The organism is Aquimarina sp. AU119 (assembly GCF_900312735.1).
Lineage (GTDB): Bacteria > Bacteroidota > Bacteroidia > Flavobacteriales > Flavobacteriaceae > Aquimarina > Aquimarina algiphila.
In genome coordinates, this window is sequence record NZ_OMPF01000004.1 from 1 (window position 1) to 57,671 (window position 57,671).

Annotated in this window: 40 protein-coding genes and 1 tRNA gene; 21 read left to right on the top strand and 20 right to left on the bottom strand. The window is 33.6% G+C overall.

Annotated elements, in window-relative coordinates; translation table 11 throughout:
• Window positions 1-3,737, bottom strand: a 3,737-nt coding sequence (locus DK442_RS04590) for a beta strand repeat-containing protein (RefSeq protein ID WP_370444656.1), incomplete at its 3' end; no start/stop codon positions are given.
• Window positions 3,738-4,030: 293 nt separating this feature from the next.
• Between DK442_RS04590 and DK442_RS04595 the strand changes: the two genes are divergently transcribed.
• Window positions 4,031-4,103: transfer RNA gene (locus tag DK442_RS04595), tRNA-Gly, on the top strand.
• A gap of 58 nt (window positions 4,104-4,161) precedes the next feature.
• Here DK442_RS04595 and DK442_RS04600 read toward each other — a convergent pair.
• The 4 genes from DK442_RS04600 to DK442_RS04615 all read right to left on the bottom strand — a co-directional run bounded on the left by DK442_RS04600 (window position 4,162) and on the right by DK442_RS04615 (window position 9,497).
• Complete coding sequence (locus DK442_RS04600) at window positions 4,162-4,866, bottom strand: hypothetical protein (protein WP_160114049.1); 705 nt, start codon at window positions 4,864-4,866, stop codon at window positions 4,162-4,164.
• 207 nt (window positions 4,867-5,073) lie between these two features.
• On the bottom strand, window positions 5,074-5,790 hold the full coding sequence (locus DK442_RS04605; protein WP_160114050.1) for a polyphosphate polymerase domain-containing protein: 717 nt from the start codon (window positions 5,788-5,790) through the stop codon (window positions 5,074-5,076).
• Window positions 5,771-8,785, bottom strand: a complete 3,015-nt coding sequence (locus DK442_RS04610; RefSeq protein ID WP_109434691.1) for a hypothetical protein — start codon at window positions 8,783-8,785, stop codon at window positions 5,771-5,773. The genes DK442_RS04605 and DK442_RS04610 overlap by 20 nt, the downstream gene beginning before the upstream one ends.
• A 34-nt stretch (window positions 8,786-8,819) precedes the next feature.
• Window positions 8,820-9,497, bottom strand: a complete 678-nt coding sequence (locus DK442_RS04615) for a DUF4956 domain-containing protein (protein ID WP_109434692.1) — start codon at window positions 9,495-9,497, stop codon at window positions 8,820-8,822.
• A gap of 120 nt (window positions 9,498-9,617) precedes the next feature.
• Between DK442_RS04615 and DK442_RS04620 the strand changes: the two genes are divergently transcribed.
• The 3 genes from DK442_RS04620 (at window position 9,618) to DK442_RS04630 (ending at window position 12,456) form a co-directional block, all read left to right on the top strand.
• Window positions 9,618-10,493 carry a glycosyltransferase family 2 protein gene (locus tag DK442_RS04620; protein ID WP_109434693.1) on the top strand — a complete coding sequence of 292 codons (876 nt, stop codon included), beginning with the start codon at window positions 9,618-9,620 and terminating at the stop codon, window positions 10,491-10,493.
• Between the two features lie 97 nt (window positions 10,494-10,590).
• On the top strand, window positions 10,591-11,433 hold the full coding sequence (locus tag DK442_RS04625) for a polysaccharide deacetylase family protein (protein ID WP_109434694.1): 843 nt from the start codon (window positions 10,591-10,593) through the stop codon (window positions 11,431-11,433).
• A gap of 177 nt (window positions 11,434-11,610) precedes the next feature.
• A complete protein-coding gene (locus DK442_RS04630; RefSeq protein WP_109434695.1) occupies window positions 11,611-12,456 on the top strand; it encodes a GNAT family N-acetyltransferase in 846 nt (281 codons plus the stop codon).
• Between the two features lie 32 nt (window positions 12,457-12,488).
• On the opposite strand, the gene DK442_RS04635 is transcribed toward DK442_RS04630, so the two are convergent.
• The 3 genes from DK442_RS04635 to pepE all read right to left on the bottom strand — a co-directional run bounded on the left by DK442_RS04635 (window position 12,489) and on the right by pepE (window position 16,524).
• Complete coding sequence (locus DK442_RS04635; protein WP_160114051.1) at window positions 12,489-14,822, bottom strand: tetratricopeptide repeat protein; 2,334 nt, start codon at window positions 14,820-14,822, stop codon at window positions 12,489-12,491.
• Window positions 14,823-14,892: 70 nt separating this feature from the next.
• On the bottom strand, window positions 14,893-15,807 hold the full coding sequence (locus DK442_RS04640; RefSeq protein ID WP_109434697.1) for a glutaminase: 915 nt from the start codon (window positions 15,805-15,807) through the stop codon (window positions 14,893-14,895).
• Between the two features lie 9 nt (window positions 15,808-15,816).
• Entirely contained in the window at window positions 15,817-16,524 is a 708-nt protein-coding gene (gene pepE / locus DK442_RS04645; RefSeq protein ID WP_109434698.1) for a dipeptidase PepE, read from the bottom strand.
• A gap of 102 nt (window positions 16,525-16,626) precedes the next feature.
• On the opposite strand from pepE, the gene DK442_RS04650 reads away from it, so the two are divergent.
• The 6 genes from DK442_RS04650 (at window position 16,627) to DK442_RS04675 (ending at window position 23,590) form a co-directional block, all read left to right on the top strand.
• The gene (locus DK442_RS04650; protein ID WP_109434699.1) at window positions 16,627-17,421 is read left to right on the top strand and encodes a hypothetical protein; all 795 of its coding nucleotides are present in this window, start codon (window positions 16,627-16,629) and stop codon (window positions 17,419-17,421) included.
• Window positions 17,422-17,526: 105 nt separating this feature from the next.
• Window positions 17,527-18,285 carry a hypothetical protein gene (locus DK442_RS04655; protein WP_109434700.1) on the top strand — a complete coding sequence of 253 codons (759 nt, stop codon included), beginning with the start codon at window positions 17,527-17,529 and terminating at the stop codon, window positions 18,283-18,285.
• A 198-nt stretch (window positions 18,286-18,483) separates the two neighbouring features.
• The gene (locus DK442_RS04660; RefSeq protein WP_109434701.1) at window positions 18,484-18,996 is read left to right on the top strand and encodes a DUF6702 family protein; all 513 of its coding nucleotides are present in this window, start codon (window positions 18,484-18,486) and stop codon (window positions 18,994-18,996) included.
• 63 nt (window positions 18,997-19,059) lie between these two features.
• A complete protein-coding gene (locus DK442_RS04665) occupies window positions 19,060-21,372 on the top strand; it encodes a M1 family metallopeptidase (RefSeq protein WP_109434702.1) in 2,313 nt (770 codons plus the stop codon).
• Between the two features lie 84 nt (window positions 21,373-21,456).
• A complete protein-coding gene (locus DK442_RS04670; protein ID WP_109434703.1) occupies window positions 21,457-21,750 on the top strand; it encodes a twin-arginine translocase TatA/TatE family subunit in 294 nt (97 codons plus the stop codon).
• A gap of 340 nt (window positions 21,751-22,090) precedes the next feature.
• Window positions 22,091-23,590 (top strand): S8/S53 family peptidase, encoded by a 1,500-nt coding sequence (locus DK442_RS04675; RefSeq protein WP_109434704.1) that lies wholly within the window; start codon window positions 22,091-22,093, stop codon window positions 23,588-23,590.
• 85 nt (window positions 23,591-23,675) lie between these two features.
• Here DK442_RS04675 and DK442_RS04680 read toward each other — a convergent pair whose 3' ends face one another.
• Window positions 23,676-24,317: an O-methyltransferase gene (locus tag DK442_RS04680; RefSeq protein ID WP_109434705.1), complete on the bottom strand. Its 642-nt coding sequence runs from the start codon at window positions 24,315-24,317 to the stop codon at window positions 23,676-23,678.
• Window positions 24,318-24,918: 601 nt separating this feature from the next.
• Here DK442_RS04680 and kynU point away from each other — a divergent pair.
• On the top strand, window positions 24,919-26,205 hold the full coding sequence (gene kynU / locus DK442_RS04690) for a kynureninase (protein WP_109434869.1): 1,287 nt from the start codon (window positions 24,919-24,921) through the stop codon (window positions 26,203-26,205).
• Window positions 26,206-26,216: 11 nt separating this feature from the next.
• On the opposite strand, the gene DK442_RS04695 is transcribed toward kynU, so the two are convergent.
• Window positions 26,217-27,065: an AraC family transcriptional regulator gene (locus tag DK442_RS04695; RefSeq protein ID WP_109434707.1), complete on the bottom strand. Its 849-nt coding sequence runs from the start codon at window positions 27,063-27,065 to the stop codon at window positions 26,217-26,219.
• Between the two features lie 134 nt (window positions 27,066-27,199).
• On the opposite strand from DK442_RS04695, the gene DK442_RS04700 reads away from it, so the two are divergent.
• The 10 genes from DK442_RS04700 to DK442_RS04745 all read left to right on the top strand — a co-directional run bounded on the left by DK442_RS04700 (window position 27,200) and on the right by DK442_RS04745 (window position 48,471).
• Window positions 27,200-28,366, top strand: coding sequence for an MFS transporter (locus tag DK442_RS04700; protein ID WP_109434708.1), 1,167 nt, complete (start codon window positions 27,200-27,202; stop codon window positions 28,364-28,366).
• 256 nt (window positions 28,367-28,622) lie between these two features.
• Window positions 28,623-30,200: a solute:sodium symporter family transporter gene (locus DK442_RS04705; RefSeq protein WP_109434709.1), complete on the top strand. Its 1,578-nt coding sequence runs from the start codon at window positions 28,623-28,625 to the stop codon at window positions 30,198-30,200.
• A gap of 1 nt (window position 30,201) precedes the next feature.
• Entirely contained in the window at window positions 30,202-33,009 is a 2,808-nt protein-coding gene (locus DK442_RS04710; protein ID WP_235010906.1) for a triple tyrosine motif-containing protein, read from the top strand.
• A gap of 253 nt (window positions 33,010-33,262) precedes the next feature.
• Window positions 33,263-36,280, top strand: a complete 3,018-nt coding sequence (locus tag DK442_RS04715; RefSeq protein ID WP_109434710.1) for a TonB-dependent receptor — start codon at window positions 33,263-33,265, stop codon at window positions 36,278-36,280.
• Window positions 36,281-36,283: 3 nt separating this feature from the next.
• A complete protein-coding gene (locus DK442_RS04720; protein ID WP_109434711.1) occupies window positions 36,284-37,741 on the top strand; it encodes a RagB/SusD family nutrient uptake outer membrane protein in 1,458 nt (485 codons plus the stop codon).
• 16 nt (window positions 37,742-37,757) lie between these two features.
• A complete protein-coding gene (locus tag DK442_RS04725; protein WP_109434712.1) occupies window positions 37,758-39,404 on the top strand; it encodes a PKD domain-containing protein in 1,647 nt (548 codons plus the stop codon).
• 16 nt (window positions 39,405-39,420) lie between these two features.
• Window positions 39,421-41,028 (top strand): family 16 glycosylhydrolase, encoded by a 1,608-nt coding sequence (locus DK442_RS04730; RefSeq protein ID WP_109434713.1) that lies wholly within the window; start codon window positions 39,421-39,423, stop codon window positions 41,026-41,028.
• Window positions 41,029-41,136: 108 nt separating this feature from the next.
• Window positions 41,137-43,458: a beta-glucosidase BglX gene (gene bglX, locus DK442_RS04735; RefSeq protein ID WP_109434714.1), complete on the top strand. Its 2,322-nt coding sequence runs from the start codon at window positions 41,137-41,139 to the stop codon at window positions 43,456-43,458.
• Window positions 43,459-43,463: 5 nt separating this feature from the next.
• Entirely contained in the window at window positions 43,464-44,216 is a 753-nt protein-coding gene (locus tag DK442_RS04740) for a family 16 glycosylhydrolase (protein ID WP_109434715.1), read from the top strand.
• Between the two features lie 319 nt (window positions 44,217-44,535).
• On the top strand, window positions 44,536-48,471 hold the full coding sequence (locus DK442_RS04745) for a family 16 glycosylhydrolase (protein ID WP_109434716.1): 3,936 nt from the start codon (window positions 44,536-44,538) through the stop codon (window positions 48,469-48,471).
• A gap of 78 nt (window positions 48,472-48,549) precedes the next feature.
• On the opposite strand, the gene DK442_RS04750 is transcribed toward DK442_RS04745, so the two are convergent.
• The 10 genes from DK442_RS04750 to DK442_RS04790 all read right to left on the bottom strand — a co-directional run bounded on the left by DK442_RS04750 (window position 48,550) and on the right by DK442_RS04790 (window position 57,368).
• Window positions 48,550-49,275, bottom strand: a complete 726-nt coding sequence (locus DK442_RS04750; protein ID WP_109434717.1) for a hypothetical protein — start codon at window positions 49,273-49,275, stop codon at window positions 48,550-48,552.
• An 89-nt stretch (window positions 49,276-49,364) separates the two neighbouring features.
• Window positions 49,365-49,733 carry a cupredoxin domain-containing protein gene (locus DK442_RS04755; protein WP_109434718.1) on the bottom strand — a complete coding sequence of 123 codons (369 nt, stop codon included), beginning with the start codon at window positions 49,731-49,733 and terminating at the stop codon, window positions 49,365-49,367.
• Between the two features lie 110 nt (window positions 49,734-49,843).
• Window positions 49,844-50,392, bottom strand: a complete 549-nt coding sequence (locus DK442_RS04760; protein ID WP_109434719.1) for a carboxymuconolactone decarboxylase family protein — start codon at window positions 50,390-50,392, stop codon at window positions 49,844-49,846.
• A gap of 159 nt (window positions 50,393-50,551) precedes the next feature.
• Window positions 50,552-50,707: a hypothetical protein gene (locus tag DK442_RS28105; RefSeq protein ID WP_160114052.1), complete on the bottom strand. Its 156-nt coding sequence runs from the start codon at window positions 50,705-50,707 to the stop codon at window positions 50,552-50,554.
• Window positions 50,708-50,927: 220 nt separating this feature from the next.
• Complete coding sequence (locus tag DK442_RS04765; RefSeq protein WP_109434720.1) at window positions 50,928-51,299, bottom strand: DoxX family membrane protein; 372 nt, start codon at window positions 51,297-51,299, stop codon at window positions 50,928-50,930.
• Between the two features lie 48 nt (window positions 51,300-51,347).
• Window positions 51,348-51,821: a hypothetical protein gene (locus DK442_RS04770; protein ID WP_109434721.1), complete on the bottom strand. Its 474-nt coding sequence runs from the start codon at window positions 51,819-51,821 to the stop codon at window positions 51,348-51,350.
• Between the two features lie 108 nt (window positions 51,822-51,929).
• A complete protein-coding gene (locus DK442_RS04775; RefSeq protein WP_109434722.1) occupies window positions 51,930-52,781 on the bottom strand; it encodes an AraC family transcriptional regulator in 852 nt (283 codons plus the stop codon).
• Window positions 52,782-53,019: 238 nt separating this feature from the next.
• The gene (locus DK442_RS04780) at window positions 53,020-54,225 is read right to left on the bottom strand and encodes a carboxypeptidase-like regulatory domain-containing protein (protein ID WP_109434723.1); all 1,206 of its coding nucleotides are present in this window, start codon (window positions 54,223-54,225) and stop codon (window positions 53,020-53,022) included.
• Window positions 54,226-54,336: 111 nt separating this feature from the next.
• Window positions 54,337-55,383, bottom strand: a complete 1,047-nt coding sequence (locus DK442_RS04785) for a dienelactone hydrolase (RefSeq protein WP_109434724.1) — start codon at window positions 55,381-55,383, stop codon at window positions 54,337-54,339.
• Between the two features lie 80 nt (window positions 55,384-55,463).
• A complete protein-coding gene (locus tag DK442_RS04790; RefSeq protein WP_109434725.1) occupies window positions 55,464-57,368 on the bottom strand; it encodes a lipoxygenase family protein in 1,905 nt (634 codons plus the stop codon).
• Window positions 57,369-57,671 lie beyond the last annotated feature (303 nt).

Here is a 57,671-nt window from a genome sequence, read left to right on the forward strand (position 1 = left end):
GCACCAGTTGGTCCTTGTGCTCCGGTTGCTCCAGTGGCACCTGTTGGTCCTTGTGCACCAGTTGCTCCAGTGGCACCTGTTGGTCCTTGTGCACCAGTTGCTCCAGTGGCACCTGTCGGTCCTTGTGCTCCAGTAGCACCTGTATTACCAGTTGGTCCTTGCGCTCCAGTTGCTCCAGTAGCACCTGTAGGTCCTTGCGCACCTGTATTTCCTGTTGGTCCTTGCGCTCCAGTTGCTCCAGTGGCACCTGTTGGTCCTTGCGCTCCGGTTGCTCCAGTAGCACCTGTCGGTCCTTGCACACCAGTTGCTCCAGTAGCACCAGTTGGTCCTTGTGCTCCTGTTGCTCCAGTGGCACCTGTCGGTCCTTGTGCTCCGGTTGCTCCAGTGGTACCTGTCGGTCCTTGTGCACCAGTTGCTCCAGTAGCACCAGTTGGTCCTTGTGCTCCAGTAGCACCTGTATTACCAGTTGGTCCTTGTGCACCAGTTGCTCCAGTGGCACCTGTTGGTCCTTGTGCTCCGGTTGCTCCAGTAGCACCTGTTGGTCCTTGCGCACCTGTATTTCCTGTTGGTCCTTGTGCTCCAGTAGCACCAGTTGGTCCCAGTGCACCGGTTGCTCCAGTAGCACCTGTCGGTCCTTGCGCACCTGTATTTCCTGTTGGTCCTTGTGCACCAGTTGCTCCAGTGGCACCTGTTGGTCCTTGTGCACCAGTTGCTCCAGTAGCACCTGTCGGTCCTTGTGCACCAGTTGCTCCAGTGGCACCTGTTGGTCCTTGCGCACCTGTATTTCCTGTTGGTCCTTGCGCTCCGGTTGCTCCAGTAGCACCTGTCGGTCCTTGCGCACCTGTATTTCCTGTTGGTCCTTGTGCACCAGTTGCTCCAGTAGCACCTGTCGGTCCTTGCGCACCTGTATTTCCTGTTGGTCCTTGCGCTCCAGTTGCTCCAGTGGCACCTGTTGGTCCTTGTGCACCTGTATTTCCTGTTGGTCCTTGCGCTCCGGTTGCTCCAGTAGCACCTGTCGGTCCTTGAGCACCTGTATTTCCTGTCGGTCCTTGTGCACCAGTTGCTCCAGTGGCACCTGTTGGTCCTTGCGCTCCTGTATTTCCTGTAGGTCCTTGCGCTCCTGTTGCTCCAGTCGCACCTGTTGGTCCTTGTGCTCCGGTTGCTCCAGTAGCACCTGTATTTCCTGTCGGTCCTTGTGCACCAGTTGCTCCAGTGGCACCTGTTGGTCCTTGTGCTCCAGTAGCACCTGTATTTCCTGTTGGTCCTTGCGCTCCAGTTGCTCCAGTAGCACCAGTTGGTCCTTGTGCACCAGTTGCTCCAGTAGCACCTGTTGGTCCTTGCGCACCTGTATTTCCTGTTGGTCCTTGCGCTCCGGTTGCTCCAGTAGCACCAGTTGGTCCTTGTGCACCGGTTGCTCCAGTAGCACCTGTCGGTCCTTGCGCACCTGTATTTCCTGTTGGTCCTTGCGCTCCGGTTGCTCCAGTAGCACCAGTTGGTCCTTGTGCACCGGTTGCTCCAGTAGCACCTGTCGGCCCTTGCGCACCTGTGTTTCCTGTTGGTCCTTGCGCTCCGGTTGCTCCAGTAGCACCAGTTGGTCCCTGTGCACCGGTTGCTCCAGTGGCACCTGTTGGTCCTTGTGCACCAGTTGCTCCAGTAGCACCTGTCGGTCCTTGCGCACCTGTATTTCCTGTTGGTCCTTGCGCACCGGTTGCTCCAGTAGCACCTGTCGGCCCTTGCGCACCTGTATTTCCTGTTGGTCCTTGTGCTCCAGTTGCTCCAGTGGCACCTGTTGGTCCTTGTGCACCAGTTGCTCCAGTAGCACCTGTCGGCCCTTGCGCACCTGTGTTTCCTGTTGGTCCTTGTGCACCTGTATTTCCTGTTGGTCCTTGCGCTCCGGTTGCTCCAGTAGCACCAGTTGGTCCCTGTGCACCGGTTGCTCCAGTAGCACCTGTCGGTCCTTGCGCACCTGTATTTCCTGTTGGTCCTTGTGCTCCAGTGGCACCTGTTGGTCCCTGTGCACCGGTTGCTCCAGTAGCACCTGTCGGCCCTTGCGCACCTGTATTTCCTGTTGGTCCTTGCGCTCCGGTTGCTCCAGTAGCACCAGTTGGTCCTTGTGCACCGGTTGCTCCAGTAGCACCTGTCGGTCCTTGCGCACCTGTATTTCCTGTTGGTCCTTGTGCTCCAGTTGCTCCAGTGGCACCTGTTGGTCCTTGTGCACCAGTTGCTCCAGTAGCACCTGTCGGTCCTTGCGCACCTGTATTACCTGTCGGTCCTTGCGCACCTGTATTTCCTGTTGGTCCTTGTGCTCCAGTAGCACCTGTCGGCCCTTGCGCACCTGTATTTCCTGTCGGTCCTTGCGCACCTGTATTACCTGTCGGTCCTTGCGCACCTGTATTTCCTGTTGGTCCTTGTGCTCCAGTAGCACCTGTCGGTCCTTGCGCACCTGTATTTCCTGTTGGTCCTTGTGCTCCAGTGGCACCTGTTGGTCCCTGTGCACCAGTTGCTCCAGTAGCACCTGTCGGTCCTTGCGCACCTGTATTTCCTGTTGGTCCTTGCGCTCCGGTTGCTCCAGTAGCACCTGTCGGTCCTTGCGCACCTGTATTTCCTGTTGGTCCTTGTGCTCCAGTTGCTCCAGTAGCACCAGTTGGTCCCTGTGCTCCGGTTGCTCCAGTAGCACCTGTCGGCCCTTGCGCACCTGTATTTCCTGTCGGTCCTTGCGCACCTGTATTTCCTGTTGGTCCTTGCGCTCCGGTTGCTCCAGTAGCACCTGTCGGTCCTTGCGCACCTGTATTTCCTGTTGGTCCTTGTGCTCCAGTTGCTCCAGTGGCACCTGTTGGTCCTTGTGCACCTGTATTTCCTGTTGGTCCTTGTGCTCCAGTAGCACCAGTTGGTCCCTGTGCACCGGTTGCTCCAGTGGCACCTGTCGGTCCTTGCGCACCTGTATTTCCTGTTGGTCCTTGCGCTCCGGTTGCTCCAGTTGGTCCTTGCGCACCTGTATTACCTGTTGGTCCTTGCGCTCCGGTTGCTCCAGTTGGTCCTTGCGCACCTGTATTACCTGTTGGTCCTTGTGCTCCGGTTGCTCCAGTTGGCCCTTGTGCACCTGTATTTCCTGTCGGCCCTTGCGCACCTGTATTACCTGTTGGTCCTTGCGCTCCGGTTGCTCCAGTAGCACCAGTTGCTCCAGTAGCACCTGTCGGTCCTTGCGCACCTGTATTACCTGTTGGTCCTTGTGCTCCGGTTGCTCCAGTTGGCCCTTGTGCACCTGTATTTCCTGTTGGTCCTTGTGCACCGGTTGCTCCAGTGGCACCTGTCGGTCCTTGCACACCTGTATTTCCTGTAGGTCCTTGCGCACCAGTTGCTCCAGTTGGTCCCTGTGGTCCAGCTGATAGCAGAGAAGATAGGTCGACGAATCCGCCGTCCTCAAGGGTTAATATGTTTGTTGTTGAATTGAAAGATAATCGTTGATTATCATTGCCTGAACAAAGACTGCTCCAACTATCATTATTATATTGAAAAATACAATTATCAGTGGTGTTGTATACTAATGCTCCGTTGAAAGGAGTAATAGCATTCATTTGCGATGTAGTAACTCTGGTAAGTACAAATGCTTTATCTGCACTTTCTAATTCTAAAATAGAAAATGCATCGATTTGGTTAGGGTTGTCTCCAACCTTAACTTGCGCTTGTGCAGTTACTAAAGATAAAAATAAGATTATCAGGGGTAATTTTATCTTCATATTTTGGTTTTATTTGAGGCTTATAACTTATTCTATATATGGGTTTACCATAGTTTTTTAATATTTACAGAATCCACGAATTAGATTCTAATATAAATATAATTTGATAAACTATTAAAATTCAATTAACTAAGCAAATATACAATTTTTTCGATAAAAAACAATTTTTACCGATAAAACACACGTTTGTTAAGTTATAACCTTTGATTTTTGTTAAAAAATGAATTATTTATTTTAAAAAAAGTATTTAGTTTTTTTTTTCAAAGAAATCTAATACATTTGCCATCGCAAAAGCGGGAGTAGCTCAGTTGGTAGAGCGTCAGCCTTCCAAGCTGAATGTCGCCGGTTCGAACCCGGTCTCCCGCTCGAAAGCCTCACTTAATAGTGAGGCTTTTTTATTTTTATCATATATCTTATCTAGTAATTAATTGGAAAAAAGGGAATTAATGTATTTTGAGCTTTGATGTTTTATTAAAGTATCTATTGCTATAAATTTGTAATTGATTTCGTTTTTATAATTAGAAAGAAGTAGGAGGTGGTTATTCTTATTCATAAACCAAAAGCCATTCCCTAAGAAAATTACTCCATTCTTATCTACATATTCAAATTTTGAAGCTTTTGCTCCCAGATCACCTCCAATCCAAATGATGTTTTTACCAGATTTTTTGATCTGTAATAGTTTTGGATATATTTCGGATTGAAAATTATTTGAATTATGACAGTAATCGCAAATTCCTTTAGGGCCATTACAGACCTGATTAATTTGACTGTCCATTATAGGGTGTTGATCCATAAAAATTAATTTATGAGAAAGGATGACAACATTTTTGGTCCGTAAAGTATTTAAGATATTAAAAAACTCTTTTTTTTGTTTACCAACTATAGAACTTAAACTGTCTTGAGAATTAATCGTTATAAAAGTAGTTTCATCTTTTACATAATAATGAAACTTATTTTTGTTTGTGAATCTCTTAAAATTTTCATTTGATGTATTGTCATGATTGCCAATACTCCACAACGTATTTTTATTTCTTAAGTCAAAGACTTTATCGAGGTGATGTATTATTGAATCTTTAAATGTTGAAACTCCCAAGTCTCCACCTAATAATGTCATATCGTATAGATTCATATTTATATCATAGATTTTCTTAAATATACTGTCATTTGTTTGTAATCTAGTATGTGACAAGTAAATGTAATTTGATCGGGAATTAAGAATTCCTTTTTTTGGGGCAGCACATGTGATGGTAAAAAAAATACATACTAAAGACAAGATGATGGTCAAAAGACATATTTTGGACTTAACTGGTTCGAAAGACCTTTTATTTTTCATAAGTTAAGAATGAATTATCTCAATACCTCTTACGTATTTTGAGTTTTTAGATAATCGAGAGTTAATTTGTTGAGTTATAGCCCTAGATTCATTATCGTATTCCTTATTGTATTTGAGTTCTAAAATAATCTCATTATCAATCAAATGGTAATCATTATAATTATTGGGATTAAAAAAAATCATATTAAAATCCAAAGTAATCCTAAACTTTTCACAAGAGGAAAGAAAATATCGTCTTTCATATGAGTTGGACAGTGTTGGGAATAGACTATGAAGCTTAAAAATCAATTCTTCGTTTTTTGTTTCTTTTAATGCTTCTATGATTTGGGAATTGATCTGATCTATACTTAATGATTCTATATTACTTTCAAAAGAAGGCATTTTAAGAGAAAACTTATCTCCAACTTCTCCAATTTTCTTTTTTATTTCGATGATTGGTGATTTTATTATTGAAGGAGTACTATTGTACCACCGGAGTCTATATTTTTCTCTTATCCCATCTCCAGAAACGTTCTGTTTATAGAATGTATAATTATTATCATCAAAATATATATTATTGACAGCTCTTTTTGAGTAGATTTCTTCAAAACAAAAATTGTTTGTATAAACAATAGTTTGTATTAGATCATTTAGGTCTATATTTTGAAATATAAATTTTCTTTCATATCTCAGATTGTGAAAGAGTGGTTTATGAAAATTTTCACTTACTGCTTTTTCCATATTTTTTACCATACATTTGATCTATTACTTTATTAGATACCGTTTTGACCGGGGCTTTATCTATTAAAAGCTGAGAACCGTTTTCAACAAGGTAGTCTAATTCATTGTTCTTTAATGTTAACATTGAAATATCAATTGATCCTGTTCCATATTCTGATTTTTTTTGAAAAGATGATAATCCTAATTTTGTATTTGATACGTTAACATTTTGCAATGAAATACTCGATAAATCTTTACTTACAATACCAATTTCTCCTTCAGAAACATTGATGTTCATTCCTGTGATTGTACTTGATTCTCCAGCACTTATTGCTTTGTCGGAAGAATTGTTAATTACTATATCTTTTAAGAAAATACTTGAGCCTGATACATCAATACCATCATTTCCGTTGTTTAAAAATGAACTATTTAGAATTTTTCCTTCTACAAAATCTCCATCAAATGCATCTGATAATGTATTTTTAAAAACTGTAGAATCAATTACAAATTTGGATCTAATAATATTTAACCCATCTTCTGATCTATTATTTTGGAAAACTGAGTTAGATATTTCGACAATAGTTTCATTAAAATTTATTGCCCCAGATAGCGCCCATAACTTTGAGGTTGGATTAGAAAGGCTTGTAAAGTGACAATGGTTTAATGTTGATTTCTCTTTAGTGTTTGTAATAAAAATTCCTCCACTAGAATTATTAGATGAAAAAAATTGGATAGGAAAATCCTTTGTTCCTCTACATATGATTGGTGAATATGAAATGATGGATGCTCCATTTGTCATATTTATAGTGACTCCTTTTTCGATAAAAACTTTATGATCTTTTGGAATGATTAAGGTTTTGCTTAATGTATAGTCGCCTTTAGGTATAGTAAGTATGTTGTTTTTTATTTTTATAAACTCAAAATTAGTGTAGTTGGTAACAAATGATTTTTTATAAGTATTAATAATCTCAAGTGTTTCATCTTGATTTGATCCAAAAGGGATGATATTATTCTTTCTGGAAAAGGAAATACCTGGGAACTTATATTTTACTTTCATTTTTTTTACATCCTTAGGGTAGCGAAATCCCCCTTTTTTGTTCTTTTTTGAAACGAAGGCATTATTAAAGGCATCTTTTATATTAAAAGTAATGAGCTTCTTCTCATTTGGATAGATGATTAGGTCAGAATAAAAAGAAGAACTTAACCTTTTTCCGTCAATATGTTCTAAACTATTAATAATAACAGGAAAATTAGATAGATTGCTAATATCTACCTGTATTTCTTTTTTGTCAATATTCAATAAATTAGAAATAATTGCATCAGAAGGGTTTATTTGTTTTTTAATGAAATTACTGTTATAATCAAGAATTGAAAGATCTACTGTTGTTTTTAATTCTGTTTTTAAATTTTTAAATATTGTATTAAGGTCGTTATCGAACTTATTAATAAAATTTTTAATAAATTTTTCATTGCTAATTATTTCAAACTTTTCTAACAGTTTTTGAGTATAAACCATATCTCCTTCAGAGAAGGGATAGTTGGTAATCTGATTTATTCTTGAACCAGGATGAGAGTCAAAGCAAACAGGTTCTAGTTTATTTGTAACAGGATTAAAATAAACCCTTAGATTATGATCTATTAACCCATGTTGTCCTCCAAATAAATTTATTAACGCCACAAAGGTTGTTAATTTATCAATATCAAATACTTCTGAGATTTTTAATTTTCCTTTTTTAAGACCTTCTAATAGGTTTTTGGCAACATTAAACTGTTTTAATAATACAGGGTCAGAAAGTACTCTGGATTCATCAAAAACTTTAATAGGTAAATTTTGTGTTTCCTGTAAGTTTTTGCTCCATGAATTGACGTTCAATTTTAGGTCGTACGATTTTTTTCGATCTTCCCAGAGCAAAGATTCCTCAAAAGATAAAATAATACCTTCTCTTCTCCTGTTATTCTCTATTAATCTTTTATCAAAAGATTCTTCAATTGCCATAATTCCTAAAGGAATTGTTTGAGTATTATCTTTATCTTTAACTTCTATGTCTATATTGACAAAATCATATCGTAATCCAATTAAGTCATTATTTTTAATCACTTTTTGGAATAACCATTCCCATTCATAATTTCTAACTTTTGGGTGCTGGATAGAGAATTTACTCATTCCTCTTATAGTAGTGTTGTCATCCTCAAGAATTACTCTGAAAGACCATTTTTTTTCATCATCCAAATGGTCTGTCCAATCCCCTTTTAATCTAACTTTAGATTTTATATTTTTAGTAGTATTGTATGAAACTTTGGATGAAACGAAATCATCTTCTTTTTTTATTAAAATTTTACTTTTTAATGCTTCATTTCGTCTTGATTTTATTTTCTCAAAATTCTTTTGAGTTAAAGAGATCGTTATTTTTTCTAATGTGTTAGAAATATTCGCAGAGGATAGATTTTCAAAATTGATTCCATTTACTTGATAGGATCTTCCTTGATTACTTGAAAACCTACCTGTGTTGAAGAATTTTACTTTATTAGGCTCTAAAAATTCGGATAATGTTTTATGAAAAAAAACACCTCTGAAAACAAAATAAGTTTCAGTGTTTGTTTTTATTTTAATTGGATTGAAATCGAAGAAATCAATGTTTATGTAATTATACTTCTGTAATTTCAATAATGCCTGTTCATCTTTTGGGAAAATATGTATGAAAAAGGCGTCATTTAATTGCCTATTTGTTAAACTGTCCTTGTATACATAATATAGTTTTGGGACACCTTGATTTTCTTTATAATAAATTGAAAACTCTGGGTTGGAGTGTATTTTGTTAATACCCTTATTGATCATTTCTACTATTTCTTCTTTGTTAAGGGTAGTAGTAGGGATTTCTGTATTGTGTAAGATTTTTTGATTATCAGGTAAAGCATTCTTTTTTTGAAATATTAAACTGGCTATAAATAATGCAAAAAATACAATTGGCATTATGATTAAATCAGATTTTTTATTTTGAACCTTTTTGATATTCATAAAAAAACAAGTTTTATCCCGTCAACACTCTATATTATATTTCATTACTTAGAAATGTAACATCAATACTATTGTCTATTTTGGATAGGCTATCATGTATTGCTTTTATCTTCTCAATTGAGGATATATTTATTGAAAAATTAAAGTTGATTTCCTCATTAGCATATTTTATTCTCTTTACATCAACTTGATTAGAATGTTCAGAAACTATAGTACTAATTTGATCTGTAATTTTGGATTTATCGTCATTTTTACATTGTAGACGTATGAGTAAGTTTTGAGAAAAAGAGTTGCCTAATTTATTCTTATTAAGTAAAACCACAATTAAAACGAGTATTCCAAAACCGATAACTGTAGGTAACAATTGATTAGCTCCTAATCCTAATCCAATGGAGATAGCAATAAAGAAATAGCCTAGTTCTTCAGGTTCTTTTATGGCCGTTCGAAACCTAATAATAGAGAGCGCGCCTACCAAGCCTAAAGAAAGAGCTAGTGACGATTTTACAATTGAAATAATAATAAAAGTAGTTATGCCAACTAAAATCAGAACTTTTGATAATTGAGATCTATTGGATATTGCTGTTCCATATCGCACATAAATAATTTTCAGGAAGAAAAGTAATACTCCACAAATAAGTATATTAATTATATAATTTAGAATAGAAAAGTTTTCGTCAAAATTAAGATTTAGCTGATTAATAAGATCATTCATTCTTTTTAAATTTTACTATGCACAAGGTAAAGAAGTTTTGGGAAAAAATGTCTTTTTTATTCTTATGACCAAGACTAAAGATAAATTTAGTATGTTTATATTGTTTTAAAAATATACTCGATGAGTAAGACATTAACCATTGTAATGCCCGTTTATAATGAAGAAGAATCATTAAAAATATTTTTACCCGAGGTTATTGATCATTGTATTAATAATGAGTATTCACTTATTTTAGTTAATGATGGTTCTAAGGATAAGACTGGTGAAATTTTGAAAACACATGCTGCAACTACTTCAATACTTACAGTAATTACTCATAAAGTAAATAAGGGGTATGGAGGTGCTATTAAAAGTGGTATTGAAAAATGCATTACAGATTATGTTATAACCATAGATGCTGATGGTCAACATTATTTAAGTGATGTGGATAATCTGTTTGCAAAAATATTAGAAACAGATGCAGATTTGGTTATTGGGAGTAGAAAAGGACAAATGTCAGCTTCTGCATTTAGGAAGGTGGGTAAAGGAATTATTCGCTTTGTAGCAAAAATGTTAATGAAATTATCAGTTTATGATATCAACTCGGGAATGAAGATTTATGATACAGAATTGGTCAATAAATATCTAAAACTTACTCCGGATACAATGTCTTTTAGTGATATTATCACCTTAACTTTTGTGAGTAATCGACATTTGGTTATTGAAGAACCAATACAAATTAAGAAACGAATGGGAGGGACTAGTACTATTGGTATAAGGACAGCCTTCGAAACCATTATGGAGATTATTAATATCATTATTTTGTTTAATCCAGCAAGGATTTTCTTACCTATTTCAGCCTTTTTTTTTGTATTTGGTGTTTTTTGGGGAGCTAACTTTTTCTTTCAGGGTAAAGGTATTAGTATCGGAGCAAGTACTTTAATTCTTACCGGGTTATTGATTTTTCTTTTAGGGCTAATAGCGGAACAACTATCTGCTCTTAGAAAAAATCAATAATTTATTTCAAAACAGAAATATTTAAAAAATTAACTTTGAATATAACCAAAAATAGTCGAACTGTTTTTTTGAAAAATATGAGTATAATTGACGAATAATGAAGTTTGATAAAAAAGAAAATATTTTTTTGTTTAGTATTGACTTAGAAGATGTTCGTTTGCGTGTTAATGATGGATTAAAATATAAGCCAAGTGTTGAAAAATTAGTAGAACAATATCTTATCTTTTTAAATTTTTATAAGGCAAAAGCTACATTTTTTACTGTTGGAGATATTCCAAAATATTACCCAGATCTTATTAAAACTATTGTTGCCGAAGGACATGAAATTGCATGTCACTCAAACAAGCATATTCCCGTAACAATTCAAAGTAAAGAAGAGTTTAGAATGGATCTACAGCAAAATATGGAAAATCTATATAAAGCTGGAGCAACAGAATTAATAGGATACAGAGCACCAACGTACTCTATTACTAAAGATGTACAATGGGTCTATGATGTCTTAACAGATTTGGGATTTAAATATTCTAGTTCGGTACTCCCTGCAAAAAACCCTTTATACGGTTGGAAAGAATTTGGTGAAAATCCAAGAAAAATGAATGATGATTTATGGGAGATACCAGTAAGTTTAAGAAAAGGATCATTCTTTAAAGTGCCATTTTCTGGAGGTATATATTTTAGGTTTTTACCTTTTTTTTTAATTAAAAAAAGTTTTGATTTTCATTATAAACAAAACAGAGCAGTGACTAGTTATTTTCATCCGTATGACATTGATACAGATCAGGAAAAGTTTATGCATCCTGAGATTAATGATAATTGGATTTATAATAGATTAATGTATTTTAACCGAAAGAAAGTATTTCCAAGACTCCATACAATTATGGATCAATATGATTCAAAAATAATCACATACAAAAGTTATATAGAACGTTTACAACAATAAAAATAAGGAGATAAATAGAGAATGATCTCTATTTTTTTAACAAAGTAAAATTAAAGATTTTAGTATTTTAATAACGAAAATAGACTTCTATATAAGCGAAGCATATAGGGATCAAAAAGTGATAGAAATACAATTAAAAAACTATCAAGAGGATTTGAAATATAATACAGAAAATAGATGAGCTACAATTTTTTGCCTATTCAAACGGACAAGACATCGATTAAGGAAGTTACAGATCTGTTAAGAATTACTTTTCCTCATGCTAAGAAATACACAGAAGCTTTTATTTCTTGGCAATATATTGATAACCCGGTTGGGAAAATGATGGGTTATAATGCATATGCAGGAACCACACTAGCTGCTCATTATGCCTTGATGCCAATAAAAGCCAAAATTTTTGGTAAAGAAGAGAAAGGATTATTATCATTAAATACAGCAACGCATCCTGAACATAGAGGGAAAAGACTATTTCCCAGGCTTGCAAGTGAGAGTTATAAAGATGCAGCTGATAAGGGGTTTAGTTTTGTAATCGGAGTTGCTAATGCTCAAAGCACGCCAGGTTTTTTAAAGAAATTGGATTTTCAACTTATAAGAATGCTTGATGCTAAACTAGGTTGGGGTAAAATTATACGTACAAAAGAGGATTGTGATCTAGATTATCAAAGAATTTGGGATGAGGAAACTGTGCAATGGCGTATATCTAATCCTGAATTACATTATAAAATTAAAAATAATAGAATTTTAGCTCCAACAGATCGTTTTGGTATACAGGCAATTCTTAAAGATTTTGATCAAAGCTATAATATTGCTGATAACTCAACGAATACTTTAAATTTAAGGCCTTTTAAACTATGGATAGGTATTGATAATTCAATTCATTGGAAAAAATCTTTCTATTTTGACATTCCTTTAAAAATGAGACCGTCCCCACTTAATTTAATTTTTAAAGACCTTACTGATAAGGGTAGGAAGTTTGATTTTTCCAAAATACAATTTAATGCTTTAGATTTTGATGCTTATTAAATTCTTATCTATTGTTAGAAAGAGACTCTATGTTATTGTTGTATATTTTTTAAAGCTACCTCGAAGTTATTTTTTAAAAGTTGATTGTCGGGATTAAGAGTTAATCCTTTTTTACCGGCTTCAATAGCCTTGTCCCATTTTTTTAAAGCATTATATCCACTACAAATGTTATTATATAATTTATCAGAATTAGGATGTTGTATGATTCCTTCTTCAGCTACTTTTATACATCTTTCAAACAATCCGTTATTGTAATATAAGACACTTAAATTTAAATAATTGGCTTCGCTGTTATCTTTTTTTAGAAGTTCTATTTGATACTCAATTTTATTTTTTCGATTAAGAATATCATCAAGATTATTTTTTGCTAGTTGGTAATTTGGAGCTAATTGTATTGCTTTCTTACAAGCTTCAATGGCTTTGTCATAATTCCCAAGGATATTATACGCGCTACAAATATTATTGTAAGCTTCGGCATAATTAGGATTTAAAGCTATAGCTTTTTCAGCGATAGATATGGATTTGAGATATTGCTTTTTTTGGTAATATTTAAAACTAAGATTAAAGTACTTTTCGGGTGTGGGATTATTTATGATCTCTTTTTCTTCTATATCAAGCGCGCCATTTTTTTCGACACTTGCTAATAAAAGGGACTGAACTCTTTTATTATTTTTATCTATTTCCAGAGTGTTAGAAGCCATTATGTTTAAATTTTGCCAATCTTCTAACTTCAGATAGTTTTCCATAAGTAACATTCTTGTTTCTATACTCGAAGGAGATAATTCTAGTGACTTAGATAATTTCTCAATGGACTCTTCATTTCTGGACTTTTCCCATAAAAACTTCCCATAATAAAACCATGAATTATAATAATTGCCTCCATATTCTATAGCTTTTTTAAAATGTTCTTCTGCAATTAAACTGTTTCCTTTGATATTATTTAATATTCCTAGATTTATATGTAAAAAGGGATAATAAGGTTCTATTTGTAGGGATTTTTTAAAGTATTCTTCGGCAATGTCATGCTCTCCTGCTTCCATTTTTATAATCCCATAGTTCATTAACCCTCTTGGGTTTTTTGGACTTTTAATAGTGACATCTTTCCATAGACTTTGATCATTATCCCATACTTCATTTCTTAGGTAAGTTGCAAAGGCATAAATAGGTAGTATTGTTAGTATAGGAATAATCAAATATGAAGATCGAAAATGATATTTATTTCTAAGATATTGAAGAAGTAAATTAAATGACCAACCTACACTAAGCGCCAGTCCTATATATGGAAAAAACATACGATGATCATTCATAACTTCTGCCAGTGGAATAAAACTAGAAGTTGGAGCAAGTGCTATGAAAAACCATAATAATCCAAAACAAATTGGATGATGTTTTTCTTTTCTGGAAGTAATCCATATAATATATACCGCTATGGATAAAAATAACAGACCGATAAAATATTGGTATGACCAAATTGTTTGTAAAGCTTTCCAATCTGTATCTGCACTGAGATTTGTAGGAAGAAAAATACTCATGAAATAATGAAAAATTACAAACGGTTGCGTAATAAGATAATTGAATGTTTCTGATGACCCAGTAGTAAAAGTATCTGGTGTCATCACATGATGGAAAATATATAGAAGTGTACAGAAAATTATTGATGGGATAGATTTTACTATCGCTCTAGCGGTTTTATTAAAAGATTTTGAAGAAAATAAAGTAAAGAAATTTATTTTTTCTTCAAAAAGTAGTACATAACTTAAAAATAAAGGTGCAAACATAATAGCTGTAGGTTTTGCCAAAGCTCCTATAGCTACAGGAATCAAATACAAATAATATTTTTTTGCAATAGAAGAGTATTGATAAATGACAAATGCCAGTACTACAAAAAAAGTGGATTGTAAATCAGACCTCGCAATAATGTAGTTTATGGTTTCTGCCATTACTGGATGTATCATATACCATAATGTTATTCCAGAAGCGACATAGAAATTATAGGTGTTGTCTAGTGATAAGTTGAGAATTCTATGGACAAATAAAAAGATAAGAATACCTTGTAAAAGGAATAGAATAAATGAAGTAAAGTGAAAATAAAACACATTATATCCGTTACCGAGCCAATAATCAAAGGCTAGAGATGTAGTTACTACAGGTCTGTAGGTTTGATTTTGAGCTAGAGAACTTATGGTGGTTCCGTCTTTAAAAAATGATGGAATATTTTTTAAGTCTCTTATGTTAGGATTTTCGGTAATAGTATGAATATCATCAAAGTGAAAAGAATTATTAAAATGATTGAGATACGTTATTGTAGTGATAACAATCATTACAATACTAAAATAAAGCGTTTTCTTTTTTTTGGATATATTCAAAAATGTAAGTTTTTAGAAGTTCATTATGTATAAAATTACTTGTTTTAGGAAATACTACAAATTTAGCCCTTTAAAAAATTGATAACCCCGTTAAAGTTGTAAGCCTTTCTAAGGCATACATGCCCAGTTCAGAATTTCCTTTAGGGTTAAGAGGAGGACTCCATACAGTGACAGCATATTGCCCTGGATGCACAGCTGCTATTCCTCCACCAACACCACTCTTGCCTGGTAAACCCACTCTAAAACTAAACTCGCCAGCTTCATCATAAAAACCACAAGTTTGCATAATAGCATTAATACGTTTTACTTTTCTGGGTGATAGTATTTGCTCATCGTCAGATATTCGCTTACCTCCATTGGCGTACATCATAAACGCAATTGATAACTCTTTACAAGACATTTCTATGGCACATTGATAAATATAAAAATCGAGTACGATCTCAATATCATTTTTTATATTACCAAAAGACTTCATGAGATTAAGTAAAGAAGCGTTACGATAACTATATTTCTTTTCAGATTCAAAAACTTTTGAATTAATTCCAATATTAGAATTTCCTGTTATATTATGTATAAAATCAAGAAAATCCTTTTTTGGATCTTTTAATTGTGAAATTAAAATATCAGAAATAACTAGCGCTCCTGCATTGATAAAAGGATTTCTTGGAATTCCGTTTTCATACTCTAATTGTATTAGAGAATTAAAGGGATCTCCAGACGGTTCTACATCAACTCGCTTAAATAATTCATCATCTAATAAAGACATTGCTCTTGTGAGAGCAAATACTTTTGAAATACTTTGGATAGAGAATCGTTCTTCACTATCTCCTAGATTATAATGTCCTGAATTGATACAGTACAGGTGCATCCCAAATTTTTCATACTCTATTTTTGCTAATTCGGGGATATATGAGGCTACTTTTCCAGTTGATTGTATTGAGGAAAGTTCTGATGCTATGGTATTAAGTATATGTTGATATTCCACAATCTGATTTTAGTTTAATTCTGATAATGAGCTTCCAGAAGTTATTTCATATGGTGTTTTATTCTGTTCAAAAACTCTGGCTTTTAGGTTTCCTTCTAAAGTGATATCGTCATTTTTAACTCTCAACCAACTACCCTCACGCAATCCGACGACTGGCTGGGGGTTCAAGTTGTGAAATTCTTTGATTCTTGTTTCTCTGGTTTCTCCTTTATGTGTAGAGTTAGGATCAGGATCAAGATAGTGAGCATTTATATTAAAAGGAAAGATTCCAAGTGTTTTAAGACTGGGGGGATGAACTATAGGCATATCATTAGTGGTTTGCATGGTAAGTCCACAAATATTGCTTCCAGCACTAGTTCCTAAATAAGGCGTCCCTGATTGTATAGCTTCTGTTAAAGGTTTTATTACGTTGTTTCTATAGAGTTGATCTACTAACAAAAAAGTATTTCCTCCTCCTGTAAAAATTCCTTTAGCACTTTTTAATGCTTCATTAGTATCAGAAAACATATGTATGCTAACAATTCTTTTATTTATTTTTTTAAAAATGTTATTAACTCCAATAGTATATTCATCATGCGAAATTCCGCCTGGACGGGCATACGGAATAAAAAGTATTTCTTCAGTGTCTGAGTATAAGTCAGTTAAAGCTTCTTTTAAATACTCCAAAGGTTCGCTTCCGTAAAGTGTGGAAGTGCTTGCTATGATACAGTTTCTCATTGTTTTTTTTAGTAAAGGTAGTTTAACGTTTTCTTATATTTAAATCTTTGAGGAAGATAAAAAAAATGTAGTATCTTAATAAATAAATTAACCTTGTCTATTATGAAAATAAAGTTGTCTATATTTTTTGTTTGTTTTATTATTAGTGTTTCGAAAGCACAAATTACTACTTCCCGAGTTATGATTGAAGGAAAGATTAGTGCACCTATTGGTGATGATGTAGAAGGTGTGGTTATTTATAATCGTAGTAGTAATAAAGGTACAATTAGTACTAAAAATGGAGAATTTAAGATTAATGTTGGTATTAATGATAGAATTGAAGTAGTAGCTATGCAATATCAACATTTTGTGATATTAGTGGATAAAGGAGTAGTTGATAATAGGAAATTGAACGTGTTTCTTAATGAATCTGTAAACCAACTTGAAGAAGTAGTAGTAACACCATATGACTTATTGGGTAATGTATCGGTTGATGTTAAAAAAATTGGATTTACTAAAAGTGGCATAGGGAAGGTTGCAGATGAAACTTCTTCAAGAATTAATGATATTGACTATGATTTTACTCAAGATCAGCAATCTACATTAGAAAATAAAGTGTTTTTAGAAGACGGGATGATTAATGGATTAAATTTTGTTAATCTTTTTAAACTGGTTTATAACACTAAAGAAAAATCCAAAAAGAAAAAATTACCTTCTGATATTGATGTAAAAGTCAGAGATATGTACAATGATGAGTTTTTTAAAGATTTCTTAGCTCTAGAAATGGATCAAATTAATGATTTTATCTTTTTTGCAGAAGATAATGGGCTAAGCAATAGATATTTTGAGTCAGGAAAAGAACTGGATTTATTACAATTTTTGGTATATCAAAGTAAAATATATCGTGAGAGACAATAATCGTACTAATTTTTTATCTTTTGTAATTTTCTTGAAAATATAACGTCTTTGTATTGTTGATCTTTAGCTTATGTACTTAAGAAAAGATTGTTTTGATAATACAATATGGTTAAATATATACTATCTTTTTTACTACTTACTTCAATTCAAATTTTTGGTCAGTCAGAAACCTTAAAGGGAAAAATCATAGCCGATTCGATTCAAGGGTATGCAATTAATATTGTAAATTATACTAAAGCGATAGGAACTACTAATGATGAAAATGGTTTTTTTGAGATGCCTGCAAGTGTAGGAGATTCTATTGTTTTTTCATCAGTACAGTACCAAACTCGATCTATTGTTGTTACTTTAGAACAACTTGACAAAGAACAAAGAATATCTGTTGTTTTATATCCGGTAGTGCAGTTGCTAGAACAAGTAAAAGTAAGTAATATTGAACTTTCTGGTCATCTTGATAAAGATGTAGGCGCTGTCGAATTACAACCTTTTGTTGATAACCAGATATTGGGACTTCCTTTTAGTGATAAACCACAACCGACAAAAACAGAAAGAAGAATCTATACGGCGAAATCAGGAATTTTGGATAGACCTTTAAATTATTTAAATGGTACACTCAAGAAACTAAAGAAAATTAAAGCCTTAGAAGATTTACAACAGATAGTGCAAAAAGGCACAACTACCTTTAGTACAACATTTTTTGTAGAGGAATTGGCATTACCAGAAGAGTTGATTACTGATTTTGTATACTACTGTGCAAAAGATGATTATTTTAATAATCTCCTTGAAAATTCTAAACGACTTACATTATTAGAATTTTTTCAGAAAAAGGCAAAATCTTACAAAAAACATAAAGAGTTGCATTAGATTAGAAAGCACTTTATTAGATCCTTGTTTTAGAAGATTTTAAGTTTGGCATAATTTTTATATTCAAAACATTAAAATTAATTACATTTATCGTTTTACAAATTTAGATCATAAGAATAGGGGGTAATGATTTATGTAAATACATTTATATAGATTCTTTATATAAATTCCACCTTATTTTAAACGTTTATAGAAAAAATGAATAAAATCATAGTATTTCTTTTATTAATGATATCGGTTCCATTGACTTCTTCTTTTACAGATGTGCATAAATTTTATGTTAGTGTAACCCAGATAGAATACAATCAAGAACAGAGCTCATTACAAGTGATATCAAGGATTTTTATTGATGATATAGAAGATCTTATTAAAGAAAGATATGACGCATCGGTTATTTTGGATAAAGATAAAGAAGACCCACAGGTAGATAAATATTTAGATATATATCTTCATAAGAAATTAACTTTTGTAGTAAACCAAAAAGAAGTATCGTTTACTTTTTTAGGGAAAGAATATGAAGATGATCTTATCATTTGTTACTTAGAAATAGAAAATATTACATCTTTAGATACTATTGAAATCACAAATCAAGTCTTAATGGACCTTTTTGAAGAACAACAAAATATTGTTCATGTAAGAAAAGGAAAAAAGAGAAAAAGTCTTATTCTTGAGAAAGAACGGGAGATTGGGATGTTAAAGTTTAGTAAATAAATTACTAAGCTTTTAAAAAACAATTACTTTGCAAATCTTAACATTTAACTCAAAATCATTACAATGAAAAAGATACTTTTAGTCCTTTCAGTGACTTTTTGGATATCGGGTGTATCATACGCTCAAAATCAAGAAGAGACTAAAAATGTTCGAGAATTAGGGCATACTAATGAGAACAAATTCAAACAGATGTACGATGAGTTTGCTACTCCAAATATGTACAGAACTGCTTCAGGAGCTCCTGGTTCTGCATATTATCAGCAGCAAGCCGATTATAAAATGGACATCGAGCTTGATGATAAAAACAAAAAACTTTCTGGTAAAGAAACGATTACGTACACCAATAATTCTCCTGATCATTTAGAATTTCTTTGGGTACAGTTAGATCAGAATATGCGTGCAAAAGACTCTAAAACACCATTAATCAATGGTGGTGGAGTTGATCCCGCAAGTTCGCAAAAGGGTTTTGTAACCCAATATTTTGCAGAACCTTTTGATGGAGGATTTAACATTACCTCTGTAAAAGATGTAAACGGCAATCCACTTAAGTATACGATTAATCGTACTATGATGCGAGTAGAAATGCCAGAACATTTAGCGCCAGGGAGTAAATTTGTGTTTTCAATTGATTGGTGGTATAATATAAATGACCATGTTAATGGAAGAGGTAGATCAGGGTATGAAGAATTTGAAGATGGAAACAGAGCTTATGTAATTGCTCAATTTTATCCTAGAATGGCAGTTTATAATGATGTTGAGGGATGGCAAAATCACCAATTTTGGGGAAGAGGAGAATTTGCATTGCCTTTTGGTGATTTTGAAGTGAATATTACTGTTCCTGCAGATCATATTTTGGACGGAACGGGAGTGTTAGTAAATAGAAAAGAGGTCTTTACAAAAGATATGATGAATCGCTATGAAAAAGCAAAGAAGTCATATAATAAACCTGTAGTTATTGTAACTCAAAAAGAAGCAATAGCAAAAGAAAAAACATTCTCTGAAAAGAAGAATACTTGGAAGTTAAAAGCAGAAAACGTTCGTGATTTTGGGTTCGCTACCTCCAGACGATTCATATGGGATATGATGGCTGTCAAAATTGGTGGAAAAGATATTATGGCAGTTTCGATGTACCCAAAAGAAGGAAACCCTTTATGGGAAGAATGGTCAACAAAAGTAGTTGCCAGTACATTAAAATCATATAGTCGTATGACTTTTGATTACCCATATCATAAAGCTATCTCTGTACATGCAAAGAATCAAGGAATGGAGTATCCAATGATTTGTTGGAACTATGGAAGACCAGATAAAAATGGGAACTATAGTGACCGCACAAAATATGGAATGATGAGTGTTATTATACATGAGGTTGGACATAACTTTTTTCCTATGATCGTGAATAGTGATGAACGTCAATGGACATGGATGGATGAAGGTCTTAATACTTTTGTGCAATATGTTGCAGAACAGGATTTTGGAGAATGGTACCCTGCAGCATTAGGTTCAGACAAAAAATATCCGTCTCGTAGAGGACCAGCGCAAAAAATTATACCTTATATGAGTGGAAATCAAAACCGACTTTCTCCTATAATGTCTCAGTCTAATAATATTCATCAGTTTGGTCCAAATGCTTATGCAAAACCAGCTACAGGATTAAATATATTGAGAGAAACAGTAATGGGAAGAGACCTTTTTGATTATTCATTTAGAACATATTCTCAACGATGGATGTTTAAACATCCAACACCAGAAGACTTCTTTAGAACAATGGAAGATGCTTCGGCAGTAGATTTAGATTGGTTTTGGAGAGGATGGTTTTATACAACAGATTATACCGATATAGGAGTAAGAGATGTAAAGAAATTTGTGGTTTCTAAAGTGCCTACATTAGAATCACAAAAATTTGCCGCAACCAGCAGAAGTTTAAGATTTGCAAACCCTTCAAATCTTGTTGTTATGGTTGAAGAAGGAAGTAGTGATTATAAAAGAATCAAAGAGAATGGAGGCATCATTGAAGATCCGGTTGCATTAAAACAATATGTAATGGATAATTTCTCTCCTGAAGAGCGCAAGAATATGAAAAACCCAAAGTTTTTCTATGAAGTTACCTTTGAAAAACCAGGAGGACTTGTTATGCCATTAATAGTGGAGTATACATACGAAGATGGAACAAAGGAAACAGTTACCTACCCAGCAGAGATATGGAGAAAGAATGATAGTGTAGTAAAACGAGCTATAGCTTCTGAGAAAGAAATTTCTAAAATTGTGGTTGATCCACAACAAGAAACAGCTGATATTGATACTTCTAATAATAGCTGGCCTCAGAGGAATAAGTTAGGGAAGTTCGAACAATTTAAAAATAAAGTAAAAGGACAATAAGTTATTTTACCAAAGAAAAAAAGCCATCTCCGAAGTCTTCAGAGATGGCTTTTTTTACACAATATTGCCTATATTTGCATTGTTATGACAGTATTACCTTTATTTATTAGCGGAACCGAAATAGCCTTTATTATATTTATAGTAGTAATGGTCTTTGGTGCAGATAAGATCCCCGAAATCGCAAGAGGATTAGGTAAGGGAATGCGCGTTGTTAAAGATGCTACAAATGATATTAAGACCGAGATTACTAAGAGTGCAGAAAAGCATGGTCTTGATACAGACATCACATCATCTATTACCACTGATATTAAAAAAGAAATCGATAAAGTAAAAGATGATATCGATGATATTACAGGTCCGATAAAACGTCAACCTTAGATCAAAATTCCTTAAGAACCTGTTTTTTATCTAATTCTCCTTGTATATTCTGATATTTATTCAAAAAAATAAATTTTTTTTTGAATAAATCTTATTGTTCAGCACTATACTTTAAACCCCCCATAAACATTGAATTTTCTTATAGGTTTGTTAATTTTTTTTAGTCTTATGCAAGCATAATATTGAGTTTTTTGTTAACTATATGATAATTTAATTATCAAATAATTAGAGATTATTTAATATATTAGCAATGATATTACGTAAATGATAATTATCTGTGATTTTTGCAGATTTTTCATTTGTATATTTTTAACACACAAACTCATAATCTTATTCTAAAATGAAAAAAATTACATTATTAGTATTGGGGCTGATTTTTATATACTCTTGCTCTAAAGAAGACCCTAGCGAAATTGTAGATTCTAATACAACTTCTCAAGAATTTCAAAAATTACTATCCATAGAAGAAATCAATGCATATATGGAAAGTGAATTAAAACAAAATGGAGATATAGTTTGGAAAAATGCACCTGCAAATGTTCTTTTAAGTGCAATCGCATTAGGAGGCGATATTGCAAGTGTAGGATATGGAAATAAGGGAGAAAGTTTTTCAAATAAAAAATCCGCACGATTAAATAGTGCAAGAACCAAGATATATGATGTTGTTGGAGCTCTAGAAGGTGCAAAACAATCTAATGTAGTGGTGTCTGCTGATGATATACTTAATGTGACTGAAGTAAAAATTACCAGTTTAAAAACTATAGAGGCATTACAAGCCATGGATGATGTTAGGTATATAGATCCAATTGGTTATGGTTTTTATTTAGAAAAAGAAACTTCTAATCAGCAAAAATCTGCTGGGTGCGGTCAAAGCGGTCAAACGATTAATAGCGGAGATTATAGAGTAATTTCTCCCAATGCAAGATTACCTTGGAATTTTGATATTCATAAGGTTCCACAAGCATGGAACTTAAGTACAGGATCTGGTATTACTGTAGGTCTAATTGATACTGGAATTTCTGCAAACCAAAATTTATTAGGTAATGGATTTAACGATGGAGCTTCAAATGGAAGGAGTGTACAACGTTTTGGAACTTTTATCGATTCTCCTTGGTGGTGGTCTAATAATATTGATGGCCCAAATGATAGATGTGGTCATGGTACTCAAATGGCATCTGCTATTGCATCACCTCGTAATAATGATTTTATGCCGGTTGGAGTGGCATATAACTGTAACCTTGTAGCTTATAGAGGAACAGAAGATGTCGTTTTAAATGATTATCATGAGCGTAAAGGAGTTAGTAACGCTTTAAAAGATTTAGGAAATAGGGGGGATGTTAAAATTATTTCTATGTCGGTAGGGTATCCTTGGTCTATTGGAAATGTAAAAGATGCTGTACGCTATGCATATTCTAGAGGAAAAATGATTGTTGCTGCAGGAGGTACTTCTACCACGTTCACTAATTGGTACGGAGTTATATTTCCAGCTAGTATGTCTGAAACCATAGCGGTTACTGGAATTAAAGATAATGGATATAACCGTTGTAATATTTGTCATGATGGAAGTAAAATTGATTTTACTATTGTGATGCAAAGAGCTGGAGATTCTAATAGAAATGTTCCTGTACTTGGTTTTAATACTGGATCACAAGCATATGTTGGAGGTTCTTCTGTTGCCACTGCTATGACTGCAGGTATTGCTGCTTTGGTATGGGCACGCAATCCAAATATGAGCAGAGAGCAAGTATTAGATAAGCTTAAAAGAGCAGGAGAATTTTATCCTAACCGTAATGGTAAATTTGGTTATGGTAATATTGATGCACTTAAAGCAGTACAGTAAAAAATAGAAATCAAAAATAAAAAGAAAAGGTTAGAGAGATATGTTCTTTCTAACCTTTTCTTTTTTAATAATATAATATTTTAACCTATAAAACCCTGCTAATTGTTAACCCATCTCGTATGGGAAGTAATACGGTCTCTATTCTATGATCTTCAACCAAAAGTGCATTATACTTTAGAAGAGCTTTTGTAGAAAGGTCATCTTCATTCACTTTTTCAACAACCTTGCCGCTCCAAAGGACGTTATCTGATAGAATAACACCTCCAGAATTCATTTTACCAATGATTAATTCAAAATAAGCAGGATAATTTGGTTTATCAGCATCTATAAAGACCAAATCAAATTTCATATCCAGATCAGGAATAATTTTGGTGGCATCACCAATATATTGATAGATTTGTTTTCCGTAAGGAGAAAGGTCAAAATATTTTCTTTGAAAATCTTCTAATTCTTCATTAATATCAATGGTATGTAATTCTCCATTCTGTTGAATTCCTTCCATTAAACATAATGCAGAATATCCAGTGTATGTCCCAATTTCTAATATGTTTTTAGGATAAATAAGTTTTGATAACATACTTAAAACCCTACCTTGATAAGGCCCACTTAACATCCTGGGTTGAAGTATTTTTTGATACGTTTCTCGAGTAAGCTGTTGTAGCAATTCAGGTTCTTTCTGTGTATGATTTACAACATAGGTGTCAAGATCCTCCGGAATAAAATGCATAATTCGAATTTTACTGCAAAGTTATAGTATTCTTGAATTTTGCAGTGGTAAGGTATTATAATTTTGAAATATTTTATGAAAAAGCAGGATTTGTGTTATCATAAATACCTCTACTTCGTTAAAACTATACAAGTCTAGAAACACACGTATTGGTCTCTGCTTGATATCCCGTCGACATATTAAGAATCAGAACCACATTGACCCAGGCCATCACCACAACACTCGATATCATCTCTATCGCCATAACTTGATGCCGGTTTAGGGATTCTACGTCAATAGATGGTTTTATGTTCCTTTCATTAATTGTTTTACTCCTTCTAGTTTCTAAAAGTTCTTTTTTCATGTAAAAAGGTTTTAAGTATATTTTCTATACCTATTTATACATTCAAGGTTTATACCCTACTAAATACAATTTTTTTAGACATTTGATAATCAGTAGAAAATGATGTGAGAAGCTTATGAGACTCATTTTGGTTTGAATAGTTTATAAATAAAGAAAAGTCTGTTGATATAGGAGCTACGATCCAAGATTTGATATTATGTTACTGTACTGTTCTGCAATCTTAATTCTAATATGTATTTTTGACTCAAAATGGCTACTATGCATTTCGAAAATACCCGAGAATTTGCTCTACAACTTGATCAACAAGATAAGTTAAGAGAACATAGAGATCAGTTTCTCTTTCCCAAAATTAACGGCAAGCAAGTGATATACTTTACTGGTAATTCACTTGGACTCCAACCTAAGAATACCCAAAAGTATGTGGATGATATTATGAAAGATTGGGCAGATTTGGCAGTAGAAGGACATTTTTATGCTGAAAAACCATGGTGGGATTATCACGAACGTCTAGCAAAACCGCTAAGTAAAATTGTAGGAGCAAACGAGGCAGAAATTACAGTGATGAATACCTTAACTGTTAATCTTCATTTATTAATGGTTTCTTTTTATCAACCTAAAGGGAAACGGTATAAAATCATTTGCGAAGAAAAAGCTTTTCCGAGTGATCAATATATGCTGAATAGCCAGGTGAGATTTCATGGGTATGATCCAGATGATGCTATTATAGAGATTAAAAAAAGAGCAGGAGAACATAACTTTAGAACAGAAGATATTCTGAAAACTATAGAAGCGGTAGGAGAGGAATGTGCTTTGATTTTGATTGGCGGTGTGAATTATTATACAGGCCAGGTGTTTGATATGAAAACCATTACTAAAGCAGGTCATGATATCGGAGCTTTTGTTGGATGGGATCTTGCTCATGCAGCAGGAAATATAAAGTTAGAATTACATGACTGGAATGTGGATTTTGCAGCTTGGTGTAGTTATAAGTATATGAATAGTGGTCCGGGAAATGCTTCTGGATGCTTTGTTCATGAACGTTTTCATAATAAGAAAGATATTCCTCGATTTGAAGGTTGGTGGGGGACAAGTAAAGAAACTCGTTTTCTTATGAAACCAGAGTTCGAACCCATGCCAAATGCAGATGCATGGCAATTAAGTAATGCTCCGGTATTGTCTTTAGCTCCATATTTAGCTTCTTTAGAATTATTTGATGAGGTAGGTATGGATGCATTAATTGAAAAACGTAATCGTATTGTATCCTACCTGGAGTTTATTTTAAAAGAAATAGATAAAGAAGTTGACAGTACTTTCGAAATTATAACACCTTCAGCCCAAAAAGAGCGTGCAACACAACTTTCTGTTTTTCTTCATGGTGAAGGGAGAGCATTATTTGAATATTTAATGAAGAATGGTGTAATCACAGATTGGCGAGAACCTAATGTAATTCGTTTGGCACCGGCACCCTTCTATTGCTCTTATGAAGATATGTTTGAATTCGGACAAATATTAAAACAAGGAATCCTGGATAAAAAGAATTCATAATTTAAGTGTTTCTATATTTGATTATAATACTGCGATGGTGTCATCCCCGAATATTTTTTGAATTGTTTTGCAAAATATGATGGGTCATTAAAACCACATTGGTACATTACTGAAGATATGGATGTATCATGATGTTCAAAATATTCCTGAGCTTTTTTTACTCTAAACTCATTTAAGAAGTCAATAAAACTTCTTTGCGTAATAGTTTTAAACATTCTACAGAAAGAATTGGGAGTGAGCCCTAATTCTTTTGCTAAAGCATCAGAGCGTATTTCATCAGCATAATGATCATTTATATGTTGATATACTTTTGAAATTCTTTCAAAAGTATGCTGATTGATGTCAAGGGATAATTTCTCTTTTAATACTGTTCGTTGATCAGAAGAAATAGAAAGTAGATGTAGAATAGTAATGAAATTAAGTAGTCGTTCTGTAGCGTTTTGCTTATTGAATTTTAAAAAAAGAGGAGATAATTTTTTATGAGTTTCTGGAGAAAATAAAATTCCGTTGTTAGATTTTTCTATCAATTTTAATACCATATCAAATTCTGGAAAATGTGCTAGTTTTTCATCAATAAAACTTTTTGGAAATTGAATAACTACTTCCACATTACTTTTAAATTGTTTATTCCCAAAGGGCATATGAGGGATGTTTGGGCCTAAAAAAACTAGTAGTCCATCAGAATATTCTTCAAAATGAGAATCTATTTGTATACTTCCTTTTCCACTTTTTATGAACACGAGTTCATATTCTGGGTGTAAATGCCAGCTTACACTATCACATTGCGATTTATGGGTATAGCTTTCAATTTTAACCGAGCTTGATGAGGTAAGATAGATTTGTTCATAAGAAACTTTCATGTAACAAAATTAACATAATATTTTCTTTGATTTTAGTGTAAGGAATATTTTGTTTTATAATTTGAATATTTTGTTTTAAAAATAAAATGAGCATGTTGTTTACTTTTGAGTTTGTCAATATTTAATTCAAACAAATGAATTCTCTACAATTGATTCTTACAAAACTGAGATATTTTGGACCCTCATGGGTATTTGCCTCATTAAACATTATCGTAGGTACTTGGGTGCTTTATATACCTGGCATAAAAGATAAGCTTAATATTGATGATGCTCAATTAGGTATTGCCTTGTTTTGTTTTGCTTCAGGGACTTTGACAATGATCCCTTTATCATCAATATTGATAAAAAAAATAGGTGTTGGTAGAGTAACACTATTCGCAATTATAACTTTTTCTATATTATTTTTAGTTCCGGTTATTGTACCTAATTATATTTTACTTTGTATTTCTCTTTTCTTTGTAGGATTATCAGCTTGCCTTACCGATGTCGGAATGAATGCTTTGGTTTCGTGTATAGAACAAGAAGATGAGGTGCATTTTATGTCTGCATCACATGGTTTTTTTAGTTTAGGAGGTGTTATTGGTGCGGGAATAGGTAGTATTATAATCACGTATATTCAAGTACCAATTATACATATGTCATATGCTGTAATTTTTGTTATTATAACTAACCTTTTAACCGCCAGAGCATTTTTTGATATTACAGGAAAACAGAAAAATAAAGAGGTAAAACGGTCATATTCATTTAAACTAATAAAACCACTTTTTGGATTAACTATTATTGCTTTTTTGATCATGGGTAGTGAAGGAGCAATAGAACATTGGAGCAAATTATATCTTCAAGATGTAGTGGCCGTTACCTCAGAGAAAATTTCTGGATTTGGTTTTGTAACATTTTCAGCAATGATGACATTGGGAAGATTCTTTGGTGATGCAATAAGTAAACGTTTTGGATCATTCACTATAATTATAGGAGGTTGTTTGATTAGCATCTTTGGCTTTTTCGCTATTTTAAGTTCTCAATTAGTAGTCACGATTAGTGGATTTGGTTTTGTAGGATTAGGCTTTTCTGTAGTTATTCCTGAGTTATTCAGACTTGCCGGAAAAGCAAAAGGAATATCAGCTGCACAAGGGATTTCATTTGTAGCAGGTTTTGGTTATTTAGGTTTTTTGCTTAGTCCTCCTATTTTGGGATTCTTATCAAAAATAGAAAGCTTACGGCTTAGTTTTATAGTATTGTTAATGGCAGCCGTCATTGCAATGATTATCACATTTTTTCTAAACAGAAATAAAAGAGAATAAGGAGAGAGGTTTGCTATTAGAATTTGTTTAGTTTTTCTAATTCAAAAGATTATAGTTGCTTAAACAAAATCCAATGATAGTGTGTTTTATGATTAGATTATTTCTAGATTTATGTGGAATAGGATCGTATAGAGATGATCAATAAAACGAAATACCTATACAAAAACTATACAAACTAGTTTTTTGATTTAATTCATAATAGTTTTTAAGTAATATCCAATAGTTTTATCGATTAACTAATCGCTAAAATTTTGATATGGGTATTATTTCGTTTGTAGGATTTACACTGTTAGTTGCAATTGTATCATACATAGCTACCAGAAAAACTGATGAAACATCATCAGATGGGTATTTCCTGGGAGGGCGTAGCCTTACTGCAACAGTAATTGCTGGATCATTACTACTCACCAATCTATCGACAGAACAAATAGTAGGACTTAACGGGCAAGCATTTACAGAAGGTATTCTTGTAATGGCGTGGGAAACCCTGGCGGCTATCGCAATGGTAATAACAGCGGTATTCCTATTGCCAAAATATCTAAAAGGAGGAATTACCACTGTTCCGCAATTTCTTGAGCAACGATATAACACAACAACAAAGGCGCTAACATCAGGGTTATTTTTAACAGGATATGTTGTGGTATTTTTGCCAGTAGTGCTATATACGGGATCACTTGCGATAACAACTATATTTGATGTACCAACGATATTAGGAGTTTCAAAAACTGCTTCTATTTGGATTTGTGTATTTGGAATAGGTATTATAGGTGCGATTTATGCAATCTTTGGAGGATTAAAGGCAGTTGCAGTCTCTGATACAATTAATGCGGTTGGACTACTTGTTGGGGGTATTATGATTCCTGTTTTTGGGTTAATCGAGATAGGAGAAGGGAGTGTATTTGATGGGATTAGTACTTTGATAACAACAAATCCAGATAAATTTAAAGTTATAGGTAATAAAGATGCTTCTGTTCCTTTTGCTACTATATTTACAGGAATGATGCTTGTGCAATTATTTTATTGGGGAACTAATCAAGCAATTATTCAGAGAGCATTAGGAGCTAAAAATCTTAAAGAGGGACAAAAAGGTTTATTATTGGGCTCTTTCATTAAGATATTAGGACCAATTATTGTTGTGTTACCTGGGATTATTGCTTTTCATCTTTTTGAAGGAGAATTAGCTACAGCAGATGAAGCTTATCCAAAATTAGTAAGCAAAGTACTTCCTCTTTCACTTGTAGGTTTCTTTGCTGCAGTATTGTTTGGAGCTATATTAAGTTCGTTTAATAGTGCATTAAATAGTTCTGTAACATTATTTGGTATAGATATCTATAAAGAATATTTTAATAAAGAAGCTAATGAAAAACAAATAGTAAAAGCAGGAAAAAGCTTCGGAATTCTACTAGCTGTTTTAGCAATGTTCGTAGCACCTTTTTTAGCTCAAGCAGGAAGTATCTTCGAATACTTACAACAAGTAAATGGTTGTTATAGTATTCCTATTCTTTCCATAATTGTTGTAGGGTATTTAACTAAAAAAGTTCCCGCAATAGCAGCTAACGTTGCTATAGTATTAGGAGCACTACTCTATATAACTTTTATCATATTGAATAGTACAATAATGAAAGATGATTTTCCACACTTCCTTCATGTAATGGCTATTCTTTTTATTCTAAATGTGATTATAATGTTAATAATTGGTAAATTGTATCCGAGAGAAGAGGCATATAAACAAGAGTATACTAAGGAGGTAGATATTACTCCCTGGAGATATACTAAGATAGTAGGTGTGATTGTATGCTTAATCGTAATATCTACTTATATCTATTTTAGGTAACTTGGAATACCAGAAAAATATATTTTTATTCTTTTTAGTTTTATTTTCAGCGCTAATATCTGCACAAGAATTACCGCCAATAGAAAAATATTTACCAGAAACTTATGGTGGAGGAACTCAGAATTGGTCTGTCTCTCAGTCTGATAATAAATACATTTATGTAGGTAATAACAATGGTTTGTTAGAGTTTAATGGTTCGAGTTGGACTTTGTACCCAACCCCTAATGAAACTGTTATGAGGTCTGTAAATGTGATCAATGATCGCATATATACAGGTTTTTATATGAATTTTGGGTATTGGAAAAAAAATAACTTTGGCGGATTAGAATATACCTCCTTAAGCGATGCTATTAAAGAACGTTTGATCGAAGATGAACAATTTTGGAATATAGTAAATCAAGAAAATTGGGTATTGTTTCAATCACTCAATAGGATTTATTTATATAATTCTGATAATGAGGAGATCAGTATTATAGAATCAGAAGTCGGTATCCTTAATCTATTTAATGTTAATGGAGTAATTTATTATCAAGATACGACTCAAGGGATTTTTAAAATAGAGAAAGGAAAACCGAAGCTTATAACAGATTTTTCTATCTCTGGAAATGATAAAGTAGTTAATATTTCAGATACTCCAGACGGAATTCTAATGCTTACGAGTACTAATGGTTTTTATAAATATTCTTATGGTAGTATATCTAAATGGAATATCCCAGCAGATGAGGTATTAAAAAATTCAAAAGTATATAGCGGTACACGTTTAAAAGATAAAAGTTTTGTTTTAGGAACAATATCTAAAGGTATTATTTATCTCTCTTCAACAGGAGAAGTAATACATCAGATAAATCAAACTAAAGGGTTAAGTAATAACACTGTTTTATCATTGTTTGAAGATAGTGATGAAAACATATGGTTAGGACTTGATAATGGCATTAATTGCGTAAATATAAAATCTCCAATACGTCGGTTTAATGATGATAAAGGAGAGATTGGTACTGTATACACCTCTGTAGTTTTTGAAGATTTTCTCTATTTGGGAACCAATCAGGGATTGTTCTATAAAAAATTAGGTGCAGATGAACAATTTAAATTTGTTGAAGGTACAAATGGACAAGTTTGGTGTCTTTTTGTATATGACAATGCTCTTTTTTGTGGTCATGACTCAGGAACTTATCTTATAAATAATAATACGTCTACATTAATTTCCTCGATGGCAGGAGCCTGGAATTTTAAAACAATCTCTGGGCATCAGGATTGGTTATTACAAGGTATGTATAATGGTCTCAGTTTATTAGAGAAGAAAAATAATAGTTGGAGTTTTAAGCATAAGATAAAGGGCTTTGACTATTCAGCCAGATTTGTAGAAATACATGATAAAGAGGTTTGGATAAATCATGAATATAAAGGCCTTTTTAGAGTAAAAATGGATGAGCAATTCTCCAAAATATTAAATATTAATAAAGATACTTTAATAGAAAGAGGAAAAAATTCCAATGTGATTAAATATAAAGGAGATATTCTATATGCACATGAGCAAGGCGTTTTTACATTTGATAAACATATAAAAACATTTGAGAAAGAAAATATTGTAAGCCAGATTTCAGGTAGTGAAAATGACAATACGGGTAAACTTATAAAAGATAATGCACAGGGTTTATGGAGTTTTTCTCAAGATAATATTGGTTACATTTCTCAGAGTCAGTTTTCAGATGATTTAAGAATTACCGAAATACCAATTCCAAGATCTTTACGAAAAGAAATGTATGGATTTGAAAATATAACACATATCAACAATGATAAATATTTGTTAGGAACAACCAATGGGTATATGATTTTAGATTTGTCTAAAATCAATTTTAAAGAACATCGTATTTTATTAGATAAAGTGTCTGTAAAATACAAAGGAGAAGAATTTAGTGATGTATCCTTATTAGAACAACAACCTGTTTTTAAATCTAATCTAAATACAATTTCTTTTGCTTATGCTATTCCAGAGTATGACAAATATTTAATTTCCAAATTCCAATATAAGTTAGACGGATTTTACGAAGATTGGAATAATTGGACCACTAATTCGAGTGTTATTTTTGAGAATTTACCATTTGGCAGTTATACTTTCATGGTTAGAGCTAAAACAGGTAATGAATTAACTGTAAATGTAGCGGAGTATAAGTTCATTATCGATAGACCCTGGTATTTTTCAACATCGGCGATTGTAATTTACTCTTTGCTTTTAATAATTATGTTGTTATTAATGCATAGGGCATACAAACATTATTATACCAAACAGAAACAGAAATTAGTCGAAGAAAATAAAAAGCAACTTGAGCTTAAAGAATTAGAGAGTGAAGGAGAAATAATGAAGTTGAATAACGAAAAACTTATTCAGGATATAGAAAGTAAGAACCGCGAACTTGCTTCATCTACTATGAGTATTATCAAAAAGAATGAAATCTTAAATACGATTAAAAAAGAACTCCAGAAATCAGAAACAGGAAATGGAGGGCTTAAAAATGTAGAAAGGATTATAGATCGGAATTTAAATAATAAAGATGATTGGAAGCATTTTGAAGAGGCTTTCAATAATGTGGATAAAGATTTTTTAAAGAAACTCAAAGCTAAACATAAGGATTTAACTCCGCACGATTTAAGATTTTGTACCTATTTAAGACTTAATTTATCCTCTAAAGAAATAGCACCATTATTAAATATTTCTGTAAGAAGTGTAGAGATAAAGAGATATAGACTTAGAAAAAAGCTTCATTTACAACATGAAGAGAGTTTGGTCAATTACATCCTTGAGATTTAACACTACAACATTCCTTAAAATCACCACAACATTACCTATACTCTAACGTTTGCGTTACATTAAAATTAAGTTTTTTTTAAACGATTTACTAGGGATTAAATCGTTAATATATCCTGTTATTACAAGGGTTTTCTTTAAAATTTGTCATAATTCTTTAAACTTTATTGATTTCTGTATGTTTTTTGTTGTGGTTGCGAATTAACGTTTTCTTAATGTTTGTCTTTAGATTTGAGTAAATCAAACAAAAACATTTATGAAAATTGCATATTTCTTAATTGCTGTGTTTTTAACTTCGGTTACTCACGCACAAGAAATTCAAATTAGGGGAAAAGTAAAAGATCCTAATGGATTGGAATTACCAGGGGTTAATGTCATTGTAAAAAATACAACAAATGGAGCAGTAACAGATTTTAATGGAGATTACTCTTTAAGCAATGTTGCAGTAGGTAGTGTTATTGTATTTTCTTATGTAGGATTCTCGGTACAGGAGATAACTGTCAAACAAGAGGTTGTCATTAATATTGTAATGGAAGAAGATAGCCAATCATTAGAACAGGTTGTCGTTATCGGTTATGGAACACAAACTAAAAAAGAAATTACAGGAGCAGTTTCTATTATAGGATCAGAAACAATTGAAGAACTTAATATAGTTAGAGTAGAGCAAGCACTACAAGGTCAAGTAGCGGGAGTAAATATAACATCAGAATCTGGTGCACCAGGAAGTAATTCTACAATTGCTATTCGTGGAATAAGTACCAATGGAGATAGTAGACCACTAATCTTAGTGGATGGAAATGTAATCGAAGATTTGAGTGTTATCAATCCTAATGATATAGAAAGTATTAATGTCTTAAAAGATGCTACAGCTGGTATTTATGGTGTTAGGGCAGCAAATGGAGTAATTCTAATTACAACAAAAACCGGAAGAAAAAATCAAGAATTAAAATTTGAATTTGATTCTTATACTGGTTTTCAGGAAACTACAAGAAAAATACCAGTACTTAATGCAACAGAATATGGAGCTATTGTTAATGAAGCATTTGCTGCAGGAGGAAATACACCGCCATTTTCGAATTTATCAAACTTAGGTGAAGGAACAGATTGGCAGGATGAGATTTTTAGAACAGCAGTAATTTCTAATGTTAATTTTAATGCCTCAGGAGGTGGAGAAAATTCTACATATTCTGCAGGAACATCTTATTTAACACAAGATGGAATTGTTGGCAGAAACGAGGCCAATTTTAATCGTTTTACAGGAAGGATAAATTATAATTTAGAATTTCTTAAAAATTTTAAATTATCTACTTCCGCAATCTATACAAAAACCAATAGAAAAGCATTGTCAGAAAATGCATTAGGTTCTGTATTATTTAATGCATTAAATATGGCACCTAATTTAACGGTTAGAGATGGAAATGGAGATTTTACATTAGCAGAAGGGTTAGGGAATGAAGTTATTAATCCTGTAGCTCAAATAGCAAATAACTTTAATACAACCCGAGTAAACAAAATTAGTGGTGTGATAGGGTTAAGCTATAATTTTTTGAAAAATTTTAAAGCAGAGTCAAGATTTCAATTTAACTATTCTGAAGTATCAGAAAAAAGATTTTCTCCAGAAGTCTTCTATGGCTCGGGTAAAGTATTTAACGTTGATCGAAGCAGTGTTACAGAAGATGAAGATATTTTTAGAGATTTTACCTGGGATAATTTTATAACATACGACAAGACATTTTTAGAAGATCATAATATGAAAATACTTTTAGGAATGTCTGTGTTTAAGACCACAGGAAATTTTACAAGTTTGACAGGTTTTGACATACCGGATAATTCTTTTTTTAATGCCAATATTTCACAAGCATCTGATGTTGTAGATAATTTTGTAAATGGAGGGGATACATTTGATGCTAGATTATTATCATATTTTTCTAGACTACAATATGACTTTAAAGGCAAATATCTATTGTCAGCTGTAATCAGACGAGATGGTTCTACTAAATTTGGTCCAGAGAATAAATTTGGATATTTCCCGTCGGCTTCATTGGGATGGGTAATCTCTGATGAATCTTTTTTAGAGAATAATACTTGGTTAGATTTCCTGAAATTAAGAGCTAGTTATGGTATAATCGGTAATGATAGGATAGCAGACTTTAGATTTATTTCTACTCTTGATGGGGAAGGAACATATGTGATTAATGATGAATTAGTTTTTGGAGAAGCTATAGGAGCACTTTCTAACCCAGAAATTAAATGGGAAAAACAAAAGACATTAGATGTTGGCCTCGATACGCGGTTTTGGAAAAATAAAATAGACATTACTTTCGACTATTTTAAAAAACGTACAGAAGATTTATTGGTAGTATCTCCGGTATCAGGTATTCTGGGAGCGTCTGCTCCGGGATCAGAACCTCCGGTAATCAATGCAGGTATAGTAGAAAATCAGGGTTTTGAATTTAGAATTAGCTATAATGATAAACTATCTGATAATTTTAGATTTGATATCAGCTATAATTTTACCACACTACAAAACGAAGTAATTTTTGTTGATAGTCAAAATGGATTTATTCCAGGAGGATCTTTTGGGGTGGGCCAGGATTTCCCGGCAAGAATGGAGGTTGGAAAACCTATTGGATATTTCTATGGATTACAGACCAATGGTATTTTTCAAAATCAAGCTGAGGTAGATGCTCATGCAACACAACCAAATGCTGCTCCAGGAGATTTAAGGTATGTAGATGTTAATGAAGATGGACAAATTAATTCTGATGATAGAACAGATATAGGAGACCCTATACCAGACGTAACAATGGGAATAAATATAGGATTTAACTATAAGAATTTTGATTTCTCTTCTTATGCATTTGCTTCTTTGGGTAATGATATTGTTCGAAATTATGAACGTGATCAACCATTAACAAATAGAAGGAATGGTTTTCTGGATCGATGGACAGGAGAAGGAACTACCAATACTTTTCCTAGAGTGAATACAGGTGCTAACTCTAATACTTTATTTTCAAGTTTTTATGTAGAAGATGGTTCATATCTCAGAATCCAAAATATACAATTCGGATACACATTTACTGATGAAGTTATGGATGCAATAGGAGTGGATAAATTAAGGATCTATACATCAATAAATAACCTGTATACTTTTACAGAATATAAAGGTTTTGACCCTTCAGCTTCATCAGGAGAACCTATTGGAGGAGGAATAGATCAAGGGTTCTATCCCGTACCAAGAACATATTTGTTAGGTGTAAATCTTAAATTTTAAAACATGAAAAAAAATATAAAATCAATACTCTTTTTTGTAGTACTAGGACTGATGATTTCATGCAGTGATGATTTTGTTGATGTAGATTCTGAAGATCCAAACTCAGAAGATTTTTTCAATACAGAAGAAGAATATCAAGATGCTTTAATAGCAGCATATGATTTATTACAATCTACTTATCTAAATGTAATGCTAGGAGAGATTGCATCAGATAACACATTAGCGGGCGGTGAAAGTGCAACAGATTCTCCAGGAATACAAGAAATTGATGATATGATACACACACCAGTCAATCAACAGTTAAGAGATATCTGGAGTTGGATGTATGCAGGTGTTAACCGAACAAATTATATTATGGAATTTCAGGATAAAACTGATTTTTCTGGAAAAGAAGGAGTAATTGCCCAGACTCGTTTTCTAAGAGCATATTATTATTTTGAACTGGTAAAATGGTTTGGAGACGTTCCTTTAGCAATAGATAAGAGAATTCAATTCGGAGAACAATTTGATATAGATAGAACACCAAAAGCAGAAGTATACGCATTGATAGAGGAAGATCTTTTATTTGCTGCAGATAACTTACCTGTTACTCAGGCAGAAGCTGGTCGTATAACTCAGGGAGCTGCTCGTGCATTATTAGGGAAAGTATATTTGTTTCAAGATAAATTTACAGAAGCAGCAGTAATTTTAGATCAAGTAATAGCAGGACCATATGATTTAGTAGTAGATTATAATTCTATTTTCGAACAAGAAGGAGAAAACAATATAGAATCTGTTTTCGAAGTGCAATATACAGACGAAGAAGGGGCAGGATTTGATTGTCTGCAATGTAGCGAAGGGAATGTAGCTGTAGGTTTTAATGGTATACGAAATTATTCAGGAACGGTATTTGACTCTGGTTTTAGTTTTAATGTGCCAACTGAAGAAGTTTTTAATGCTTTTGAAGCTGGAGATATTCGTAGAGATGTTGCTATTTTAGATATCGATGCCTGGGCAGCAACTACAGGAGCCACTTTTTCTACAGGTTTTGAACACACAGGGTATTATAATAGAAAATATATTGCGCGCCAAGGAGATCTAAATACTGGTGATGCTAATCTTACCAATCCTAATAACTACAGAGCAATTCGATTTGCCGATGTATTATTAATGGCAGCAGAAGCTCATAATCGAAAATCAACACCTGATGATATACAGGCACAGATATATCTTAATAGAGTAAGAACAAGAGCTCAGTTAGCAGATATTACTGCTACAGGTGCTGCATTAACTGATGCAATTTACAATGAGAGAAGAGTAGAATTAGTAGGAGAAGGACATCATTTCTTTGACTTAGTAAGAACAGGTCGTGCAGCACAGGAAATAGAAGGGTTTACTACAGGAAAACATGAAGTTTTTCCGATACCATTGATAGAAATTCAATTGGCAGGAAATAGATGGAATCAAAATCCAGGGTATTAAACAAAAAAATAAGACAATGAAAATTATAAAATCATTAGTGTTTGTAATTGTAGCAACATTTATATTTAGTGGATGTAATGAGGATGAAGACCCTATCGTTTTTCAGGAAATAGCACCACCAACTGAAGTAACTGCGAATTTTAATGTAACGCAAGATGATACAGGTCTTGTGACCATCACTCCAAGTGGGGTGTCGGTATCGTCATTCCAGATTTATTTTGGAGATGTCGAAAATGAAGAACCAACTATAATACTTCCAGGAGGTACTGCTGAGCATATATATTCTGAAGGAACATATACTGTAAAAATTGTTGGAGTAGGAACAACAGGTCTTATTAGTGAGTTTTTACAGGAAGTAATAGTTTCTTTTAGAGCACCAGAAAATCTTCTTGTAACTATAGATCAAAGTGTTATAAACCCAGCTATAATAACTGTTGGAGCTAGCGCAGATTTTGCTACTTTATTTGATGTGTATTTTGGTGATGTGGTCGATGAAACCCCAACTATAATAATGCCAGGAGAGACTGTAGAACATACTTATCAATCTCCTGGAGATTACACTGTGAGAGTAATTGCTAGAGGAGGAGGAATAGCTACGATTGAGTCAACACAAGTAGTTACAGTGCCAATAGCTAACGATCCTATTGTACTTCCAATTACATTTGATAGCCCTACTGTTAATTATCAATTTGTAACCTTTAATGGAGCTAGTTTCGAAGTATTGGATAATCCAGAACTCTCAGGAGTTAATAGCCAAGCATCAAAAGTAGGAGCAATTACTAATGCAGGAGTGAATTTTGAGGGAGGATCTTTTAATTTAGGAACTCCAGTAGATTTTAGCGGGACCAATAAGACAATTACTATGAAGTTTTGGTCAAATGTTACTGTTCCGATTTTATTAAAATTTGAAGGAGGAGTTAGTGGAGAGCGTCAAAATGAAGTTGTAGCTAACCATGGAGGAACAGGCTGGGAAGAATTAAGTTTTGATTTTGCCACAGATGCTACAAAAAGTTTTATTGACGGAAGCCAAGGAGTAGGAGAGCCTTTTGTGCCAACTGGTCAATATGCTACAATGGTAATTTTTGTAGATGGGCCAGGTACGACTTCAGGGACTTTTTATATAGATGATATAGAACAACCGGGAGGTGAACAAACATTGCTAGAACTTCCAATTACATTTGATAGTAGTTTGGTAACTTATGATTTTGGAACTTTTAATGGAGCCAGTTATGAAGTATTGGATAACCCTGACCTCTCTGGAGTTAATAGCCAAGCTTCAAAAGTAGGGGCAATCACCAATGCTGGAGTAAATTTTGAAGGAGGAGCCTTTAATTTAGAGACTCCGGTGGATTTTGGTGGAACCAATAAGACGATTACTATAAAATTTTGGGCAAATGTTGCAGTTCCGATCCTACTAAAATTTGAGGGAGGAGTTAGTGGAGAACGCCAAAATGAAGTAATTGCTAATCACGGAGGAACAGGCTGGGAAGAATTAAGTTTTGATTTTGCCACAGATGCTACAAAAAGTTTTATTGATGGAAGCCAAGGAGTAGGAGAACCTTTTGTGCCAACTGGTCAATATGCTACAATGGTAATTTTTGTAGATGGGCCAGGTACGACTTCAGGAGTCTTTTATATAGATGATTTAAAACAGATAGATTAATTAACAATTGTATTGTATGAATAAGTTTAAAAATATATTCTCAGTTATTGCCCTTTTGATATGTATGGGTTGTCAGGATGATGATGCAGTATTAACAGCAATTGTTTCTCCTTCTAATTTGCAAATTGAAGCCGTAATAGAAGATGGGCAAACCGGTAATGTTACAATTACTCCTCAAGCTGATAATGCACTAAATTTCCATATTTTCTTTACTCAAAATAGTGACCCAATAGTAGCAACGCCGGGCGAATCTCAAACATTTAGATTTACACAATCTGGGCAATATACTGTTTTAATTACAGTGGTTGCTTTTGGTACAGGTGGAACTTCTTCCTCACAAACGATAGAATTGGATTTGGATGTAAGGCTGTTTATAGATCAGGAAACACTAGAGATGATTGGCGGTGATGGCAGCAAACGATGGATTTGGGATAGTGGTGTCGGCGGACATTTTGGAGTGGGACCAACAACAAATGATTTCCCCGAATTTTTTAGTGCATCACCAAACGCATTAAACCCTTGTTTGTATGATGACGTATTGGTATTTAGTTATGATGCAAATGATATGTATGGGTTCGAATTAATCACAGGGAATAATAATGAAACGTTTATTAACTGGACAGAAGTCACTGGGTTTTTTCCTAGTGCTACTCCTGCAGAGTTTGTTGATGAGTGCAGGGATATTACTGATCAGATTGCCACTAACTCAAGTTTTGTGATTTTTGAAAATGATGAGGGTAAAAGAGTAATGACTGTAGAAAATAGTACATTGTCCTATTGGTCAGGAGTAGAGGAATACGAGATCATAGAACTTTCTTCAGATAAATTAACAGTTCGTGGAATCCAGGATGTACCAGCAGATTTTGGTGGAGGTCAATTAGCATGGTACCATACTTTTGTTCCAGAAACATCTGGAGATGTTACAGAACCACCTTTTGATACTCTGGTTTGGTCAGATGAATTCAATACAGATGGAGCCCCGAGTGCTACAAATTGGTCTTATGATTTGGGCACAGGAGATAATGGTTGGGGAAATAATGAATCACAATCATATACTAATGACCCCGGTAATGTCATTGTAGAAGGAGGATTACTTAAAATTACTGCCAAAGCAGAAGGAGGTGGAGCATTTACTTCTGCGAGGATTAAATCTCAGGATTTATTTGAGTTTACCTATGGTAAAGTAGAAGTAAGTGCAAAATTGCCTTCTGGGGGAGGAACATGGCCTGCAATATGGATGTTAGGTGCAGATTTCGAAACTAATATATGGCCCGCAGCTGGTGAGATCGATATTATGGAGCATGTTGGGAATCAGCAAAACACAGTGTTTTCATCACTGCATTTTCCCGGTAATTCTGGAGGAAATGCAATAACTCAAAATACGATAATTAGTGATGCTTCCAGTGTTTTTCACAAGTATAGCGTAGAATGGTCTTCGACAGAAATTAAGTTTTACGTCGATGATCAACTTTTTCACACGTTTACAAATAATAGCGGATTACCTTTTAATAAGGACTTCTTTTTAATTCTAAATGTTGCTATGGGAGGAAATTTTGGAGGGACTATTGATCCTGCATTTACTTCATCAACTATGGAAATAGATTATGTAAGAGTATATCAATAATGTATTGATGTACACTTTGTTTTTTAATTGTTTTAAGATTGGGAGGCTATTTACCACAGATAGCCTTCCCATAAAATTTGTTATCAGATCAAAATTTTAGCTTCAGAAATGAAAAATGACCATATTATTTTTTTTATTGGAATTGTATCCTTTATGTTTCTAACCAGCTGCAAGCAAACGACAGTAGGTTCAGATATCTTAGTTTCTAATGTTCATTCCGATGTCATCGATAGTACTATTGAAAGTAAAGTAGATTCTCTACTTTCTATCATGACTTTAGAAGAAAAAATAGGGCAGATGAATCAATATAATGGTTTTTGGGATCTCACTGGACCAAGACCAGAAGAAGGAGTTGCTGCAAAAAAATATGAACATCTTCGTAAAGGCTGGGTCGGTTCTATGCTTAATGTAAGAGGAGTTAAAGATGTTAAAGCCGTTCAGAAAATTGCCGTGGAAGAATCAAGGTTAGGAATTCCTTTGATTATTGGTTTTGACGTAATTCATGGATATAAAACAATGAGTCCTATTCCACTTGCAGAATCAGCAAGTTGGGATATGGATGCGATTAGGAAATCAGCAGAAATAGCTGCAAAAGAAGCTTCTGCAGCAGGAATAAATTGGACATTCGCACCAATGGTTGATATCTATAGAGATGCAAGATGGGGGCGTGTAATGGAAGGGGCAGGAGAAGATCCTTTTTTGGGTTCTAAAATTGCAGAGGCAAGAATAAGAGGTTTTCAAGGAGAAGACCTTTCTGCAGAACATACAATCATTGCTTGCGCAAAACACTTTGCAGGATATGGATTCTCAGAATCAGGAAGAGATTATAATACTGTAGATGTGGGAACATCTACATTGAATAATATTATTTTTCCACCATTTAGAGCAGCAAAAGAGGCCGGGGTACGAACATTTATGAATTCCTTTAATGAGCTTAACGGAGTTCCTGCAACAGGAAATAAAATGCTACAACAGGATATCTTAAAAAACGATTGGAAATTTAATGGATTTATAGTTTCTGATTGGGGATCGATTACAGAGATGATAGCACATGGATATGCAAAAGATGGAAAAAATGCCGCAGAAATGGCAGTTAATGCAGGATCGGATATGGATATGGAATCTTATCTGTATGTAGAACATTTAGCAAATCTGGTAAAAGAAGGTAAAGTTAAAGAGGAGTTGATAAGTGATGCAGCTAGAAGAATTCTAAGAGTAAAATATGAATTAGGGTTATTTGAAGATCCTTACAGATACTGTAATGAAGATAGAGAAAAAAAGGTTATTGGTAGTATATCTAACCAAGAAGCAGTTTTGGATGTGGCTAAGAAATCTATTGTTCTTCTAAAGAATGATAAACAATTACTTCCTCTAAAAAAGGAAGGACAAAAAATAGCTTTGATTGGAGCATTAGCCAGCGATAAAAATAGCCCTTTAGGAAGTTGGAGAATTGCGGCAGATGATAATACAGCAGTATCTGTAATAGAAGGAATGCATCAGTATAAAGGGAATACAGTGGTATATGCCAAAGGAGCTGATGTTTCTATAGGAAAAACAACATTTGTGACCGAGACAAAAATAAATACTACAGATAAAAGCGAGTTTGGGGAAGCGCTAAAAGTAGCACAGCAAGCAGATGTTGTAGTCATGGTTTTAGGTGAAATTGGATTTCAGAGCGGAGAAGGAAGAAGTAGGTCAGAGTTAGGTTTACCAGGTGTTCAACAAGAACTTTTAGAAGAAGTTTTTAAAGTAAATAAGAATATCGTTTTAGTATTAAATAATGGTCGTCCATTAACAATTACTTGGGCAGATAAACATATCCCTGCTATTGTAGAAGCTTGGCATTTAGGAACACAAAGCGGTAATGCAATCGCCCAAGTTTTATATGGGGATTATAATCCAAGTGGAAAATTACCAATGTCTTTTCCTAGAAATGTTGGACAAATCCCAATATATTATAATCATAAGAATACAGGAAGACCAACTGAACCAGATCCGGATATTGTATTTTGGTCACACTACTCAGATCAGAAGAATACACCATTATATGCTTTTGGTCATGGACTAAGTTATACTACTTTCAAATATGAAAATCTAAAAATAAATGAAGTAAACCCGTCACATGGAGCCCCAAAAATCGAAGTTTCTGTAGACATAACAAATTCAGGAGATATTGAGGGTAAAGAAGTAATACAATTGTACATAAGAGATCTTTTTGCCAGTATAACCAGACCTGTAAAAGAATTAAAAGATTTTAAAATAACTTCTCTACAGCCCGGAGAAACCAAAACAGTAAATTTTGTTTTGGATAATACAAATTTAGGATTTTATGACAATAGCAATCAGTGGGTTGTAGAACCTGGTGAATTCGAAGTGTTTGTTGGGGGAAGTTCTGATAAGACCATTAAAACTAATTTTGAAATACGATAGAATTTATGAAAAAACTCATGTATATATTGTTCTTAATTTTTATTTCCTGTGGAAATTCTGATACGATTATTTGGGAGGAAAATTTTGATGGGGAACAATTGGATGAATCCTATTGGAATTATGAATTAGGAGATGGATGTCCAAACCTTTGTGGTTGGGGAAATAATGAAAGACAAATTTATACACAAGAAAATATAAAACTTAATGATGGTAATCTAATTATTACAGCAACAAAAGATAAAGAAATATACCAATCGGGAAGGATAACTACCAAAGATAAGATAGAATTTCAATACGGAACTATTGAGGTAAGGGCCAAATTACCAACGGGGCATGGTCTATGGCCAGCAATATGGATGTTAGGATCTGATATAGATGAAAAAGGATGGCCCAATTGTGGTGAAATAGATATTATGGAATATGTGGGTAAAGAACCTCATACAATTTATACCTCATTACACACAAAAGAAAGTTTTGGTAATACTATTAATTCTAAAAAAACAATACATAAGACTATAGAAGAAGGTTTTCATGTTTATAAATCGATTTGGACAGAAGATGAAATTCAATTTTATATCGATAGTAAACTGGTTTATACATTTTCGCCAGAAATAAAAAATGACAAAACATGGCCTTTTAATAAACCTTTTTATTTACTAGTAAACCTTGCGATTGGTGGAAATTTTGGAGGACCAGAAGTAGACGATACAATATTTCCAAAACAATTTGAGATTGATTATATCAAAATCTGGAAATAACACTAAAGTGAGAATAAATATAAAATAACTCTACATCGTGATTTAATAAAAATATATGAAACGTCATATATGGCTTAAGTTACATCAAGGACATATGCTTTTTACAAGTGTAAATACGGGGCAACTTTTTTGAGGGGATAAACAAAAAAGGTTTCAATACAATTAATTGGGAAAATTAGGGATGCAATTCATTTATGATATCTATGATTGATGATATCATAGGCTTAAACATGAACATATCTTTTCTATATGAGAAAGAGGTTTTCATGTCAAAATTTGAACGAATTAAACTTAATAATACACACAAACAAATCCAATTATGAAAAGAAACACTTTTTTTAAAACAATGATAACCTTAATTACTCTGATCTTTTTCACGAGTAAAACATATACGCAATGCTCAGAGCTTATATTTAGTGATGAATTCTCTGGTAATTCTGTAGATCTTAGTAAATGGAGTTTTGATAATGGAGATGGATGTCCTACTCTTTGTGGTTGGGGAAATGCAGAAGAACAATGGTATAGACCCGAAAATACAACTGTTCAGAATGGTAATTTGGTAATTACTACAAAAAATGAAGCCTTTGGAGGAAAACAATATACTTCTTCAAAACTAATTACTTCAGGTAAGTTTAATTCTAAATATGGAAGGTATGAAGCAAGCATTAAGTTGCCTTCTGCAGGTGGAATATGGCCAGCATTTTGGATGCTTCCCGAGCAAAGTAATTGGCCATTTACTGGCGAGATTGATATTATGGAAGCCGAACATAAAAATCCTACGACCATAGGAGGAACAGTACACTACTCTAATGGAGGATGGCAATACAATGGTAGAGAATATAATGCAGGCTTAGATCTTTCTGCAGGATTTCATGAATACGCAGTAGAGTGGGAACCTAATGAAATAAGATGGTATGTAGATGATCAGTTATATCATACGGTTACTCCTGCGAATACAGTAGATCCATGGCCTTTTGCAGATGGAGATTGGTATATTATTCTAAATGTAGCAGTAGGAGGAGTAGGAACACCTTTTACAGGTAATATTCCACCCATTCCAGCAGATTACCCTACACAGATGGAAGTCGATTATGTACGTGTATATTCTGGAGCTTTTAATACTCAACTTACAGGAGATAATAGAGTTTATGAAGGTGAAATAAACAAAACATATAGTATAACAGCAATAAACGGAGCATCATATAATTGGTTAGTGCCTAACGGAGCTTCAATTATTTCAGGACAGGGTACTAACTCTATTTTGGTGAACTGGGGAACTACAGGAGGAGATGTCAAAGTCAATGTAAATGTTCCGAATTGTGGAGAGAACGAATATAAAATGAGTGTCTCTGTAAATCCAGAACAAATTTTAGAATTTGTGTATGATGATTTCGAGGGAAATCGAAAATTAACATATACCTCAAAAACAGATGGAATACTAACCCAATCAGTAGCCAACCCAGAACCAAATTCAGTAAATAATTCTTCAACAGTGGGTAAATATGTGAGAGCTACAGGAGCTCAGTATGATGGGGTATATATGACTACTTCAGATATAGGGAATGCTTTAGAATATACTTCCAAAGAAAAAACTATTTGGATGGATGTGTATAGTGATGCCCCAATCGGAACAGAGTTTATGTTACAAATAGAAAACGGGACGCTTTCTGCTGGAGATTGGCCCTCTGGGAGACATAGTAGATATAGAGCAAAGACAACTACTAAAAATCAATGGGAAACGCTGGAATTTGAATTGGTTGATAGACCAGATACTAGTGTTGGAGCATTAGAAGTAGATCAACTTGTGCTATTAATAGATCCCGATAGCTATACAGGACATACCGTTTATATTGATAACATAAGAAAAATGGATGCACCTGATGCGGTGTTGTTAGAAGAAGTTATTATAGCAAATTATGATGGAATAAATCAATTGACGATTTTTTTTCAAAATGGAGTGTATACAGAAAATGTAACAAACCCAGGAAGCAATAGCATTAATAATAGTACAAATGCAGCAAAATATGTTAGAGGTTCGACAGAAACCTATGACGTGGTAAGTTTTAATACAGCAGCGATTGAGAATAGTGGTCCTTTTATAAGAGGAGAACATATTTTCTTTATGGATGTGTATACAGCTGCTCCTGCCGGAACTGAAATTTCTCTAAGCTTAGAAAACCAGGCAAATTCTGAAAATGATTTTCCTGCAGGGAGAAATAGTCAATTTAGTGGAGTTGTTAAAGAACAAAATACATGGCATACAATAGCATTTAGTTATTCTTCAGCCCCAGATGCAGGAACGTCTAATTTTTCTATTAACGAAATCTCGATACTTTTTGATCCAGGTTCGAATACAAGTGAGACATATTACTTCGATAACTTTAGATATGGTATAACCAAATTACCACCTTCCTATAAATTCTCTGAGATGATTCAGGATTATAATGGTAGTGACAACCTAGCCCTTAATTCAACCACTACAGGTGCTTATACTGCTAATATAGGGAATCCAGAAGCTAATACAATTAATGGATCTTCTCAAGCAGGTCGTTATGAGAGAGATTCTTCTGAATTGTATGATGTATTATTTTTTGATACGAATTTTATTAATGATGCAAGCGCATATGTTTCTGAAGAAAAGAGGTTTGCCATGGATGTATATACAAGTGCCCCTGTTGGAACTATTATTAGTTGGCAATTAGAAGCCAGCTATTTGTCAAATCCTTCAAACTATCCAGCTGGTAGACATAGTGTATATCAGGCTGCTGTAAAAGAACAAAATAGCTGGCATAGTTTAGAGTTCGTATTAACCAGCACTCCAGATCTAATCGTTACAGATGCACAGATAGATACTGTTGTGTTTTTGTTTGGACCTAATACTAGTCGTGGAGACGTTTTTTATATAGATAATTTAAGATCATTGACAAAAGAAATAGCTTCTCAAACACCAATTTTGACTTCTATAGTTGTTAATCCCCAGAACGTAATAATAAACCAGGGACAAATGGAACAATTCGATGCTCAGGGATTTGATCAAAATGGAGATACTTATGAGACCAGTTTTACTTGGACTACTACAGGAGGATCAATAGATAGTAATGGTATATATACAGGATCAACTACGGGAATACATACCATTATTGCTACTAGTGGTTCTGTTTCTGGTTCTACATCTATTAGTGTAAATGAAAACACAGGATCTTATGTAACAATACCCGGTGTTATAGAAGCAGAAGATTATAAAGAAGGCGGAGCAGGTGTGGGATATTATGATACGAGTACAGGAAATACTGGCGGAGCCTATAGACAGGAAGATGTAGATATAGAGAATACTGGAGATACAACAGGAATGTATAATGTTGGATGGGTCGAATCAGGAGAGTGGTTAGCATATACTATTGATGCTTCAGCTTCTTCAGATATTTATGATGTTAACTTCCGTATTGCCTCCCCCAATGGCAATGGTAAATTTCATCTAGAATTAGATGGGGTTTCCATTACGGAAGTTATATCTGTACCTAATACAAACGGATGGCAGAATTATGAAACAATAACGATAAATAACATTTTAATTAGTGCAGGAATACACGAACTGCGAATTGTATTTGATGCTGCAGGGTTAAATATAAACTATACTGAATTTAAAGCTTCTTCAGACACAACAGGAGGAGGAACTGGTTGTTCAGGTAGTGCAGATAATGGCGATTATGCTTATGAAGTTTCAGTTGAAACTGTAAACCCAACGCTTACTTTTGTTCCCGAAATAACAGGAATGGGATCTACCGTATGTATTTTATATTATAGTACTTCAGAAACTGGGCCATACCCTGGGTACATAGTTACTCCTAATGTTCCTTTTCAAATCAATGCTAATCAAGGAGAACAGATTTATTTCTACTACACGTATAGCTTGCCGACAGGAGGAGAGAATAATACCGCAACTGCCAAGCATAACTTTACTGTAGGTAATTGCAATACGTCTCGATTAACAAATTTTGGGGGTGATAATTTAGAAAGTGAAATATTAGTATTTCCAAATCCAGTATTAAATACGATGCAAATAAAGTTATCACACACACATGATTATTATCAAATGAGAATTTTTGATATGCAAGGAAAAACCATTGTTGATCAGCCAATTTCTATAAAAGATTTAAGTATAAACCTAGATATGAGTTCATATGAAACAGGTTTGTATTTCTTAAAGTTTTATGGAGTATCAACAGTTCAAAATATTAAGTTTTTGAAAAAGTAGATAGTAATTGTTCATATAAAAGAAACCTCTCAAGTACGTCATAACTTGAGAGGTTTTAATAAATTTTATGTTGTTGCTTTATTCCATAATAACTGCTACATCTGTAAAGTAAAGTTTCCAATTTCCATCTTTACGATTATGAGTTTTAGCAATTTTAATTCCATTAAAATTTTGATAATCTTCCCATGAAGTAATCAAAGAAGGTTCTGCTGTATTTCCTTGTCTGAAGACCCATTCTTTAATAATAAAATCTCCTTTAAAATAAAAGTCATAGGCATCACCAGGTGTATATCCTCCTTTATCTTTATATACAATGGTTAACTTTTGCATTTCGGTGTTGCTGATAGGAGCAATTGCTTTTACTTCGTGTTTTGAGGTAAAGCTAGCAGCATCCCATACCAAATTATAAGGGGCTAACAACCAATATTTATCATTTATAAATCCTTGATCTGCCTTTATTGAAGTGCTATCTAACTGAGTTCTGTTATATGTAATGGTATCTTGAGCAGAAGTTAAAGTCACCATATCATTTTTTGGTTTCCAACTCCATGAACGTGCATAATGGCTACTGTCACGATCGATGTTAAAAGTAAATTTTAGTTCTTTTACTTTGTTCCATTTTTGTAGACCATTAGCATCAGCAATAGCCTCTGCTGTTGTACGAATTTTTTCTCTATCACTTTCTTTTGCCAATTCTGGATCTCTTACTTCTACGTTATCATCATAAGATTTTTCTTTTTTGACTTCTGTTTTACAAGAGGATAAAAATAAAATTAACAATCCCAATACAAGTATATTTTTCATTTTGATTGATTTTTGGCAAAAATATAAAAAGAAAAACCTTGCTAATCTAGATTAACAAGGTTTTAAGTATTTATAAAAAATTAGAATATTTACTCTACAACTAATTTATATTGTGGAGTTTTATTTAAAGGACAAAAGTATGTGTACGTTCCTTTTTCTAATTTTACCGTTTTAGAACTTTCTGTTTTACCTTCAGCAACTACTTTAGTTACATATGCTGCAGCAATATGATTTTTAGCATCAGAAACATCTTTTCCTTCAGGAACTAAAACAAAACCAACATCTGTACCTGCTTGGTTATTAGTAATGTTAAATACATAACTTCCTTCAGATAATTTTACTTCTTTCTGAGTGAATTCTCCCTTAGTTTGCTCTAAAGCAACTGTTTTTACTTGTTGTGCTTGTGCACTAAAAGTGATGGCTAAAATAAATGTGAATGCTGTGATTAACTTTTTCATGATTTTACTTATTTATTTAAATTATTTACTGATTTTAAAATTATTCTTAAAAAAGGAGGGTAGTATATATGCCCTCCTTTTTGTGGAGTATCTATCTTATGTGGTTACACTTATACCGAAGCGGTTTCTAGTGGTTGAGCAACTGGAAAATCTACAGGAACCTTAGTTGTACTGTGTAAGTAGTTAGAAACAGTTTTGTCTCCTACTAATACGATAGTATCTATTAAATTTCCTTTGGTATATCCTGCTGCTAATAAATTATCTACTACATCTTGATCTGCTTTTCCTCTGTTTTCTGTAATGTTTTTTGCAAATTTAGCCAGTGCATCAAGCTTTGTATCAAAAGAAGCTCCTCCTGCTCTAAGTTCTAATATTTGTTCATCTGTAAATCCATTCATTTTTCCGATTGCTGTGTGTGCAGATAAACAGTAGATACAATCATTAACTTGACTAACTGCAAGATTTACTACTTCTTTTTCTTTAGCAGAAAGTGATGTTTTTGCATTTGAAAAAGTTAAATAGTTTTCTAATGCTGTATCACTATGTGCATAGGTTGCATATAAGTTAGGTACAAAACCTAATCCCTTATTAAGGTTGTCAAATATTGCCTGGTTATTGGCGCTTACTTCATCTCTTGTTGGTACATTAAATGTGCTCATAATTTTTGTGTTTTTTGATCCCGAAATTTTTTCGGGGTTTATTATTATTTATTTTGTTATTTTAATTTAACACTGCAAAGATCTGGCAGAAATAAAGGGTATAAAATGAATGTTTTTCCCGATCACTTGTCAAATCTTCCCGAGTTACTTTTTTATCATCTATTTTTGAATAAAAGGCCGTTCTGCATCACAATAGAAATCATGAATACCTTTTTGTTCGCAATGTGTTTTGGCGTGAATAGAATTGATTACTTTTCTTTTTCCCTGACGAAAAATTTCGATTAAATTGAAAATTGATTTATTCTGAATGTTCATATACTTTATTTTAAAATTTCGATTCCAAATTAGCTTGGGACCTATTATTTAATGTTTAATTTCTGGTACAAAGATGCATTACAAAAGAGAGGAAAGAAATGAATGTTTTTCCCGAGGACTTGTCAATTTTTCCTAAAAAAGAAATACCCCCACGATTGTGGAGGTATGCTTAATTTTTTGAGGTTAGGATTGTAGTACTATATAACCCTACAATATATAATTAAAAGAATTTAACTTCTTTTCTTTTTGTCCATAAGATAACTGCACTTAAGAGAAAAGTTATCACAGCAGTGATAAAAAGAACCCCACCATCATTATTAACTTCAAGCCCAAGTTTTGTAATGTGCATCATAATGGCCCCTCCTATAATACCAAGTGTTAACATGGCACCTACCCATGCTGTTTTTGGTATTAAAAGTAAAATTCCGGCAATAAGTTCAGTTATTCCGGTTCCTATTCTACCATAAGGCTCTAGTCCAACTTTTGTAAAAATATAAACACTGTCTGGGTGAGCTGTAAATTTAAATCTGAGGGTTTGAATCAAAATTATTGCTACGAGGATTCGTAGTAATAGGGGTAATTTTTTTTTCATTTTTGTTTGTGGTTGTTGTTTAATTAGCTTGTTTAGTATAATCTTATACTACAAAACACTCGGCAAAGCGTCTATTTTCCCATTAAATGTATTCTTTCTTGAGTACATATACAATTCTTCAAGGTTATTGTCTTTTTTAAATTGGTGCATTAATTCGGGTAATCTATCGTTAAGGAATTTTGCAAATGCTTCTGCATCAGAACTTCTATTCGCTCCTTTACGTATCGTTTTTAGATAAGCAGATGCCAATATTTCAAGATTACTTCTTTCAGAAAGAAACAGCAAATAATCTTTATCTTGTTTTGCTCTTTGTATTTCTATTCTGAAATTGATCTGGTTTGTAGCAATTAGTCGACCATTAAAGTTGCTAAAATTATTTGTGTATACCACTTCTTCAGCATTTTTACTAAGGTATACAGTTTCTAGCTCGTCTTCATAAATGATCTGTGCGTTGCTTACAGAAGCTGACAGAAATAAGATACTAAACAGTGCTATTTTGATAGTGTGAATCGAAGTTTTCATATCTATATATTTTACCCGAATATATTTCGGAGATTTTACGTTGTTTTTATAGTACAAAGTTGGGGCAAAAACAAATATGATATAATGGCACTTTTTCCTTAAAGCTGGTCAATATTTCCCTGCAGGTTCTGGTTTTAATTGTTTTTTGAACTCTGAAGGAGAAAAGGACGTATGCTTTTTAAACATTCTGCTAAGATGAGAAGCGTCTTCGAATCCTATTTCGTAGGCGATCTCTTTAGCAGTTTTGTCTGTATAGATAAGTAGGCGTTTGGCTTCTAAAATTACGCGATCGTGAATAATCTGCAAAGGACTTTTCTTAAGTTTAACAAAATTATTAGATAATGTCTTGGGTGACTTAAATAATTTCTCAGCATAAAACGCTACAGAATGTTCCTTTCTAAAATGTGTATCTACAAGAATATTAAAACTTCTGATAAGATCAACTTGATCATCTAATGCATCAAAATTATGCTGTTGTTTAATAAGTCGTGTTGTTGTAATGATAAATCTAGCCATTAACATGCGCAACATTTCTGCCTGTATAGTATCTACCGTATCTAACTCATCCAAAAATACATTGTGTAACTGGTCTAGTTTATTGCGTTCTGTAACATTGAGCTTAACTATTGGAGTAACTGCACTATTGCCATAAAAAAGTACACCCATACAGCTTACTTCTTTATCATGATCTTTAATACAGTAAAACTCTCTATTAAACTGATATGTGATTAGATCAGATCCGCTAATAAATTTAAAATATTGATCTGGTGTTAATACAACAATAGTATCTTTTTCGACCGTAGTCAAAATTCCGTCAATCTCCATAATTGCATCACCTTCTCTAGCCCAAATAAAAGTATATAAAACTATAATTTCTGATTTGGTATACGATTGTAATAATTCTTCGTTACCAACTTTTAGTATAGCTTCGGTCGAAAATTCTTTAAACTCCTTGATCATGTTTACTAAGTCGGTTTTTGTGTGATTTCATTACATGGATAAAGGTCGTAATTTTTTAAATTTTATTAAACATAGATAAGAGATAGATTTTTAAGATTTTACTAGGAATAATGTATGGGAATCTATTGTGTATTTTGAAGGTATAAATAAAACATCAAAATTTATAATAAGTCAAATATTGTATGATTTTAAATTGCGAGTATACGGATAACAATTATTAATTATTATATAAAGACAATTAATTAATCTTTTTTAGCTCTTCAATAATTTTGCTCTCTTTTTCGGTTTGTTGAGGTGCATTATATGTTGACCAAAATTCCTGGTTATAGGGTTTTGCCTGATTTTCTATGCTAGTACTAATCTTCATATTTCTTGTAAAAGGATATTGGGCCACGTTATCAGTAATAATCTTATTGATAAAAAGCTCTTTTTTAGGCTTTTTTATAAATAAGAGTTTTTGTGATTCTAACCCTTTAAATATTTTCCAGGTATCTTCTTCCTTTTGATATTTTAGATACATTTTACCTTTATACTCCTGATATTCAAAAATTACATTATAATACACTTGTAGTGCTCCGTTTGTAAATTTTCTTCTCCAGGATCTGTTATTGATAGCCGACCTTGTTAATTCCATTCTCACAAAGGCAAAGGTTTCTGTATCAATATACAGTATGGCTTTTTGAAATGGTTTATCGATCCCGATAATTTTATAGACATATCTTTTGTTATATGGCAGAATACTTTCAATTTCATAATTCCAACCTTTTTTTGCTCTAATAGGACCATAATCAAAGCGAATGAAATCATCTTCGATCAAGTCCATAATCGAATTCTTACGCTCTTCATTCGCATTCCATGGATGTTTTTCTGCAATCTGACTTGTTCGTACTTCCACCAATTCTACAGAAGGTTCAATTTGTTTGGTGTAGCCTTTATAATACAATTTTGCCGCACACTCCAGGTACTCCACATACTGATCATCTTCATTTTGAAGATCTCTCACAAAACCTTCTAAGATATAAGGTTGATTGGGGTAATTATTCTTTATACTCTTATATGCTTTTTTAATAATATCCTTTGCCGTAAGCGCTTTCTTTTTGGTAGAAGTGATCACTACTTCGTCTAGGCTATTAACTTTAGAACTCAATATGATTTTTTGATGATCAGAAAATGTACGTACTTTTTTCTCAATAGACTCATATCCAATCATAGATACTATTATTGAAGCATCTTCTTGCCCTTTGGGAACATAAAAAGTAAAATAACCTTCTTCATTTGAGGTTGTTCCTATAGCTAGATCTTTAATATAAATAGAGGCATAAACAATGGGTTCATTGGTTTCCTTATCCAAAATCTGTCCCGAAATAGTTGTAGTGCTTTGCTGCGCAAAAGCCGATGCCGAAACTATACAAAGAATACAATACCAATATAATGTTCTGTTCATATGCTCAAGACGAATGTGTTTCTTTTTTGTTACAAGATACACCAAAGTATAGTTATACGGTTTCTTATAAGAAACGATATAGGAAACTCAAAAATATGAACATATCTTTATTTACAGGTTCTTTTCAAAAAAATCAAGAGCGAGTTGCATGGTTTGTTGATGTATTTCCTTGCGATTTACCTCAGGATGATCGATAGTAATTTCTGGAGCTACTTTTTTTCCAAATTCTGTGGCTTCGTTTAAGAAAATATAGTGATCGACATGTTCTCCAAAAAGATGAATTTTACTTGTCGGGATTAAATTGTGATAATGTATTGCATTATGCTTAACAGGCGTATTAGTATCTCCTTTTCCTGCAACAATGTATACCGGTGCAGTGATGGTTTCGGTTTGTTTTTTAGAATGAAAACCAAACCCTATAGCAGGAGCCATTACAAAAAAGGCTTTTATACGATCATCTTTTACATGATCTTTATGGGTGTTATAGGATGCTACAATCAAACTATCAGTATCAAAATCTATAATCTCATCGGTTTGGGGAAACTCTGGAGGCATCTCACGATCCGTATCAGGCTCATCACTATCTTTCACCTCTCTATCTACATAACCACCTGCTAATGCAATATTAGTATATCCTCCCAAAGAAAAACCAACTCCACCAATTTTGGACTGATCTATTTTAGGTCCAATTTCTGTATCTTCTAGAATTGTAGTTAGTGTATATTTGATATCAATAGCACGTTCCCACCATTTTACAAATTCTCTGGGCAGTTTATTAAAAGTAGAATTACCGTAGTGATCTACAGAGACTACGATATATCCTTTTTTGACCATGTCTTCTATAAACCAGGTAAGAGAAAAACGATTGCCCCCTGTACCGTGAGAAACAAGTAATAGTGGAAATTTTCCCTCTGGCAGTGATGCATTAGGAATTGTCTTGATGTTTTTAAAAAGTTCTTTACGGGTGCTTTTAGTTTCTTTTGTGATTAAAGAATCATAGGTAGGATACCATATTTCTGTAACTATTGGGCGATCCCTGGATTCGTCGACAATAGTAGTTGATTGTTGTCCTATATTAAATGTTTTTTCTTTTTCTTTCTCCTTGGCACAAGAAAATAATAAGACCAAAGTAAATGATAGTAGAAGTACTTTTTGCATGAATATTAGGTTAGTTGTTTACAGAAAGATAGATCAAAACAAGATTTGTTACACTTGATACGATTATGTTGTGATTTTTTTTAGGTTTCAATATTTCTAGGCCACTGATATAGTTGTGCGGCTCCGGGTTTTTCATAAGAATGTATAAAACCTTCCAGGAATTCCCTAAAATTAATAAGAGCTGCATTACGAGGTTCTTTAGGATCATTACCCCAGATCAGTTCTGTTTGATTACCAGCAACGGGTAGAAAAGGAATGTAAGGAGAAGAGAATACAAATGTGAATAAAAAGGTAATCATTTCTCCAATAGTCCCTGTTTTTGGCAGATAGGTTAACAAATCTTCAGTAGGAAGGTCGTTAGTTGGTAGAGGAATATCGGTCCGTTGTAAACAAGGCGGGGAGTTAGGAACAAATGAAAGCACGGGATTAGCGGTTGCATTTAATCTAGAAGCTCCATGTGCTGTAAGTCTAAAAACAAGACTTTGTAAGGTTGTAATCAGATTTTTACGACTATCAGGTGTTGGAATCCCAGCTACATTTCCATCAGAAGGGTCAGAAGAAGCGGCAATCCAGGCCTGAATTTGTTTGTCGGCAACTACCTCTTGGTCATTAGACCACGTCTGATTTACAAATGCAGTTACATAGGTTTCAACCGCATTAAAAACGGATAGCAATTCTCCTGCAATAGGATATTGATCCCAATCGGTTTTGTTTGAAAAGTCTTCCTTTTTAATACCATTGTTTTGCAAGGTAGTATTAGGGTCATCTTGCAGAAAAGATCTTCCCTTAGCAAAAGTATCTGTCATGTTAAGAAACTCAGAGGCACTGCTTACCGAGGTTGGCGGTGCGATTCTTTTCCATAGCAGGAGCAGAGTATCGTTAAAAGGAATAATAAACTCGCTTTGAGGAGCCATAAATACCCGTAAAGGATGTGTTTCCTCGACGTGATTATGTAAAGTCATTAATAATGCAGCAGAAACAATATGCCAATGATATACATGTCCCATCCATATTCCGTATAAGGTGATCGAAGTTTTGGCGGCCATTAGAGCATACAACCATGTTCCATTTGTACAGACTCCAAAAGAGTAGATCGTGTTTCCTTTATTTTCAGGATTGATGATCAATACTACAATAGGTCGCAAGGATTTATCAGGATTTTGCGCTAATAGCGTAAGAGTAGCAGGAGTATATCTGGGGTTACCTTTTACATGGCTTATAGGAAGCGTAGCGTACATACGAAGATCGATGGCATATAGTAATTGATCGCTTAGTAAAGTTTCAATTTCTGATGTCCAGGCATCTCCAAATACATTTTTATAATCAGTAGCTCTGGTATCATTTACTTTTTCAAGAATTAGTAAATTATATGCAAATCCATATTTTGCAATAGTAGGCCAGAAGACACGGTTAGCAATGGCCACATCGGTCATCGTACCCATCATGTCGGGCAGAAATTTCTGAGCATTATGATACACACTATTAAAAGTAGTCCATGACATCGTAAATTGCTCAGGTTTGGTAAGAGAAAGCATAGTGATTGGATCTTCATCATTACTAGCCCTTAGATGTTCACTCGCATTCATTCGGTTTTTCAATTTAGCTGGGTTAAGCTCTACTTTAACCGATGATTTTTCGAGATCAGCTTTTAGCGATAGACGATCTGCATGTGCTTCTGCTTCAACATCTTTACCCCGCCCATATTGATATGAGTATCCATTAGCATTGTATTCATCAATTTGATATGTATTATTCATGCCCCATTTGGCCTGGGTAGTAGCATTAGCCCGTAACCCCAGTCTTACCAGGGTGCCGGGAATTTCACCTAATTGATAAGGTACTGCAGGGATATTTTTATATCCCAATTCTTGTAACGGAAGTTTGTGAATAAACGAACCGTATTTTTTACGACGTTTTAAGAAATAAAAGATTGCTCCGGCGATTAGCAATATGCCAACAATAAGTAAGATGATTTTTAAGCCCATGGTTATAAATTAGTGGTTAAAGAATAATTTTATGATATCGTTAATCTTTATTGTATCCTAATGTAATTGCCGGGGCCATGTATAATAACGACTGCTATTATTTTCCTTCTGTTTTTGTCTTACTAATTTACCAAAAGATTTGTTATCAGTTATATAGAAAATCAAAATAAAAGAAAAAATGTACAGGAGATAATATAAAAAGGTGAGAGGGTCTATAGAATTAGATAATAGTATTGTTGGTCACAAAAGTAAACCTAGATTTGCAAGTAAAAGGCAGTTTTTTTTAAATTATCAGCTCAAATG

What these genes read in the sequence shown, in the direction of transcription:
- DK442_RS04750 (WP_109434717.1), bottom strand. Translation starts at nt 49,275, where the DNA reads ATGAAAAATATACTTGTATTGGGATTGTTAATTTTATTTTTATCCTCT.
- DK442_RS04620 (WP_109434693.1), top strand. Translation starts at nt 9,618, where the DNA reads ATGAGTAAGACATTAACCATTGTAATGCCCGTTTATAATGAAGAAGAA.
- kynU (WP_109434869.1), top strand. Translation starts at nt 24,919, where the DNA reads ATGCATTTCGAAAATACCCGAGAATTTGCTCTACAACTTGATCAACAA.
- DK442_RS04785 (WP_109434724.1), bottom strand. Translation starts at nt 55,383, where the DNA reads ATGCAAAAAGTACTTCTACTATCATTTACTTTGGTCTTATTATTTTCT.
- DK442_RS04660 (WP_109434701.1), top strand. Translation starts at nt 18,484, where the DNA reads ATGAATAAAATCATAGTATTTCTTTTATTAATGATATCGGTTCCATTG.
- DK442_RS04670 (WP_109434703.1), top strand. Translation starts at nt 21,457, where the DNA reads ATGACAGTATTACCTTTATTTATTAGCGGAACCGAAATAGCCTTTATT.
- DK442_RS04740 (WP_109434715.1), top strand. Translation starts at nt 43,464, where the DNA reads ATGAAAAAACTCATGTATATATTGTTCTTAATTTTTATTTCCTGTGGA.
- DK442_RS04755 (WP_109434718.1), bottom strand. Translation starts at nt 49,733, where the DNA reads ATGAAAAAGTTAATCACAGCATTCACATTTATTTTAGCCATCACTTTT.
- DK442_RS04700 (WP_109434708.1), top strand. Translation starts at nt 27,200, where the DNA reads ATGAATTCTCTACAATTGATTCTTACAAAACTGAGATATTTTGGACCC.
- DK442_RS04630 (WP_109434695.1), top strand. Translation starts at nt 11,611, where the DNA reads ATGAGCTACAATTTTTTGCCTATTCAAACGGACAAGACATCGATTAAG.
- DK442_RS04600 (WP_160114049.1), bottom strand. Translation starts at nt 4,866, where the DNA reads ATGAATCTATACGATATGACATTATTAGGTGGAGACTTGGGAGTTTCA.
- DK442_RS04775 (WP_109434722.1), bottom strand. Translation starts at nt 52,781, where the DNA reads ATGATCAAGGAGTTTAAAGAATTTTCGACCGAAGCTATACTAAAAGTT.
- DK442_RS04610 (WP_109434691.1), bottom strand. Translation starts at nt 8,785, where the DNA reads ATGAATATCAAAAAGGTTCAAAATAAAAAATCTGATTTAATCATAATG.
- DK442_RS04760 (WP_109434719.1), bottom strand. Translation starts at nt 50,392, where the DNA reads ATGAGCACATTTAATGTACCAACAAGAGATGAAGTAAGCGCCAATAAC.
- DK442_RS04625 (WP_109434694.1), top strand. Translation starts at nt 10,591, where the DNA reads ATGAAGTTTGATAAAAAAGAAAATATTTTTTTGTTTAGTATTGACTTA.
- DK442_RS04720 (WP_109434711.1), top strand. Translation starts at nt 36,284, where the DNA reads ATGAAAAAAAATATAAAATCAATACTCTTTTTTGTAGTACTAGGACTG.
- DK442_RS04665 (WP_109434702.1), top strand. Translation starts at nt 19,060, where the DNA reads ATGAAAAAGATACTTTTAGTCCTTTCAGTGACTTTTTGGATATCGGGT.
- DK442_RS04725 (WP_109434712.1), top strand. Translation starts at nt 37,758, where the DNA reads ATGAAAATTATAAAATCATTAGTGTTTGTAATTGTAGCAACATTTATA.
- pepE (WP_109434698.1), bottom strand. Translation starts at nt 16,524, where the DNA reads ATGAGAAACTGTATCATAGCAAGCACTTCCACACTTTACGGAAGCGAA.
- DK442_RS04615 (WP_109434692.1), bottom strand. Translation starts at nt 9,497, where the DNA reads ATGAATGATCTTATTAATCAGCTAAATCTTAATTTTGACGAAAACTTT.
- DK442_RS04745 (WP_109434716.1), top strand. Translation starts at nt 44,536, where the DNA reads ATGAAAAGAAACACTTTTTTTAAAACAATGATAACCTTAATTACTCTG.
- DK442_RS04680 (WP_109434705.1), bottom strand. Translation starts at nt 24,317, where the DNA reads ATGCATTTTATTCCGGAGGATCTTGACACCTATGTTGTAAATCATACA.
- DK442_RS04675 (WP_109434704.1), top strand. Translation starts at nt 22,091, where the DNA reads ATGAAAAAAATTACATTATTAGTATTGGGGCTGATTTTTATATACTCT.
- DK442_RS04655 (WP_109434700.1), top strand. Translation starts at nt 17,527, where the DNA reads ATGGTTAAATATATACTATCTTTTTTACTACTTACTTCAATTCAAATT.
- bglX (WP_109434714.1), top strand. Translation starts at nt 41,137, where the DNA reads ATGAAAAATGACCATATTATTTTTTTTATTGGAATTGTATCCTTTATG.
- DK442_RS04715 (WP_109434710.1), top strand. Translation starts at nt 33,263, where the DNA reads ATGAAAATTGCATATTTCTTAATTGCTGTGTTTTTAACTTCGGTTACT.
- DK442_RS04605 (WP_160114050.1), bottom strand. Translation starts at nt 5,790, where the DNA reads ATGGAAAAAGCAGTAAGTGAAAATTTTCATAAACCACTCTTTCACAAT.
- DK442_RS04695 (WP_109434707.1), bottom strand. Translation starts at nt 27,065, where the DNA reads ATGAAAGTTTCTTATGAACAAATCTATCTTACCTCATCAAGCTCGGTT.
- DK442_RS04780 (WP_109434723.1), bottom strand. Translation starts at nt 54,225, where the DNA reads ATGAACAGAACATTATATTGGTATTGTATTCTTTGTATAGTTTCGGCA.
- DK442_RS04770 (WP_109434721.1), bottom strand. Translation starts at nt 51,821, where the DNA reads ATGAAAACTTCGATTCACACTATCAAAATAGCACTGTTTAGTATCTTA.
- DK442_RS04765 (WP_109434720.1), bottom strand. Translation starts at nt 51,299, where the DNA reads ATGAAAAAAAAATTACCCCTATTACTACGAATCCTCGTAGCAATAATT.
- DK442_RS04705 (WP_109434709.1), top strand. Translation starts at nt 28,623, where the DNA reads ATGGGTATTATTTCGTTTGTAGGATTTACACTGTTAGTTGCAATTGTA.
- DK442_RS04730 (WP_109434713.1), top strand. Translation starts at nt 39,421, where the DNA reads ATGAATAAGTTTAAAAATATATTCTCAGTTATTGCCCTTTTGATATGT.
- DK442_RS28105 (WP_160114052.1), bottom strand. Translation starts at nt 50,707, where the DNA reads ATGAACATTCAGAATAAATCAATTTTCAATTTAATCGAAATTTTTCGT.
- DK442_RS04790 (WP_109434725.1), bottom strand. Translation starts at nt 57,368, where the DNA reads ATGGGCTTAAAAATCATCTTACTTATTGTTGGCATATTGCTAATCGCC.
- DK442_RS04650 (WP_109434699.1), top strand. Translation starts at nt 16,627, where the DNA reads ATGAAAATAAAGTTGTCTATATTTTTTGTTTGTTTTATTATTAGTGTT.